Source organism: Escherichia sp. MOD1-EC6475 (assembly GCF_003046645.1).
Classification (GTDB): Bacteria; Pseudomonadota; Gammaproteobacteria; order Enterobacterales; family Enterobacteriaceae; genus Escherichia; species Escherichia ruysiae.
In genome coordinates this window covers 114,507-170,603 of record NZ_PZKQ01000025.1, presented here as the reverse complement: position 1 = coordinate 170,603, position 56,097 = coordinate 114,507, and the positions used below count along the sequence as shown (strand labels likewise).

Annotated in this window: 62 protein-coding genes (2 of these 62 running past the window's edge); 41 read left to right on the top strand and 21 right to left on the bottom strand. The window is 51.3% G+C overall.

What is annotated here, in order from left to right; genetic code table 11:
- Nucleotides 1-22: the 3' portion of a YceK/YidQ family lipoprotein gene (locus A7589_RS08970; RefSeq protein WP_001237191.1), read on the top strand. 206 nt of this gene lie to the left of the window's left edge; 22 of the gene's 228 nt are visible here — the last part of the coding sequence; its start codon lies beyond the left edge, outside the window; its stop codon occupies nucleotides 20-22.
- On the opposite strand, the gene A7589_RS08965 is transcribed toward A7589_RS08970, so the two are convergent.
- The 3 genes from A7589_RS08965 to lpxL all read right to left on the bottom strand — a co-directional run bounded on the left by A7589_RS08965 (nucleotide 23) and on the right by lpxL (nucleotide 2,799).
- Nucleotides 23-397, bottom strand: a complete 375-nt coding sequence (locus tag A7589_RS08965; protein ID WP_000180062.1) for a MysB family protein — start codon at nucleotides 395-397, stop codon at nucleotides 23-25.
- Between the two features lie 82 nt (nucleotides 398-479).
- Nucleotides 480-1,706 (bottom strand): multidrug efflux MFS transporter MdtG, encoded by a 1,227-nt coding sequence (mdtG, locus tag A7589_RS08960; protein WP_000050575.1) that lies wholly within the window; start codon nucleotides 1,704-1,706, stop codon nucleotides 480-482.
- A gap of 172 nt (nucleotides 1,707-1,878) precedes the next feature.
- Nucleotides 1,879-2,799, bottom strand: coding sequence for a kdo(2)-lipid IV(A) lauroyltransferase (lpxL, locus tag A7589_RS08955; protein WP_010351771.1), 921 nt, complete (start codon nucleotides 2,797-2,799; stop codon nucleotides 1,879-1,881).
- A gap of 224 nt (nucleotides 2,800-3,023) precedes the next feature.
- Here lpxL and trhO point away from each other — a divergent pair, with 224 nt between their 5' ends.
- The gene (trhO, locus tag A7589_RS08950) at nucleotides 3,024-4,076 is read left to right on the top strand and encodes an oxygen-dependent tRNA uridine(34) hydroxylase TrhO (RefSeq protein WP_010357667.1); all 1,053 of its coding nucleotides are present in this window, start codon (nucleotides 3,024-3,026) and stop codon (nucleotides 4,074-4,076) included.
- A gap of 41 nt (nucleotides 4,077-4,117) precedes the next feature.
- On the opposite strand, the gene A7589_RS08945 is transcribed toward trhO, so the two are convergent.
- From A7589_RS08945 to mdtH, 9 genes are all read right to left on the bottom strand, one after another.
- Nucleotides 4,118-4,693 carry a YceI family protein gene (locus tag A7589_RS08945; protein WP_000749186.1) on the bottom strand — a complete coding sequence of 192 codons (576 nt, stop codon included), beginning with the start codon at nucleotides 4,691-4,693 and terminating at the stop codon, nucleotides 4,118-4,120.
- A 1-nt stretch (nucleotide 4,694) separates the two neighbouring features.
- Nucleotides 4,695-5,261, bottom strand: a complete 567-nt coding sequence (locus A7589_RS08940; protein WP_001131605.1) for a cytochrome b — start codon at nucleotides 5,259-5,261, stop codon at nucleotides 4,695-4,697.
- A gap of 261 nt (nucleotides 5,262-5,522) precedes the next feature.
- Nucleotides 5,523-5,636: a YceO family protein gene (locus tag A7589_RS08935; protein ID WP_001253739.1), complete on the bottom strand. Its 114-nt coding sequence runs from the start codon at nucleotides 5,634-5,636 to the stop codon at nucleotides 5,523-5,525.
- 47 nt (nucleotides 5,637-5,683) lie between these two features.
- Nucleotides 5,684-6,802 carry an N-methyl-L-tryptophan oxidase gene (gene solA, locus A7589_RS08930; protein WP_000872757.1) on the bottom strand — a complete coding sequence of 373 codons (1,119 nt, stop codon included), beginning with the start codon at nucleotides 6,800-6,802 and terminating at the stop codon, nucleotides 5,684-5,686.
- Between the two features lie 114 nt (nucleotides 6,803-6,916).
- Nucleotides 6,917-7,171, bottom strand: coding sequence for a biofilm formation regulator BssS (bssS, locus tag A7589_RS08925; protein WP_000414435.1), 255 nt, complete (start codon nucleotides 7,169-7,171; stop codon nucleotides 6,917-6,919).
- Between the two features lie 276 nt (nucleotides 7,172-7,447).
- Nucleotides 7,448-7,693 carry a DNA damage-inducible protein I gene (gene dinI, locus A7589_RS08920; RefSeq protein WP_001217754.1) on the bottom strand — a complete coding sequence of 82 codons (246 nt, stop codon included), beginning with the start codon at nucleotides 7,691-7,693 and terminating at the stop codon, nucleotides 7,448-7,450.
- Between the two features lie 73 nt (nucleotides 7,694-7,766).
- Nucleotides 7,767-8,813 (bottom strand): dihydroorotase, encoded by a 1,047-nt coding sequence (gene pyrC, locus A7589_RS08915; RefSeq protein WP_000126575.1) that lies wholly within the window; start codon nucleotides 8,811-8,813, stop codon nucleotides 7,767-7,769.
- A gap of 105 nt (nucleotides 8,814-8,918) precedes the next feature.
- Complete coding sequence (locus A7589_RS08910; protein WP_010351783.1) at nucleotides 8,919-9,479, bottom strand: lipoprotein; 561 nt, start codon at nucleotides 9,477-9,479, stop codon at nucleotides 8,919-8,921.
- 171 nt (nucleotides 9,480-9,650) lie between these two features.
- A complete protein-coding gene (gene mdtH / locus A7589_RS08905; RefSeq protein ID WP_000092223.1) occupies nucleotides 9,651-10,859 on the bottom strand; it encodes a multidrug efflux MFS transporter MdtH in 1,209 nt (402 codons plus the stop codon).
- Nucleotides 10,860-11,094: 235 nt separating this feature from the next.
- On the opposite strand from mdtH, the gene rimJ reads away from it, so the two are divergent.
- The 4 genes from rimJ (at nucleotide 11,095) to murJ (ending at nucleotide 14,907) form a co-directional block, all read left to right on the top strand.
- Nucleotides 11,095-11,679, top strand: coding sequence for a ribosomal protein S5-alanine N-acetyltransferase (gene rimJ, locus A7589_RS08900; RefSeq protein WP_000468197.1), 585 nt, complete (start codon nucleotides 11,095-11,097; stop codon nucleotides 11,677-11,679).
- Between the two features lie 10 nt (nucleotides 11,680-11,689).
- Nucleotides 11,690-12,337, top strand: a complete 648-nt coding sequence (locus tag A7589_RS08895; protein ID WP_000877127.1) for a YceH family protein — start codon at nucleotides 11,690-11,692, stop codon at nucleotides 12,335-12,337.
- Nucleotide 12,338: 1 nt separating this feature from the next.
- Nucleotides 12,339-13,262 (top strand): Gfo/Idh/MocA family protein, encoded by a 924-nt coding sequence (locus tag A7589_RS08890; RefSeq protein ID WP_000736173.1) that lies wholly within the window; start codon nucleotides 12,339-12,341, stop codon nucleotides 13,260-13,262.
- Nucleotides 13,263-13,371: 109 nt separating this feature from the next.
- Entirely contained in the window at nucleotides 13,372-14,907 is a 1,536-nt protein-coding gene (gene murJ / locus A7589_RS08885) for a murein biosynthesis integral membrane protein MurJ (RefSeq protein WP_001050689.1), read from the top strand.
- 39 nt (nucleotides 14,908-14,946) lie between these two features.
- On the opposite strand, the gene flgN is transcribed toward murJ, so the two are convergent.
- From flgN to flgA, 3 genes are all read right to left on the bottom strand, one after another.
- Entirely contained in the window at nucleotides 14,947-15,363 is a 417-nt protein-coding gene (gene flgN, locus A7589_RS08880; protein WP_000197370.1) for a flagella biosynthesis chaperone FlgN, read from the bottom strand.
- 4 nt (nucleotides 15,364-15,367) lie between these two features.
- Nucleotides 15,368-15,661, bottom strand: a complete 294-nt coding sequence (gene flgM, locus A7589_RS08875) for a flagellar biosynthesis anti-sigma factor FlgM (RefSeq protein WP_000020871.1) — start codon at nucleotides 15,659-15,661, stop codon at nucleotides 15,368-15,370.
- Nucleotides 15,662-15,736: 75 nt separating this feature from the next.
- Nucleotides 15,737-16,396: a flagellar basal body P-ring formation chaperone FlgA gene (gene flgA / locus A7589_RS08870; RefSeq protein ID WP_000880636.1), complete on the bottom strand. Its 660-nt coding sequence runs from the start codon at nucleotides 16,394-16,396 to the stop codon at nucleotides 15,737-15,739.
- 153 nt (nucleotides 16,397-16,549) lie between these two features.
- Between flgA and flgB the strand changes: the two genes are divergently transcribed.
- The 11 genes from flgB (at nucleotide 16,550) to flgL (ending at nucleotide 26,470) form a co-directional block, all read left to right on the top strand.
- Nucleotides 16,550-16,966, top strand: coding sequence for a flagellar basal body rod protein FlgB (flgB, locus tag A7589_RS08865; RefSeq protein ID WP_000884707.1), 417 nt, complete (start codon nucleotides 16,550-16,552; stop codon nucleotides 16,964-16,966).
- 3 nt (nucleotides 16,967-16,969) lie between these two features.
- Entirely contained in the window at nucleotides 16,970-17,374 is a 405-nt protein-coding gene (flgC, locus tag A7589_RS08860) for a flagellar basal body rod protein FlgC (protein WP_001196460.1), read from the top strand.
- An 11-nt stretch (nucleotides 17,375-17,385) separates the two neighbouring features.
- A complete protein-coding gene (gene flgD, locus A7589_RS23070) occupies nucleotides 17,386-18,081 on the top strand; it encodes a flagellar hook assembly protein FlgD (protein ID WP_000020458.1) in 696 nt (231 codons plus the stop codon).
- 24 nt (nucleotides 18,082-18,105) lie between these two features.
- Nucleotides 18,106-19,311, top strand: coding sequence for a flagellar hook protein FlgE (gene flgE, locus A7589_RS23065; protein ID WP_000885863.1), 1,206 nt, complete (start codon nucleotides 18,106-18,108; stop codon nucleotides 19,309-19,311).
- 19 nt (nucleotides 19,312-19,330) lie between these two features.
- Nucleotides 19,331-20,086, top strand: coding sequence for a flagellar basal-body rod protein FlgF (gene flgF / locus A7589_RS08845; protein WP_000349337.1), 756 nt, complete (start codon nucleotides 19,331-19,333; stop codon nucleotides 20,084-20,086).
- A 125-nt stretch (nucleotides 20,087-20,211) separates the two neighbouring features.
- Nucleotides 20,212-20,994, top strand: coding sequence for a flagellar basal-body rod protein FlgG (flgG, locus tag A7589_RS08840; protein ID WP_000625837.1), 783 nt, complete (start codon nucleotides 20,212-20,214; stop codon nucleotides 20,992-20,994).
- A gap of 52 nt (nucleotides 20,995-21,046) precedes the next feature.
- On the top strand, nucleotides 21,047-21,745 hold the full coding sequence (locus A7589_RS08835; protein WP_108188807.1) for a flagellar basal body L-ring protein FlgH: 699 nt from the start codon (nucleotides 21,047-21,049) through the stop codon (nucleotides 21,743-21,745).
- Between the two features lie 11 nt (nucleotides 21,746-21,756).
- Nucleotides 21,757-22,854, top strand: coding sequence for a flagellar basal body P-ring protein FlgI (gene flgI / locus A7589_RS08830; protein ID WP_000589336.1), 1,098 nt, complete (start codon nucleotides 21,757-21,759; stop codon nucleotides 22,852-22,854).
- Nucleotides 22,854-23,795: a flagellar assembly peptidoglycan hydrolase FlgJ gene (flgJ, locus tag A7589_RS08825; protein ID WP_010354265.1), complete on the top strand. Its 942-nt coding sequence runs from the start codon at nucleotides 22,854-22,856 to the stop codon at nucleotides 23,793-23,795. Before flgI ends, flgJ begins: the two co-directional genes overlap by 1 nt.
- Before the next feature lie 65 nt (nucleotides 23,796-23,860).
- Nucleotides 23,861-25,504, top strand: coding sequence for a flagellar hook-associated protein FlgK (flgK, locus tag A7589_RS08820; protein WP_016158061.1), 1,644 nt, complete (start codon nucleotides 23,861-23,863; stop codon nucleotides 25,502-25,504).
- 12 nt (nucleotides 25,505-25,516) lie between these two features.
- The gene (flgL, locus tag A7589_RS08815; protein WP_001212794.1) at nucleotides 25,517-26,470 is read left to right on the top strand and encodes a flagellar hook-associated protein FlgL; all 954 of its coding nucleotides are present in this window, start codon (nucleotides 25,517-25,519) and stop codon (nucleotides 26,468-26,470) included.
- Between the two features lie 194 nt (nucleotides 26,471-26,664).
- On the opposite strand, the gene rne is transcribed toward flgL, so the two are convergent.
- Nucleotides 26,665-29,829 (bottom strand): ribonuclease E, encoded by a 3,165-nt coding sequence (gene rne / locus A7589_RS08810; protein ID WP_000827347.1) that lies wholly within the window; start codon nucleotides 29,827-29,829, stop codon nucleotides 26,665-26,667.
- Between the two features lie 572 nt (nucleotides 29,830-30,401).
- Here rne and rluC point away from each other — a divergent pair.
- Complete coding sequence (rluC, locus tag A7589_RS08800; RefSeq protein WP_024257331.1) at nucleotides 30,402-31,361, top strand: 23S rRNA pseudouridine(955/2504/2580) synthase RluC; 960 nt, start codon at nucleotides 30,402-30,404, stop codon at nucleotides 31,359-31,361.
- A gap of 116 nt (nucleotides 31,362-31,477) precedes the next feature.
- Here the strand turns inward: rluC and yceF are convergent, their stop codons facing one another.
- A complete protein-coding gene (yceF, locus tag A7589_RS08795) occupies nucleotides 31,478-32,062 on the bottom strand; it encodes a 7-methyl-GTP pyrophosphatase (RefSeq protein ID WP_010352275.1) in 585 nt (194 codons plus the stop codon).
- A gap of 198 nt (nucleotides 32,063-32,260) precedes the next feature.
- On the opposite strand from yceF, the gene yceD reads away from it, so the two are divergent.
- The 14 genes from yceD (at nucleotide 32,261) to ptsG (ending at nucleotide 44,767) form a co-directional block, all read left to right on the top strand.
- Nucleotides 32,261-32,782 (top strand): 23S rRNA accumulation protein YceD, encoded by a 522-nt coding sequence (yceD, locus tag A7589_RS08790; protein WP_001174481.1) that lies wholly within the window; start codon nucleotides 32,261-32,263, stop codon nucleotides 32,780-32,782.
- A gap of 51 nt (nucleotides 32,783-32,833) precedes the next feature.
- Nucleotides 32,834-33,007 (top strand): 50S ribosomal protein L32, encoded by a 174-nt coding sequence (gene rpmF, locus A7589_RS08785; RefSeq protein WP_000290727.1) that lies wholly within the window; start codon nucleotides 32,834-32,836, stop codon nucleotides 33,005-33,007.
- Between the two features lie 80 nt (nucleotides 33,008-33,087).
- Nucleotides 33,088-34,158 (top strand): phosphate acyltransferase PlsX, encoded by a 1,071-nt coding sequence (gene plsX / locus A7589_RS08780; RefSeq protein ID WP_000197577.1) that lies wholly within the window; start codon nucleotides 33,088-33,090, stop codon nucleotides 34,156-34,158.
- 67 nt (nucleotides 34,159-34,225) lie between these two features.
- Nucleotides 34,226-35,179, top strand: a complete 954-nt coding sequence (fabH, locus tag A7589_RS08775; protein WP_000288127.1) for a beta-ketoacyl-ACP synthase III — start codon at nucleotides 34,226-34,228, stop codon at nucleotides 35,177-35,179.
- A 15-nt stretch (nucleotides 35,180-35,194) separates the two neighbouring features.
- A complete protein-coding gene (gene fabD / locus A7589_RS08770; RefSeq protein ID WP_108188806.1) occupies nucleotides 35,195-36,124 on the top strand; it encodes an ACP S-malonyltransferase in 930 nt (309 codons plus the stop codon).
- A 12-nt stretch (nucleotides 36,125-36,136) separates the two neighbouring features.
- Entirely contained in the window at nucleotides 36,137-36,871 is a 735-nt protein-coding gene (gene fabG, locus A7589_RS08765; RefSeq protein ID WP_001008544.1) for a 3-oxoacyl-ACP reductase FabG, read from the top strand.
- 210 nt (nucleotides 36,872-37,081) lie between these two features.
- Nucleotides 37,082-37,318 carry an acyl carrier protein gene (gene acpP, locus A7589_RS08760; RefSeq protein ID WP_000103754.1) on the top strand — a complete coding sequence of 79 codons (237 nt, stop codon included), beginning with the start codon at nucleotides 37,082-37,084 and terminating at the stop codon, nucleotides 37,316-37,318.
- 87 nt (nucleotides 37,319-37,405) lie between these two features.
- The gene (fabF, locus tag A7589_RS08755; protein WP_000044679.1) at nucleotides 37,406-38,647 is read left to right on the top strand and encodes a beta-ketoacyl-ACP synthase II; all 1,242 of its coding nucleotides are present in this window, start codon (nucleotides 37,406-37,408) and stop codon (nucleotides 38,645-38,647) included.
- Nucleotides 38,648-38,766: 119 nt separating this feature from the next.
- Nucleotides 38,767-39,576, top strand: a complete 810-nt coding sequence (pabC, locus tag A7589_RS08750; protein ID WP_000478661.1) for an aminodeoxychorismate lyase — start codon at nucleotides 38,767-38,769, stop codon at nucleotides 39,574-39,576.
- 2 nt (nucleotides 39,577-39,578) lie between these two features.
- A complete protein-coding gene (yceG, locus tag A7589_RS08745) occupies nucleotides 39,579-40,601 on the top strand; it encodes a cell division protein YceG (protein ID WP_000756883.1) in 1,023 nt (340 codons plus the stop codon).
- The gene (gene tmk, locus A7589_RS08740) at nucleotides 40,591-41,232 is read left to right on the top strand and encodes a dTMP kinase (protein WP_001257015.1); all 642 of its coding nucleotides are present in this window, start codon (nucleotides 40,591-40,593) and stop codon (nucleotides 41,230-41,232) included. The genes yceG and tmk overlap by 11 nt, the downstream gene beginning before the upstream one ends.
- A complete protein-coding gene (gene holB, locus A7589_RS08735) occupies nucleotides 41,229-42,233 on the top strand; it encodes a DNA polymerase III subunit delta' (RefSeq protein ID WP_001267912.1) in 1,005 nt (334 codons plus the stop codon). The genes tmk and holB overlap by 4 nt, the downstream gene beginning before the upstream one ends.
- A 10-nt stretch (nucleotides 42,234-42,243) precedes the next feature.
- The gene (locus A7589_RS08730) at nucleotides 42,244-43,041 is read left to right on the top strand and encodes a metal-dependent hydrolase (protein WP_000480283.1); all 798 of its coding nucleotides are present in this window, start codon (nucleotides 42,244-42,246) and stop codon (nucleotides 43,039-43,041) included.
- 292 nt (nucleotides 43,042-43,333) lie between these two features.
- The gene (ptsG, locus tag A7589_RS08725) at nucleotides 43,334-44,767 is read left to right on the top strand and encodes a PTS glucose transporter subunit IIBC (protein WP_000475698.1); all 1,434 of its coding nucleotides are present in this window, start codon (nucleotides 43,334-43,336) and stop codon (nucleotides 44,765-44,767) included.
- Nucleotides 44,768-44,826: 59 nt separating this feature from the next.
- Here ptsG and fhuE read toward each other — a convergent pair whose 3' ends face one another.
- Nucleotides 44,827-47,016, bottom strand: a complete 2,190-nt coding sequence (fhuE, locus tag A7589_RS08720; protein ID WP_016158073.1) for a ferric-rhodotorulic acid/ferric-coprogen receptor FhuE — start codon at nucleotides 47,014-47,016, stop codon at nucleotides 44,827-44,829.
- Nucleotides 47,017-47,349: 333 nt separating this feature from the next.
- Here fhuE and hinT point away from each other — a divergent pair, with 333 nt between their 5' ends.
- The 8 genes from hinT to A7589_RS08680 all read left to right on the top strand — a co-directional run bounded on the left by hinT (nucleotide 47,350) and on the right by A7589_RS08680 (nucleotide 53,622).
- Nucleotides 47,350-47,709, top strand: coding sequence for a purine nucleoside phosphoramidase (gene hinT / locus A7589_RS08715; RefSeq protein ID WP_000807125.1), 360 nt, complete (start codon nucleotides 47,350-47,352; stop codon nucleotides 47,707-47,709).
- A 2-nt stretch (nucleotides 47,710-47,711) separates the two neighbouring features.
- Nucleotides 47,712-48,089 (top strand): YcfL family putative periplasmic lipoprotein, encoded by a 378-nt coding sequence (locus A7589_RS08710; RefSeq protein WP_108188805.1) that lies wholly within the window; start codon nucleotides 47,712-47,714, stop codon nucleotides 48,087-48,089.
- A 13-nt stretch (nucleotides 48,090-48,102) separates the two neighbouring features.
- The gene (gene lpoB, locus A7589_RS08705) at nucleotides 48,103-48,744 is read left to right on the top strand and encodes a penicillin-binding protein activator LpoB (protein WP_000164442.1); all 642 of its coding nucleotides are present in this window, start codon (nucleotides 48,103-48,105) and stop codon (nucleotides 48,742-48,744) included.
- The gene (thiK, locus tag A7589_RS08700) at nucleotides 48,725-49,549 is read left to right on the top strand and encodes a thiamine kinase (RefSeq protein WP_001116777.1); all 825 of its coding nucleotides are present in this window, start codon (nucleotides 48,725-48,727) and stop codon (nucleotides 49,547-49,549) included. The genes lpoB and thiK overlap by 20 nt, the downstream gene beginning before the upstream one ends.
- 10 nt (nucleotides 49,550-49,559) lie before the next feature.
- On the top strand, nucleotides 49,560-50,585 hold the full coding sequence (gene nagZ / locus A7589_RS08695; protein WP_000529325.1) for a beta-N-acetylhexosaminidase: 1,026 nt from the start codon (nucleotides 49,560-49,562) through the stop codon (nucleotides 50,583-50,585).
- A gap of 22 nt (nucleotides 50,586-50,607) precedes the next feature.
- Complete coding sequence (ycfP, locus tag A7589_RS08690; RefSeq protein ID WP_000587922.1) at nucleotides 50,608-51,150, top strand: alpha/beta hydrolase YcfP; 543 nt, start codon at nucleotides 50,608-50,610, stop codon at nucleotides 51,148-51,150.
- A 401-nt stretch (nucleotides 51,151-51,551) separates the two neighbouring features.
- On the top strand, nucleotides 51,552-52,856 hold the full coding sequence (gene ndh, locus A7589_RS08685) for an NADH-quinone dehydrogenase (protein WP_010352391.1): 1,305 nt from the start codon (nucleotides 51,552-51,554) through the stop codon (nucleotides 52,854-52,856).
- A gap of 226 nt (nucleotides 52,857-53,082) precedes the next feature.
- The gene (locus tag A7589_RS08680) at nucleotides 53,083-53,622 is read left to right on the top strand and encodes a glycine zipper 2TM domain-containing protein (protein ID WP_010350841.1); all 540 of its coding nucleotides are present in this window, start codon (nucleotides 53,083-53,085) and stop codon (nucleotides 53,620-53,622) included.
- Nucleotides 53,623-53,683: 61 nt separating this feature from the next.
- Here the strand turns inward: A7589_RS08680 and comR are convergent, their stop codons facing one another.
- Entirely contained in the window at nucleotides 53,684-54,316 is a 633-nt protein-coding gene (gene comR / locus A7589_RS08675; protein WP_000179804.1) for a TetR family copper-responsive transcriptional repressor ComR, read from the bottom strand.
- A gap of 240 nt (nucleotides 54,317-54,556) precedes the next feature.
- Between comR and bhsA the strand changes: the two genes are divergently transcribed.
- A complete protein-coding gene (gene bhsA / locus A7589_RS08670) occupies nucleotides 54,557-54,814 on the top strand; it encodes a multiple stress resistance protein BhsA (protein ID WP_000800144.1) in 258 nt (85 codons plus the stop codon).
- A gap of 80 nt (nucleotides 54,815-54,894) precedes the next feature.
- Here bhsA and ldtC read toward each other — a convergent pair whose 3' ends face one another.
- Nucleotides 54,895-55,857 carry a L,D-transpeptidase LdtC gene (gene ldtC, locus A7589_RS08665; RefSeq protein WP_010353631.1) on the bottom strand — a complete coding sequence of 321 codons (963 nt, stop codon included), beginning with the start codon at nucleotides 55,855-55,857 and terminating at the stop codon, nucleotides 54,895-54,897.
- A 143-nt stretch (nucleotides 55,858-56,000) separates the two neighbouring features.
- Nucleotides 56,001-56,097: the 3' end of a transcription-repair coupling factor gene (gene mfd / locus A7589_RS08660; RefSeq protein WP_010353633.1), read on the bottom strand. The gene runs 3,350 nt beyond the window's last position; only the last 97 of its 3,447 coding nucleotides appear in the window; the start codon falls outside the window, past its right edge; its stop codon occupies nucleotides 56,001-56,003.

Sequence of the window (56,097 nt, the reverse complement as noted above, 5' to 3'; positions counted from 1 at the left end):
TCATCACGGAGCATATGAGTAATTAACGTTCATCCCACTCATCGGCTGCTGCGCGTCCTTCTTCGGTATCCAGCGGTGGCTCAAGCTGGAATTCACCTTCGTCCCATTCATGCAGAGTATTTTCTTCCTGCCATTCCTGGCGGATTTCAATCTCATCATAGTCGCCATCAAAGATGCTTTGTGCGGCTTCTCCACTGAACATTGGCAGGCATTCACCTTCTTCGCCTTCATCGGCGAGAAACTCAACCTGCCACATAATGTCGCCATCTTGCAGAATATATTTCTGGACATTGAACTGTTGCACATTCGCTTCTTCGGCGTCGATGCCGGGGTTGTCAGCAAGAAATTCTTCGCGTGCGGCATCAATGGCTTCTTCAAGCGTTGCGTACATAGTCATCACGACTCTCCCTTTGATTTGCTGAGGTGTTCAGGGAAAGAATAGCTGATTCTCCGCTTTTGCAAGTATGAAAGGCGAAAAATCAGTTCGATACCTGGGGGAGTCGGCGACGGCGCAGGCTGTTCCACGAATAGACCGCGTTAAACAAAACGACTCCGGCGGTAACCAGAAATACAGCACGAAAGCCGTAGTGTGCTGAAATAGCTGCGCCCATCAACGGCCCCGTAACGTTGCCAATATCGCGAAACGACTGGTTGTAGCTGAAAATGCGTCCGGCGATTTGGTTGGTCGAATTATAAACCAGCAACGTTTGTACGGCGGGGAGCAGAGCGCCGTCTGCGGCGCCGAGCAAAAAGCGTAAAATCCCCAGTTGCAGTGGTGTCTGGACATAAGACATTGGGATCAACAGCAGCACAGAAAAGATCAGCGCAGTTATCAGGATCTTTTCTGGCCCGATACGATCGCCAAGTTTACCGAGTCGTGGAGCACTTAGCAGTGCAGCCACGCCGGGCACGGAGGCGATCATACCGCTAATAAAGGCGATGTTACTGACGTTTCCTGCCAGTTCGCGGACATACAGCGTCAGGATTGGCGCGATAGATCCAGTAGCAATCTGGATAATCAATGTTGTGACAAACAGGCTAAGTACCAGTTTCGGGTTTTTAAGCGATGTCACGACTTCCCGCATGTGTAGCATCTCTTTTTTGCTGACTGGCTGGAATTTTTCTCTGATACAAAACAGGGTGACGAAAAAGCAGAGCATGAGCACACTGGCGGTAATAAAGAATACCGGACGTAAGCCGTAGTTATCAGCGAGTAAGCCGCCAGCCATCGGGCCGAGCAACGCGCCACTAACGCCGCCGGTGGAGAGCGTACCCAGCGCCCAGCCGCTTTTATTACGCGGTACTTGTGTGGCGATAAGAGCATTGGCGTTGGGGACAAATCCGCCAAGCAAACCAAGCAGCGCCCGCAGGATCAAAAACTGCCAGATATTTTGCGCCAGCCCCATCAGCACCATCACGATGCCCATGCCGAGAGCAGAGCGCAATAGCATGATTTTTCGGCCTTTGCGGTCGGCAAGCCCACCCCAGAAAGGGGAGGCGATAGCGGAAAATAAAAAGGTAATACTGAAGACAATTCCCGACCACATATTCAGCGCACTGTGGCCAGTGACGCCAAGTTGCTCAACGTAGAGGGGTAAGAATGGCATCACCAGACTGAAGGCGGCACCGGTAAGAAAACAACCTAGCCAGGCAACGATCAGGTTTCGTTTCCAGTTTATGGGGGTGTCATTTTCACAGAGTGACATAGCAATCCGCTGTTGGTGCGCCAGGCGCGGTGAATAAAAGGAGAAAAAGTAAGCACACTAATTATGCGCCTGACTTATAGGTGACGCAATGTACAGAGCTTTTATCGCTAAATCAGGGGGGGGGGGGCAGCGGTAATGCCGGATGCAGTTCGAAACATCCGGCAAGGGAGATTTAATAGCGTGAAGGTACGCCTTCCGGGCGCGTTTTAAAGCGACGATGCAGCCACATGTACTGTTCCGGTGCCATCATGATGCATTTCTCGACCACTTTATTCATCCACGCTGCGGTGACTTCGGCGTTATCCAGAGGCGGTGAACACTCTGGCGGCAGCATGATCAACTGATAGCCTTTGCCGTCTGGCTTACGACGCGGAACAAACGGCACCAGGCACGCACCAGACATTCTCGCCAGCATCCAGGTGCCACTGGTGGTCGCCGCCTGCTCAACAGCAAACAGCGGCACGAAAACGCTCGAGCGCGGACCGTAATCGTGATCCGGCGCATACCAGACCACTTCGCCTTTCTTTAGTGCCCGGATCATGCCTTTTAAATCTTTGCGATCAAGCATCGATTTATTCGAACGCAGGCGCCCCCAGGTTTGCAGCCAGTCGAGCAACGGATTATCGTTTGGGCGATAGACGCCGATACCCGGTTCCTGCATACCAAATTGCCTTGCGCCCAGCTCCAGCGTCAGAAAATGGATGCCGACCAACAGAATGCCGCGCTTTTGCGCCTGCACGTCACGGATATGTTCCATGCCAATCACTTCCGTCCAGCGGGCAATTCGACGATCCGACCAGAACCACGCCATGCCGGTTTCCATCAACCCCATACCAACGGATTCGAAATTCTTCACCATCATTTCATGGCGTTCTTGTTCGCTCATCTCCGGGAAGCACAGTTCCAGGTTGCGATATACAATTTTGGCGCGACGTTTCATAACATGTAACGCCAGTCGTCCTGCCGCAATGCCAAGGCGGTAGATAATCGGGTAGGGTAACTGAACGACTAACCAAAGTACGCCAATACCCAACCAGGTTAACCAATAACGCGGATGAAGCAGTGCGGTGGAGAACTTGGGTAGATTCGTCATATCAATCCTGTCTTTCAACCTATACGGGCAATTGTATGTATTGTCGCATTTTTTCGTCCGCAACCAAAATTTGTGACCGAAGACTGGGCGAAATTACCGCGTATGTAAATCATTAATAATTTTTAATGCGCAAATGTAGCGTAAAATGTATGGATGTTAATTGTCGATAATTGCTATATCATGCTGCGGATTTTTACTTTCCCACCCCGCAGGAACCGTACACCATGCCAGTGTTACACAACCGCATTTCTAATGACGCGCTGAAAGCCAAAATGCTGGCCGAGAGCGAACCACGCACCACCATTTCGTTCTATAAATATTTCCACATTACCGATCCCAAAACGACCCGCGATGCTTTATATCAGCTATTTACCGCGTTGAATGTCTTTGGACGGGTCTATCTGGCGCATGAAGGGATCAACGCACAAATCAGCGTACCGGCTAGCAACGTAGAGACATTTCGCGCACAGCTTTATGCTTTTGATCCTGCTTTAAACGGTTTACGTCTGAATATTGCGCTGGATGATGACGGGAAATCCTTCTGGGTGCTGCGCATGAAGGTTCGCGACCGAATTGTTGCCGATGGTATTGACGATCCTCAATTTGATGCCAGTAACGTGGGGGAATACCTGCAAGCAGCGGAAGTGAACGCCATGCTTGATGATCCCGATGCGCTGTTTATCGACATGCGCAACCACTATGAATATGAAGTGGGGCATTTTGAAAACGCGCTGGAAATTCCGGCAGATACCTTTCGCGAACAACTGCCAAAAGCGGTTGAGATGATGCAGGCGCATAAAGATAAAAAGATCGTGATGTACTGCACCGGTGGTATTCGTTGCGAAAAGGCCAGTGCCTGGATGAAACATAACGGATTCAATAAAGTCTGGCATATTGAAGGCGGGATTATTGAATACGCTCGTAAGGCGCGTGAACAAGGTTTGCCTGTCCGCTTTATTGGTAAAAATTTTGTTTTTGACGAGCGGATGGGCGAGCGGATCTCTGACGAAATTATTGCGCATTGTCATCAGTGCGGCACATCTTGTGACAGCCATACCAATTGTAGAAATGATGGCTGTCATCTGTTGTTTATCCAGTGTCCTGCGTGTGCCGAGAAATTCAAGGGCTGTTGTAGTGAGATTTGCTGTGAAGAAAGTGCATTACCGCCAGAAGAACAGCGCCGCCGTCGTGCCGGGCGAGAAAATGGCAATAAGATCTTTAATAAATCGCGTGGACGCCTGAACACGACGCTGATCATTCCTGATCCAACAGAATAAACATTCGTGCCGGATGTGCGTCATCCGGCAACATCTATGCATTACTTCTGCTGTACACCTTCCACCGAAATAATCAGATCAACCTCCTGCGAAGCTGGACCTAAATCAGTCTTAATGTTGAAGTCTTTCAGTTTAATTTTGCCTTCTGCCTCGAAGCCCGCACGTTTACCGCCCCACGGATCGTCACCCTGACCAATCAATTTTGCTTCCAGCGTTACTGGTTTGGTTACGCCATTTAGTGTCAGATCACCCGTAATATCCAGTTCATCACCGTCTTTCTTCACGCTGGTAGAAGTGAACGTCGCCTGCGGATATTTTGCGGTATTGAGGAAATCTGCGCTGCGAAGATGCTTATCGCGCTCGGCGTGATTGGTATCGACGCTGGTGGTGTTAATTGTCACATTCACTTTATCAGCAGCTGGGTTCTTTTCATCAAAGGTAAAAGTACCGTCGAAATCTTTAAAGGTGCCATATAACCAGCTATAGCCAAGGTGCTGGATGCGGAAATTGACAAAGGCGTGCTGACCTTCTTTGTCAATTTTGTAATCGGCGGCGACAGCTGAACCGGCAGAGAACATCAGGGAAGCAAAGGTTAAAGCAAGCAGGCTTTTTTTCATTTTATACTCCATAGTCAGATGACGATTTTCCCAGCATACGCTTCAGGGTGTCGTCTTTATCGATGAAATGATGCTTCAGGGCCATAAATCCGTGCATAACGGACAGTACGACGACGCTCCACGCGAGCCAAAAATGCAGGGCACCGGCAAGGTCAGCCTGTGCGCCAGCATCGGCAAGGGTCGCGGGGATGTCAAACCAGCCAAAAACGCTGATCGGTTTGCCATCGGCGGTCGAGATGAGATAGCCGCTGATGCCAATGGCGAAGAGCAAAAAGTACAGCGTGAGATGTCCAATTTGTGCGCCGAGACGCGTCATGGGCGAATAACTTTGCAATGGACCAGGCGGTGGGGATATAACGCGCCACAGAATGCGTATAACCAGCCCCATCATTAACAGAATACCGACGCTTTTATGCAGCTCTGGTGCTTTGTGATACCAGCCATCGTAATAACTGAGCGTTACCATCCATAGTCCTAAAGCAAACATGCCGTAGATAATGATTGCACTCAGCCAATGAAAGGCCATCGATATAACACCATAGCGTTTGGGGGTATTTGTAAGGGGCATAAATGCATCCGAAACTTATTTGCGAAAGAATGAAAATGGCGCGTTGGAGAATGAATTGCAACTGAAAAATAACAATTCGAATGATATTTATTTTTATTTCAATAATTTTGATTTAATAATGAAAGAATCTTCATAAGTTTAGTGGTTTCAGGATGAGGTATGTCAGGGGAATGCTACCAGGACAGAAATAAAGTTATTCAATTTTTCACGCCAAATGAAAGAGAGATTAAGGTTTTGTCAATTTATGTCAGTGGGGTGCGGTTAAAAATAAAACACGTAGATCAGATCCATAATTGCCAATAATCCCCAGAGAAAAAGATATAGCATGAGATGCTCGCGGATATTATTAATGAGATAGTTCACCAGCCGACGCATTAAAAACTCCTGTAAAAACGGCCTCATTTTTGAGGCCGTGATGATGATTATTTGAAGCGGGCAAGTCTGAATGGCGTCAAATCAAAATCGCTATTTATGCCTTGCGCAAAATCGGCGGCTATTTCCCCTAATACCGATGCAAATTTAAATCCGTGTCCACTCAGACCGGTAATCAGCAGCGTATTATCGTGACCGGGCAGGGTGTCGATAATAAAATCTTCATCAGGTGAATTATCGTAGGTGCAGGAAGCGCCGTACAGGCAGCAACCAATGCCCGGCAGTATGCTACGTAAGAAGGGAAAGGCTTCAGAACCGTCACTGGCGATTTCAGCAAACGGAACGCGTTCATCTGCTGAATGAATCACCTGTCCACCATTGTGTTTGCCAATTTTCAGGGCGTCATTTTCGGCGGGAAAGCCGTAATATTGATCGCCATTGGGCAGTTCTCCGGTAAAGGCCGGAAATTTATTTTTCATACTATAACGACCATCGGCCTGATACCAGGCGAACACTTTGCGTACTGGCTGGACAGGGAGTTCTGGCAGCAGGTCTTTTACCCAGGTTCCCGCGCAGACGATCGCTTTTTTCGCCTGATACTCGCCGTCAGCTGTTGTAATGGTTACGCCGTTGTCATCATGGTGAATAGCGGTAACCGGGCAATTAAACAGTTGAGCACAGCCAGCTTCATTCGCCAGTTTGATCCAGGTTTTAATCGCCAGTTCGCTGCGCAGAAAGCCAGAATCAGCCTCAAACAAGCCGATGTAATTGTCAGGAACGCGTATTTCAGGCCAGCGAGCCATAATGGCCTGCGCATCCAGTTTTTCGACGTTGAGTTGCCATTGTTCCGCGCTGTGGGCGACATTGGCGAGGAATTCGGAGTCGGCAGGGCCGAGATTGATGACGCCAGAGCGCACAAAAACGGGGTCTTCTTCGTTGTAACGGGTGAGTTCATCCCACAGGGTTTGCGCGCGAAGCACCAACGGAACATACTTTTCGCCTTCACCATAAGCATGGCGAATTAATCGTGTATCACCGTGGTGGCTGCCGTGTTGGTGCGGCGGCATATGGGCGTCGGTCATCAGCACTTTCAAACCGGCCCGAGTGGCATAATACCCGGCTGCAGCGCCTACGGAACCGCTGCCAATAATGATGAGATCGTATTTCATTTTTTTCTCTCTGCTCTCATGGTTTAAGCAGAGTAATTAAGTGAATGCAGATATACAACCCAGAAATAGTAAAGGCACCAATCTGGTGCCTTTTGGGTGGATGGTCATGTCAAGTTAATGACGACGATACTCATTTACATGGAAATCACCAGATTCAATTTTGGCTATTCCTGCTTCTAATATCGAAATAAATTGTCTGGCAACATCAGTAGTTAACCAGAGTGTCTGACCAACTTCAGTCCCTTCCTGCTCGGACTTATTTGGGGTTTGGTAGTGCAAACGCAACATCAGAGCATCATAGCTATCAACGGTGCTGATGTCCCACCCTACGAGCGGATGAGTCTGAATGACTTCATTGTTTTTTTCCATCATGGCCCCCTAATTCGTGTTACTAGACAACGTTATTCGAGGTTCAATGCATTTTTATCTGAAGCAACTTCAGTATACCAATAAGTAAGGGTATCCACAGAATTTTTAAAGGGGGAAAGAGATATTTTTTTGTTTTTAAGATTTATATGAACAATAAAACAGCATGTCATTCATATTTTTTTAGCATATCGTGCAATTATTTTGAGGAAGTGTAGAAATTTTGTGCTGAAAATAAAAAAGCCGGGGCGACCCGGCAAAAACAAACATTACTGCATATTATTCGCTAACGAACCAGTCATCTGCGCTTTCCCATGTTTCTTGCAGAATTTCGCTAATGCGCTGTTTATCTTCTTTTGTTGCGCCAATAACCGATAAATTATTGGCTGCGGCATAACGAACAGAAACATGACCTTCGTTATCAGGAAACGCATATTGAATACGGCGGGAAAGTTCACCTGCCAGGGCGTCAATGGCTCCGGCAGGTAATGGAGAAGTTTTTGCTATGGTGACTTCAATTCTCATAATAGCCCCCTGTTTTACATACTGGTTATTTATACAGGTAAAATAACCTAATGACAACAGGGAACTACGTTTTTTATTGTTTAACTGTCCAGCGTACCGTTTCTCCGGCCAGGAATGGCACCAACGTGTCGTCAGTCAGAGCGATGCTTTCAGCCACTTTCTGCTCTTCGCGTACCAGTTCAATAAACGATTCGTTGACCGGTAAACCATAGAACTGCGGGCCGTTTAAAGAACAGAACGCTTCAAAGTGCTGTAACGCATTCATTTCTTCAAAGACAGTGGCGTAACTGCCCAGCGCCGTTGGTGCATTAAAACAGCCGGCACAACCGCAACTACTCTCTTTGCGATGACGCGCATGTGGCGCGGAGTCAGTCCCAAGGAAAACGCGACTAAAGCCACTGGCGACCAGTTCACGCAGCGCCTGTTGATGCACATTACGTTTGAGAATGGGCAGGCAGTACAGGTGCGGACGTACACCACCAACCAGCATGTGGTTACGGTTAAACATCAAATGTTGAGGGGTAATGGTAGCAGCCAGTAGTTCATTACCATCACGAACATATTCAGCGGCATCTTTAGTCGTGATGTGCTCAAAAACCACTTTCAGCCCAGCCAGGCGTTGGCGTAGCGGTTCCATAACAGTTTCAATAAAGCGAGCTTCACGGTCAAAAATGTCGATGTCGGCGTGTGTCACTTCTCCGTGTACCAGCAGTGGCATACCCATTTTTTCCATTCGCTCCAGTACGGGCATGATAGCGTCAACCGACGTCACGCCGTGGCTGGAGTTGGTGGTCGCGTTTGCCGGGTAAAGTTTTGCAGCGGTAAACACGCCTTCGTTAAACCCTCGCTCCAGTTCGTCTGCATCCAGTGAATCAGTTAAGTAGCAGGTCATCAGCGGGGTGAAGTCGTGCCCGGCAGGGACGGCGTCAAGAATACGTTGACGATAAGCCACGGCAGCCTCAACGGTCGTCACGGGCGGTGCCAGATTGGGCATAACGATGGCCCGACCATAGGTTTGGCTGGTATACGGCACGACAGTTTTTAACATGTCGCCATCGCGGAGGTGAAGGTGCCAGTCGTCTGGGCGGCGGATCTTTAATACCTGGGATGGTGCAGTCATTAATCTCTATGCTCCGGCTGAAGGGATGTTTTTGCCGGACACAAAGGATAAGCGGAAACGTTTTCCTTTGCACGAAAAATAAAGGGCGCGAATGCGCCCTCGTGTTTAATCAGTAAACGGAATGACAATTTCGCCAGGTTTCACCTCAATACCTTTCGCCAGTTTTTTCGCCATTGCTTCACCTTTGCTGCCATCTTCGCGCAGAATGTAAGCCGGTTGCTGGTTAAAGTAGTTGCGTAATGCCTGATTCAAATAGGGGAGCAACGTTTGCATCACTGTCTGCATTTTTTCCGGTTGTACCGTCGCATCGACCACTTCCATTTCCTTCAGGAAGATAGCGCCTTTTTCTTTATCGAAAACCGGCAGTGCTTTCAGTTTTAGTTTCATGGTCGCTTTCTGGCTGCCGAACAGGGAGTTCATATCCAGATTTGCATCCCCGGTTAAGGTTATCTTATTCGGCTCTTCGCGACCAATTTGGCTGGTCAGGTTTGTCAGAACAATATGGGCGTCAGCTACGCCGGGCAAACCGATATCTTTCGAGAAATTATTATGTTTCTCAAGCGACTGGTTTATTTCTTGTTCGCTAATCGTGTACTGGGTGAGTTGATTACAGCCAACGAGCAGGCCGCTGACGAGCAATGCAGCGGCAAATAAAAACTTGTTCATGGTAGTCCTCGACATGAAATCTGCGTCAATATCCTGACACAACGCAGCATGTGCCACCAGCGTTAAACTCGCCAGCAGAAAAAACTGAATTCTGCGGCGGCAGGTAATAACAAGCTGTTAAGGCGCGTCAGGTTGACAGGGCGAGCAATGGTAACAGAACGCATCGCGTTTTCAGGCATCGCGTTCCAGCAACCGACGCGCAGCGCGCTTCTGGCTAAATTGCCAACCCAGAGCAAGAAAGGTGATTATGCCAATAATGCCCAACATCATCCACGGTAGCTCTGGTTGTTGTGCCGACTTACCCAGATCAAACAGCCAACCGCCGCCGATATAACCGATAGCGCCGCCAATCGCCAGACCCAGACGACTAAACCCCATATAGCTGCCGCGCGCTCGCGCATCCGCCAGCGAGGCGCTTAAGGTTTCACGCGCAGGTTCGGCAATGATCGACCCGATATAAAACAGACAAATCAGGGTGAAGAGTTGTTGCAGACTGCTGACCATTCCAACTGGCATCATGCTTAACGACATGACTAACAGCCCAGCCATCAACCGATGTTCCAGACGAAAACGCTTTTCGCTCCAGCGAGCGATAGGGTAGAGCAAGGTTAAGGAGAGACATGCTTCAATGGCATACATCCATTTAACGGCAGAGGGTGCGCCAGCAACATCGTTGACCATAATCGGCAGCATCAGCATCACCTGAACGGCCAGCATGTAGTAGCCCGCCAGCGTCAGGACGTAAGTGACAAAACGTTTATCACGCATCACGCGAGCCATGCCTTCGCGGACTGGCGTGCGCACGGTAGAGAGTTTCCACGCCGGTAACAACCAGGCATTAAACGCTGCACACAGCACAAACAGAATCGCCCCCGTGGCGCAGACCAGGCGGAAATCATATTGCAATAGCCAGCTCCCCAACAATGCGCCAATGACCGCACCGGCACTGTCCTGCATCATTAACAACGAGAAAAAGCGGCCACGCTGCTGCGGGCGAATCAATTTGACCACCAGCGCCGAACGCGGCGGATCGAAAAGAGTGCCGCCAAGACCTGAGAGAAGGCAGGAAAACCACAGTAGCCAGGGCTCCTGAGCGATGCCCATGGTGGCGAATCCGGCGGCGCGCATCAGCATACCGGTGACAATCATCGGTTTAGCGCCAAAGCGGTCGGCAATTGCGCCGCCAAAAATACCCAACCCCTGCTGAATGAACTGACGCAGACCGAGGGCAATACCGACCATCACGGCGGCCCAGCCCATTTGATCAACGAAGCGGATGGAGATCAGCGGAAAGACAACAAAGAACCCCAGCACGACCAGCATATTATCGATGAGCAGGAAATATTTACCCAGGTTCCTCGCCTGCGACACGCGCGACATTTCCCCTCCCGGGAAATAAAAGATGAGCACTTTCTATTCTGCATGGTCGCTAATACTTTTCCCACAATTCCCGGGACAATATTTTTTTATCGAAAGCCCTCTTTGATAGAGAGTTTTTATCAAATATGTGAATAATGCAGGAAATGGTATTTGGGACTTTTCACAGGCTCTGGTTGCGCAGGTATAGTAATACTTACAGCGTATTAAAGACGTTACGGGAAGGAGTAGGTATAGAATGTTTGGCTATCGCAGTAACGTGCCAAAAGTGCGCTTAACCACGGACCGACTGGTCGTGCGTCTGGTGCATGATCGTGATGCCTGGCGGCTGGCGGACTATTACGCAGAGAATCGCCATTTCCTCAAGCCCTGGGAGCCAGTGCGCGACGAAAGCCACTGTTATCCTTCAGGCTGGCAGGCCAGGTTAAGCATGATTAATGAATTTCATAAACAAGGTTCTGCATTCTATTTTGGGTTGTTCGACCCGGATGAGAAAGAGATTATTGGCGTTGCCAATTTTTCTAATGTGGTGCGAGGATCTTTTCATGCCTGCTATCTCGGTTATTCGATCGGGCAAAAATGGCAGGGCAAAGGGCTAATGTTTGAAGCCCTGACCGCCGCCATTCGTTATATGCAGCGCACCCAACATATTCATCGCATTATGGCCAACTATATGCCGCACAATAAACGCAGCGGTGATTTACTGGCGCGACTGGGTTTTGAAAAAGAAGGCTATGCGAAAGACTATTTGTTGATTGATGGACAATGGCGCGATCACGTACTGACGGCATTAACCACCCCAGACTGGACGCCCGGCCGCTAAGGAGAATCTCATGAAATATCAACTTACTGCACTGGAAGCCCGCGTGATTGGCTGCTTGCTGGAAAAACAGGTGACAACGCCGGAGCAATATCCGCTTTCTGTAAATGGTGTAGTAACGGCCTGTAATCAGAAAACGAACCGTGAACCGGTAATGAATCTGAGTGAGTCCGAGGTGCAGGAGCAGCTGGATAATCTGGTCAAACGTCATTATTTACGCACGGTGAGCGGTTTTGGTAATCGGGTCACCAAATATGAGCAACGCTTTTGTAATTCAGAATTTGGCGATCTGAAACTAAGCGCCGCAGAAGTGGCGTTGATAACCACTTTGTTGTTACGCGGTGCCCAGACGCCAGGCGAATTGCGCAGCCGCGCGGCGCGGATGTATGAATTTAGCGATATGGCGGAAGTGGAGTCCACGCTGGAACAACTGACTAATCGTGAAGACGGTCCTTTTGTGGTTCGCCTGGCTCGCGAACCGGGTAAACGTGAAAGCCGCTATATGCATCTTTTCAGCGGTGAGGTTGAGGATCAGCCGGTGTTAACGGAGCCGTCGAACGCGGTTGACGGCGATTTACAGGCTCGTGTCGAAGCACTGGAAATCGAAGTGTCAGAACTGAAACAGCGTCTTGATTCATTGCTGGCCCATCTGGGAGATTAAAGTGAAAAAATTACGTATCGGCGTAGTGGGATTAGGCGGCATCGCGCAAAAAGCGTGGTTACCGGTGCTGGCGGCAGCATCAGACTGGACGTTACAAGGCGCGTGGTCGCCAACGCGTGAGAAAGCTCTGCCAGTTTGTGAAAGCTGGCGCATTCCCTACGCTGATTCGTTATCCAGCCTCGCCGTCAGTTGCGATGCAGTTTTCGTGCATTCAAGCACTGCCAGCCACTTTGAGGTTGTCAGTGCGCTGTTAAATGCGGGGGTGCATGTTTGTGTCGATAAACCGCTGGCGGAAAATCTGCGTGATGCCGAGCGGCTGGTGGAACTGGCAGCACGGAAAAAACTCACCCTGATGGTCGGTTTTAACCGCCGTTTCGCACCGCTCTACTGTGAGTTAAAAACGCAACTCGCTACGGCGGCCTCGCTAAGAATGGATAAGCATCGTAGCAATAGTGTCGGGCCGCACGATCTTTATTTCACGTTGCTGGATGATTATCTGCATGTGGTGGATACCGCGCTGTGGTTGTCTGGCGGCAAAGCCTCCCTGGATGGCGGCACGTTACTGACTAACGATGCTGGCGAAATGCTGTTTGCCGAGCACCATTTTTCTGCGGGTTCTTTGCAGATTACTACCAGTATGCATCGCCGTGCCGGAAGTCAGCGTGAAGCCGTGCAGGCCGTGACTGACGGTGCGCTCATCGACATTACGGATATGCGTGAATGGCGTGAGGAGCGCGGGCAGGGGGTAGTGCATAAACCGATTCCAGGCTGGCAGAGTACTCTCGAGCAGCGTGGATTTGTTGGTTGCGCACGTCACTTCATTGAATGCGTGCAAAATCAGACAGTTCCGCAAACCGCCGGTGAACAGGCTGTGCTGGCGCAGCGCATTGTTGACAAGATCTGGCGCGACGCGATGAGTGAATAAACCCTGTAACATCTGGCGGTAGCAATTCACCATAATCCAGGTAGACTATTCGCCTCTTTCAGCGCCTGCCTTGCAGGCGTTTTGCCCGTGGGTCTGGATTAGAACACCGATGAATTTATTAAAATCGCTGGCCGCCGTCAGCTCGATGACCATGTTTTCGCGTGTGCTTGGCTTCGCACGTGACGCAATTGTCGCCAGAATCTTTGGTGCAGGGATGGCAACCGACGCCTTTTTTGTCGCTTTTAAACTGCCTAACTTGTTGCGCCGTATCTTTGCCGAAGGGGCATTTTCCCAGGCATTTGTACCAATTCTGGCGGAATATAAAAGCAAGCAGGGTGAAGACGCCACGCGGGTCTTTGTCTCTTATGTTTCTGGTCTGCTGACTCTCGCGCTGGCGGTTGTGACGGTTGCCGGGATGCTCGCCGCGCCGTGGGTAATCATGGTGACCGCGCCGGGCTTTGCTGATACTGCCGACAAATTTGCCCTGACTACCCAGCTATTACAGATTACTTTTCCCTATATTTTGCTGATCTCCCTGGCGTCGCTGGTGGGGGCGATTCTCAATACCTGGAACCGTTTTTCGATTCCGGCATTTGCCCCGACGTTACTTAACATCAGCATGATTGGTTTTGCGCTGTTTGCCGCGCCGTACTTTAATCCGCCGGTGCTGGCGCTGGCGTGGGCTGTAACGGTGGGCGGGATCCTGCAACTGGTTTATCAGCTACCGCACCTCAAGAAGATAGGCATGTTGGTTTTGCCACGCATTAACTTCCACGATGCGGGTGCGATGCGCGTGGTGAAACAGATGGGACCGGCGATTCTTGGCGTCTCTGTCAGTCAGATCTCCTTGATCATCAACACCATTTTTGCTTCGTTTTTGGCATCCGGTTCAGTCTCCTGGATGTATTATGCTGACCGTTTAATGGAGTTTCCGTCTGGCGTACTGGGCGTGGCGCTTGGCACCATTTTGCTACCATCGTTGTCGAAAAGTTTTGCCAGTGGCAATCACGATGAATACAACCGCTTGATGGACTGGGGGCTGCGTCTTTGTTTCTTGCTGGCGCTGCCAAGCGCGGTGGCGCTGGGTATCCTTTCCGGGCCGTTGACCGTTTCACTGTTTCAATACGGTAAATTTACCGCCTTTGATGCGCTGATGACCCAGCGGGCGTTAATTGCTTACTCGGTGGGTTTGATTGGCCTGATTGTGGTGAAAGTGCTGGCTCCGGGCTTTTATTCCCGACAGGACATTAAAACACCGGTAAAAATAGCCATCGTCACGCTGATCCTGACGCAATTGATGAACCTGGCGTTTATCGGCCCGTTGAAACATGCCGGATTGTCGCTTTCCATTGGTCTGGCGGCTTGTCTGAATGCTTCGTTGCTGTACTGGCAGTTGCGTAAGCAGAAAATTTTCACCCCGCAGCCCGGCTGGACTGCGTTTCTGCTGCGTTTGTTGGTAGCCGTATTGGTGATGTCTGGCGTGCTGTTAGGTATGTTACACATCATGCCAGAGTGGTCATTGGGCACTATGCCCTGGCGCTTACTACGCTTGATGGCGGTTGTTGTGGCGGGGATCGCGGCATACTTTGCCGCGCTGGCGGTGCTGGGCTTCAAAGTTAAAGAGTTTGCCCGTCGGACGGTGTAATAATGCGTTCCGGCCTGCATTGCAGGCCGGAGAAAATCTTCAGATAGATATCTTTTTACTGCCGCGATGGGACGTTGAGGTTTGACCGTTAGCCCCGTACAGCGTCGGTTCCTGATGCGGTTTCAGCATCTCCAGCGCCTGTTGATTGCGCTCAATCTGTCCTTCCAGTAACCAGCCGTTATGTTGATTTAACTGGCGCAGTTTCTGCGTTTTCACGGTAATTTCCCGCCAACGCTGCGCGATATCGTCGCTGTTTGCAGTATCCAGTGTTTGCCGACGTAACTGCTCAAGGTAATCCAGCGTTGCCAGCAGTGAGCTTTTTTGTTCTGTAATCCATTGCAACTGGCTGCCGTTGATCTGCCCCATAGAGAGATGTTGCTGCTCTTGATCCATCACCATTTTTAGCTCGTTAAGCACTGCGGACATCTGGTCGAGGATCTCTGCAAGACGCGTCATAAGCCTATTTACTCAGTAAGTCTTGTTGTACTTCGCTGATCAGTGCGTCGGCAATTTTGCCGATATCCATTTTTAGCTCGCCGTTACGAATCGCCTGTCTCAACGCTTCTACGCGTTCAAGATTGATATCACTGCTGCCTGGCTGCATCAATTTTGCCTGCGCATCGCTTAACGTGACGCTGGTGCTGGTGGCTGCGGTCGTTTTAGTCGAGCGGGTATTGGCTACCGGCGCGTCAGTGTTTTCGCGTGGCTGAACGGTGCTTACGGGCTTCAGAGGTGAAGTGCGGTCAATACTCATGGTTTATTCCTCATTGAGGGCGCTTTTATCATTTGTTGCTTATTTATCGGCAATAGTCGGTCAATCTTTAATAGCTTACAGGTTTATAAGAATATTCCCATCAGCATCCACCACGCCACTGACCACCTGACCCGACACCATGCGGACACGAGCATTTTGCGCGACGGCGGCATTGTTCAGTGCCTGACCTTCAGCATTGGCGCTGAATCCCTCGCCGCTGGCAATCACATTGACGCGTTGACCGGCTTTGACTCGCCAGGCCTGGCGCAGCATGGTTAGCTGTACAGGCTGTTCGGGCGCCAGATCGCGCAGGCTGACGGCATCAACAAGTTGATTGACATCCAGCACAGTACGCGGCGGTAAGGTATCCAGCCGTCCGCGCTTTAGTTTGACACTGCCAGATTCCAGCTTTCCTCCCCGCACAACGGGCATCGCAGCAACCACATAATTTCCCGTGGCCTGCACATTAACCTGCAAATATCGTTTGTCGTTGCCGCAGCGCGCCAGCACATTCACATTGCCCCACAGGCGAGAATTGCTGGTCATCGACAGCAACGGCTGTTCACACGGAGGCAGTAAATGGGGCGCAGTACGAATAGAGACCCGGACTTCATCACTCAACCCTGCCAGTTGTGCGGCAAAAAAGGTTTGCAATTGTGATGTGAGATCGCCAGCCGCACTCAGCGGACTGAACAGTATCGCGATGATCGCCATACAACGCTTCATTGCCAGCATTTTCGCCTCCAGCCATTTCTACGGGCCAAATTGTACCCGCGCGCTGTGACCATCAACGGCATAAATAGCGACCCATTTTGCGTTTATTCCGCCGATAACGCGCGCGTAAAGCCTTTAAGCTGACGGCAGAATTTTGATACCTGCGGAGGAGATATGCTCGACAAGCTCGATGCCGCCTTACGTTTTCAACAAGAGGCGCTCAATCTGCGCGCCCAGCGTCAGGAAGTGCTGGCGGCAAACATCGCCAATGCCGATACCCCTGGTTATCAGGCGCGCGATATAGATTTTGCCAGCGAACTTAAAAAAGTGATGCAGCGTGGACGGGATGAAACCAGCGTGGTCGCCCTGACTATGACCTCAACGCAACACATTCCGGCGCAGGCGCTGACGCCTCCTACCGCAGAACTGCAATACCGTATTCCGGACCAGCCTTCGCTGGACGGTAATACCGTCGATATGGATCGCGAACGTACCCAGTTTGCCGATAACAGCCTGCAATACCAGATGAGCCTTAGTGCGTTGAGCGGGCAAATCAAAGGCATGATGAACGTTTTACAGAGCGGAAATTAACGGATGGCACTGCTGAATATTTTTGATATCGCCGGATCGGCGTTAACTGCTCAGTCCCAGCGTCTGAACGTGGCGGCCAGTAATCTGGCGAATGCTGATAGCGTGACCGGTCCCGATGGACAGCCGTATCGGGCAAAACAGGTGGTGTTCCAGGTGAATGCCGCGCCAGGCGCTGCAACGGGCGGCGTAAAGGTTGCCGATGTTATTGAAAGTCAGGCTCCGGACAAACTGGTTTATGAGCCGGGTAATCCTCTGGCGGACGCGAAGGGCTACGTGAAAATGCCAAACGTTGATGTTGTCGGGGAGATGGTTAACACCATGTCGGCGTCGCGCAGCTATCAGGCCAACGTGGAAGTGCTCAACACGGTGAAAAGCATGATGCTGAAAACCCTCACGCTCGGTCAATAAAGGAGAAAGCCATGTCCATTGCGGTAACCACCACCGATCCGACAAATACCGGCGTCAGCACTACCAGCAGTAGTTCGATCACGGGCAGCAACGCCGCAGATTTACAAAGCAGTTTTCTGACTTTGCTGGTGGCACAGCTGAAAAACCAGGACCCGACCAATCCAATGGAAAACAACGAGCTGACGTCGCAACTGGCGCAAATCAGCACGGTCAGCGGGATTGAAAAACTCAATACAACGCTCGGTTCGATTTCCGGGCAGATAGACAACAGTCAGTCGCTACAGGCCAGTAACCTGATTGGTCATGGTGTGATGATCCCCGGCACCACCATTCTTGCCGGAACCGGCAGTGAAGAAGGCGCGGTAACCACGACCACACCGTTCGGTGTTGAACTGCAACAGGCGGCAGATAAAGTCACTGCCACTATCACTGATAAAAACGGCGCGGTTGTGCGCACTATTGATATCGGTGAACTGACCGCCGGCGTCCATAGTTTCACCTGGGACGGTACGTTAACTGACGGTACAACCGCTCCAAATGGTTCTTATAACGTGGCGATTAGCGCCAGTAACGGTGGTACGCAGTTAGTGGCTCAACCGTTGCAGTTTGCTCTGGTTCAGGGCGTGATTCGCGGCAACAACGGGAACACACTGGATCTTGGTACTTACGGCACCACCACGCTCGACGAAGTACGGCAGATAATCTAAGCCTTCACATTTCAGGAGTCAGTCATGGCCTTTTCTCAAGCGGTAAGCGGATTAAACGCTGCCGCCACCAACCTCGATGTCATTGGCAACAATATCGCCAACTCCGCCACCTATGGCTTTAAATCCGGCACGGCTTCATTTGCTGATATGTTCGCGGGTTCTAAAGTGGGACTGGGGGTAAAAGTTGCCGGCATCACCCAGGATTTTACCGATGGCACGACCACCAATACCGGACGTGGTCTTGACGTTGCTATCAGCCAGAACGGTTTTTTTCGCCTGGTAGACAGCAACGGCTCGGTGTTTTACAGCCGTAACGGGCAATTCAAACTCGATGAAAACCGCAACCTGGTGAATATGCAAGGTTTGCAATTGACGGGCTATCCGGCAACCGGCACGCCACCGACCATTCAGCAAGGGGCGAATCCGACCAATATTTCGATTCCAAATACCCTGATGGCGGCAAAAACCACCACCACGGCGTCGATGCAGATCAACCTGAACTCCAGTGATCCGCTTCCGTCTGTGACTACCTTCGATGCCAGTAATGCGGATAGCTATAACAAAAAAGGCTCGGTGACTGTTTTCGATAGTCAGGGCAATGCTCACGACATGAACGTCTTTTTTGTGAAGACCGGGGATAATAACTGGGATGTTTACACCCAGGACAGCAGTGATCCAACAGGCACAGCGAACCACGCAACGACGCTAGCGTTTAATGCCAATGGCATATTGACTTCGGGGGGGACAGCGAACATTACCACTGGCGCAATTAATGGCGCAGATCCTGCCTCATTCTCGTTAAGTTTCCTCAATTCTATGCAGCAAAACACCGGCGCGAACAACATTGTGGCAACCACCCAGGACGGCTACAAACCTGGCGATTTGGTGAGCTATCAAATCAACGATGACGGCACGGTAGTCGGTAACTATTCCAACGAACAAACCCAGTTGCTGGGGCAGATTGTACTGGCGAACTTCGCTAACAACGAAGGACTGGCGTCCGAAGGCGATAACGTCTGGTCTGCGACGCAATCTTCTGGCGTGGCGCTGCTGGGCACTGCCGGAACGGGTAATTTTGGCAGTCTGACCAACGGCGCGCTGGAAGCGTCCAACGTCGATCTCAGCAAAGAACTGGTCAATATGATTGTCGCCCAGCGTAACTATCAGTCTAACGCCCAGACCATCAAAACCCAGGATCAGATCCTTAACACGCTGGTTAACTTACGCTAATCGCTGACGGGATAGCTCAATGGATCACGCAATCTATACCGCAATGGGCGCCGCCAGCCAGACGCTGAATCAACAGGCGGTAACCGCCAGTAATCTGGCCAATGCCTCTACGCCCGGTTTTCGCGCGCAGTTAAACGCCTTGCGCGCAGTGCCGGTGGAAGGGCTTTCTCTGCCCACGCGCACGTTGGTAACGGCGTCAACGCCGGGTGCAGACATGACACCCGGCAAGATGGATTACACCTCGCGCCCGCTGGACGTTGCATTACAGCAGGACGGCTGGCTGGCCGTGCAGACTACTGACGGCAGCGAAGGGTATACGCGTAATGGCAGCATTCAGGTTGATCCCACCGGGCAACTGACGATTCAGGGGCATCCGGTGATTGGCGAAGCGGGGCCAATTGCTGTGCCGGAAGGGGCAGAAATCACTATTGCCGCCGATGGCACTATTTCGGCGCTGAATCCCGGCGATCCGGCAAATACAGTCGCGCCAGTGGGTCGTCTGAAACTGGTGAAAGCCACGGGCAGTGAAGTACTGCGTGGTGATGACGGTATTTTTCGTTTAAGTGCGGAAAGCCAGGCAACGCGTGGCACGGTGCTGCAGACGGACCCGACGTTGCGCGTGATGTCGGGCGTACTGGAAGGCAGTAACGTCAATGCCGTTGCGGCAATGAGCGACATGATTGCCAGTGCGCGGCGTTTTGAAATGCAGATGAAGGTGATCAGCAGCGTCGATGATAACGCAGGCCGTGCCAACCAACTGCTGTCGATGAGTTAATTGAACGATTGATGACATTGCAATAAAAGCGCGCGGACTGTTCCCTCGTCCCTTTGGGGAGAGGGGAAATTCGCACCGCCGCGTGCTTTTGCTCTGCTTGTCAGCAATCCACCACAGGACATTTTATGATCAGTTCATTATGGATCGCTAAAACGGGTCTCGACGCCCAGCAAACCAATATGGACGTTATTGCCAACAACCTGGCAAACGTCAGCACCAACGGTTTTAAGCGCCAGCGGGCGGTGTTTGAAGATCTGCTTTATCAAACTATTCGCCAGCCTGGCGCACAGTCTTCCGAACAAACTACCTTACCATCCGGGTTGCAAATTGGCACTGGTGTGCGTCCGGTCGCCACTGAACGTTTACACAGTCAGGGCAATCTGTCGCAAACCAATAACAGCAAAGATGTTGCCATCAAAGGGCAGGGTTTTTTCCAGGTCATGCTGCCGGATGGTTCATCAGCCTATACCCGTGACGGCTCTTTCCAGGTGGATCAGAACGGGCAACTGGTGACGGCCGGTGGCTTTCAGGTGCAGCCAGCAATCACCATTCCGGCGAATGCGTTAAGTATCACCATTGGTCGTGATGGCGTGGTAAGCGTTACCCAGCAAGGTCAGGCCGCTCCGGTTCAGGTTGGGCAACTCAATCTCACTACCTTTATGAACGACACCGGGCTGGAGAGTATTGGTGAAAACCTCTACACCGAAACGCAATCCTCCGGTGCGCCGAATGAAAGCACGCCAGGCCTGAACGGTGCAGGGCTGTTGTATCAAGGGTATGTTGAAACGTCTAACGTCAACGTGGCGGAAGAACTGGTCAATATGATTCAGGTGCAACGCGCTTACGAAATCAACAGTAAAGCGGTATCCACCACCGATCAGATGCTGCAAAAACTGACGCAACTCTAAGGCATAACCGGTGGCAGGTTCACCGGTTTACTGATTTTTGAAGATGATAGCCATGCAAAAAAATGCTGTGCACACTTACGCCATTTCCAGCTTGTTGGTGCTTTCACTATCCGGCTGTGCCTGGATACCCTCCACGCCGCTGGTGCAGGGGTCGACCAGTGCACAGCCGGTTCCCGGACCGACGCCCGTTGCCAACGGTTCTATTTTTCAGTCTGCCCAGCCGATTAACTATGGCTATCAACCGCTGTTTGAAGATCGCCGGCCGCGCAATATTGGTGACACGCTGACCATTGTGTTGCAGGAGAACGTCAGCGCCAGCAAGAGTTCCTCCGCTAATGCCAGCCGCGATGGCAAAACCAGCTTCGGTTTTGATACCGTGCCACGCTATTTGCAGGGGCTGTTTGGTAACGCCCGCGCCGATGTCGATGCCTCTGGCGGCAATAGTTTCAACGGTAAAGGCGGTGCTAATGCCAGCAATACCTTTAGCGGCACATTAACAGTGACGGTCGATCAGGTGCTGGTCAACGGTAACCTGCATGTAGTGGGCGAAAAACAGATCGCCATTAATCAGGGCACCGAATTTATTTGCTTCTCCGGCGTGGTCAATCCACGCACCATCAGCGGCAGCAATACCGTACCGTCTACTCAGGTGGCGGATGCGCGCATTGAGTACGTGGGTAACGGCTACATTAACGAAGCGCAAAATATGGGCTGGTTACAGCGTTTCTTCCTTAACCTGTCGCCAATGTAAGTGAGGCTGTGGTGATTAAATTTCTCTCTGTGTTCATTCTTCTGCTGGTTGCGACGGTGGCGCAGGCCGACCGTATTCGCGATCTCACCAGCGTTCAGGGCGTACGGCAAAACTCGCTGATCGGTTATGGCCTGGTCGTTGGCCTGGATGGTACGGGCGACCAGACGACCCAGACGCCATTTACCACTCAAACGCTTAATAACATGCTCTCGCAGTTGGGTATTACCGTTCCGACTGGCACTAATATGCAACTCAAAAACGTGGCTGCGGTAATGGTGACGGCGTCGCTTCCACCATTTGGTCGCCAGGGGCAAACCATCGACGTGGTGGTTTCTTCTATGGGGAACGCCAAAAGTTTGCGTGGCGGCACGTTGTTGATGACCCCGCTTAAGGGCGTTGATAGCCAGGTGTATGCGCTGGCGCAGGGCAACATTCTGGTTGGCGGCGCGGGCGCATCGGCGGGAGGCAGCAGTGTCCAGGTTAACCAACTGAACGGCGGACGGATCACTAATGGTGCGATTATTGAGCGCGAATTGCCCAGCCAGTTTGGCGCTGGCAATACCCTCAATTTGCAGCTCAATGAGGAAGATTTCACCATGGCGCAGGAAATTGCCGATACCATCAACCGCACACGTGGATACGGTAACGCTACGGCGTTAGATGCGCGAACCATTCAGGTGCGCGTGCCGAGTGGCAACAGTTCCCAGGTGCGTTTCCTTGCCGATATCCAGAATATGCAGGTTAATGTCATCCCGCAGGACGCCAAAGTGATTATTAACTCGCGTACTGGTTCAGTGGTGATGAACCGTGAAGTGACGCTGGACAGTTGCGCGGTAGCGCAGGGGAATCTCTCGGTTACGGTAAATCGTCAGGCTAATGTCAGTCAGCCTGACACACCGTTTGGTGGCGGGCAGACCGTGGTAACGCCACAAACCCAGATCGACTTACGCCAGAGCGGTGGTTCGCTGCAAAGCGTACGTTCCAGCGCCAGCCTCAATAACGTGGTGCGCGCGCTCAATGCGCTGGGCGCTACGCCGATGGATCTGATGTCCATACTGCAATCAATGCAAAGCGCGGGATGTCTGCGGGCAAAACTGGAAATCATCTGATGATTAGCGACAGCAAACTACTGGCGAGTGCCGCCTGGGATGCGCAATCGCTTAACGATCTGAAAGCGAAAGCGGGCGAAGATCCTGCGGCAAATATTCGCCCGGTTGCCCGCCAGGTGGAAGGGATGTTCGTGCAGATGATGCTGAAAAGTATGCGTGAAGCCCTACCGAAAGAGGGTCTGTTCAGCAGCGAGCACACTCGCCTCTACACCAGTATGTATGACCAACAGATTGCCCAACAGATGACGGCGGGAAAAGGTCTGGGACTGGCGGAGATGATGGTTAAGCAGATGACGCCAGAACAACCACTGCCAGATGAAGCGACGCCAGCGGCACCGATGAAATTCCCGCTCGAAACCGTGATGCGTTATCAAAATCAGACGATTACGCAGCTGGTGCAAAAAGCCGTGTCACGCAACTACGATGATTCACTGCCTGGTGACAGTAAAGCATTCCTCGCCCAACTCTCATTGCCCGCACAACTGGCAAGCCAGCAAAGCGGTGTGCCACATCATCTGATCCTCGCCCAGGCTGCGCTGGAATCAGGCTGGGGTCAACGGCAAATTCGTCGTGAAAATGGTGAACCAAGCTATAACCTGTTTGGCGTCAAAGCATCCGGCAACTGGAAAGGACCGGTGACTGAAATTACCACCACCGAATATGAAAACGGCGAAGCGAAAAAAGTGAAGGCGAAGTTTCGGGTTTACAGCTCTTATCTTGAAGCATTGTCGGATTATGTTGGACTGTTAACGCGTAATCCGCGTTACGCTGCCGTGACGACCGCCGCAAGCGCCGAGCAGGGGGCGCAGGCATTACAGGACGCGGGCTATGCTACCGATCCTCACTATGCCCGCAAACTCACCAATATGATTCAACAGATGAAATCGGTAAGCGACAAGGTGAGTAAAACCTACAACATGAGTATCGATAATCTGTTCTGAACAACTCAAGTCCGGCGGGTGTCTGCCGATAATGCTCTGTAATTGAAAGCTTATAAGGAACCTCCATGTCCAGCTTGATCAATAACGCCATGAGCGGACTTAATGCGGCTCAGGCGGCGTTAAATACGGCGAGTAATAATATTTCCAGCTATAACGTTGCCGGATATACCCGTCAAACGACCATTATGGCGCAGGCCAATAGCACTCTGGGTGCAGGCGGCTGGGTTGGCAATGGCGTCTACGTTTCTGGCGTGCAGCGTGAGTACGACGCCTTTATTACCAACCAGTTACGTGCGGCGCAGACCCAGAGTAGCGGCCTGACTTCCCGCTATGAACAGATGTCGAAAATCGACAATATGCTCTCTGGTAGCACCACGTCGCTGGCAACACAGATGCAGGACTTCTTCACCAGTCTGCAAACGCTGGTCAGCAACGCGGAAGATCCAGCAGCACGTCAGGCGCTGATTGGTAAATCAGAAGGGCTGGTGAATCAGTTTAAAACCACCGATCAGTATCTGCGCGACCAGGACAAACAGGTCAATATCGCGATAGGTGCAAGCGTTGACCAGATCAACAATTACGCTAAACAAATCGCCAGCCTGAACGATCAAATCTCACGCCTGACAGGTGTGGGGGCAGGGGCGTCACCCAACGATCTCCTGGATCAACGCGACCAACTGGTTAGTGAATTAAACCAGATTGTTGGTGTAGAAGTCAGCGTTCAGGATGGCGGCACTTATAACATCACGATGGCCAATGGTTACTCGCTGGTACAAGGTAGCACGGCGCGCCAGCTTGCGGCAGTACCGTCCAGCGCCGATCCTTCTCGTACCACTGTCGCTTATGTTGATGGGACAGCAGGCAATATTGAGATCCCGGAGAAGTTACTGAATACCGGGTCGCTGGGCGGCATTCTGACATTCCGTTCTCAGGATCTTGACCAGACGCGCAATACGCTCGGGCAACTGGCGCTGGCATTTGCCGAGGCTTTCAATACCCAACATAACAAGGGATTTGATGCCAATGGTAAGGAAGGGCAGGATTTCTTTGCCGTCGGGAAGCCAGCTGTACTGGAGAATACTAAAAACCAGGGTAACAGCGCGATTAGCGCCACCGTGACCGATGGCTCCGCCGTGCTGGCGACAGATTACAAAATCTCCTTTAGCAACGATCAGTGGCAGGTCACCCGCCTTGCCAGCAATACCACTTTTACGGTGACGCCTGATGCTGACGGTAAAGTCACGTTTGATGGTCTGGAGTTGACGTTTACTGGCACACCAGACGCTAACGACAGCTTTACGCTGAAACCGGTAAGCGATGCCATCGTCAACATGGATGTTTTAATCACCGATGAAGCAGAAATCGCCATGGCGAGTGATAAAACGGCTGGTGAGAGCGACAACCGCAATGGTCAGGCGCTGCTGGATTTGCAAAGCAACAGTAAAACGGTGGGCGGGGCGAAATCCTTTAACGACGCCTATGCCTCGTTGGTCAGCGACATCGGTAATAAAACCGCTACCTTGAAAACCAGCAGTACTACGCAGGGTAATGTGGTGACGCAGCTTTCTAATCAGCAGCAATCTATTTCCGGCGTCAACCTCGACGAAGAGTACGGCAACCTGCAACGTTTTCAACAGTATTACCTGGCGAATGCGCAGGTTTTGCAGACGGCGAACGCCATTTTTGATGCGCTGATTAACATTCGCTAAGGGAGAGAAAAAATGCGTTTCAGTACTCAAATGATGTACCAGCAGAATATGCGCGGTATCACCAGTTCTCAGGCTGAATGGATGAAGTATGGCGAACAGATGTCGACGGGTAAGCGAGTCGTTAACCCTTCAGATGATCCCATTGCTGCATCACAAGCCGTAGTGCTCTCACAAGCGCAGGCGCAAAACAGCCAGTACACGCTGGCGCGTACTTTTGCCACTCAAAAAGTGTCACTGGAAGAGAGTGTGCTTAGCCAGGTGACCACTGCTATCCAGAATGCTCAGGAGAAAATTGTCTATGCCAGCAACGGCACCTTGAGTGACGATGACCGTGCATCGCTGGCAACGGATATTCAGGGGCTACGTGACCAGTTGTTGAATCTGGCGAATACCACTGACGGTAACGGGCGCTACATTTTTGCGGGTTATAAAACAGAAACCGCGCCGTTTAGCGAAGAGAAAGGTAAATATGTCGGCGGAACAGAAAGTATTAAGCAGCAGGTCGATGCTTCGCGTTCGATGGTGATAGGGCATACCGGCGACAAAATTTTTAATAGCATTACCAGTAATGCAGTAGCGGAACCTGACGGTAGCGATTCTGAAACCAATCTTTTTGCCATGCTGGATAGCGCCATTGCGGCGCTTAAAACACCGATTGCGGATAGTGAAGCGGATAAAGAAACCTCCGCTGCGGCGTTAGATAAAACCAACCGTGGCCTGAAAAACTCGCTGAATAATGTGCTCACCGTACGCGCGGAATTAGGCACACAGCTGAACGAGCTGGAGTCGCTTGATTCTTTAGGCAGCGATCGCGCTTTAGGCCAAACGCAGCAGATGAGTGATTTGGTTGATGTGGACTGGAACGCGACTATTTCATCTTACATCATGCAGCAAACGGCGTTGCAGGCGTCGTACAAAGCGTTTACTGATATGCAGGGGTTATCGCTTTTCCAGCTCAACAAATAAGCACTTTTTCAAACATATCATGAAACTGGGTATGTTTTGTCTGCCTGCTCTGGGATCGCCGGGGCGGGCATTTTTTTGCCTGATTTGAGTAGTTGGCTAGCAAGAATGCCATTTGATGAATTTGAATCTGTTGATTCAAAGATGAAATAAAAAGCCCCAGCGATTGCCAGGGCTTGATTACTTTGAGCTAATGATTACTCAACAGGTTGCGGACGCGCAGGAGCGGCAGAGGCATGATGCGTTGCCGTATGACCACCTGCGGCACCTTTACCTTCGAAGGCAAAAGTAGGGCGCTGCCAGTCACTGTGACGCGGTGCTTCCGGAACATATTCCGGAGCCGGAGCGCGTGTCATCGGCGCGGTAGCGTGGTTATGCTCAGCTGCGACCTCAGGTTCAACAGCGGCTACCGTTTCAACTTCTGCTGCGACTTCAGCAACCACAGGTGCGGCAGGTTGAGCGACAACTTCAGGTTCGGCAACCACAACCTCGGCAGTTTCAGCCACTTCTTCAATATCTGCCGTCTCTTCCTGTGGTTCAACCACTGGCTCCGCATGTTCTGCAACGTCCTGTGCTACAGCAACATCAGCCTCGGCAATCACCTGTGGCTGTTCAGTTACCGCTGCGGCAACCACTTCCGGTTGCGCTTGCGCAACCTGAACTGGTGCTTCTACGGTTTCGGTCACTTCTTCAATAACCGGCGCAGTAACGACGGGTTCGACGGCGGCGGCGACAGGAACTTCAGTCACCATCGGCTGCATCTGTACTTCTTCCTGTTCGCGTTGCTCTTCAACCTGTACATCTTGCGGACGTACTACCGGATAGCGAATCCAGACTTTGCCAGAGGCCAGTTCAGGAGACGCACACGCTACGGTTAATGGCATTGGTGACTGAACCGGATAACGCTCATCACGATAGCGGCGACGACGCTGACCACTCACGCGCAGGTGGCGCGGCGAGCGGCGAGAACGACGCGGCATACCACCGTTGTCACGGTTATCGGCATTGTTCTCTTCTTGTTGTTGTTCCGGCGCAGTTTGTGCAACGACTGGCAATGGTACTTTCACCAGTTCAGTACGCTGGGCAGGCGCTTCCGGCATAACAGGTTCGGCGGCGACGGTTTCTTCAACCACCGGTGCGGCGACTACTTCTTCCGCAACGCTTTGCTCGTAACGCACTTTCTGATTTAGCTGGCGCTGTTTACGACGCGGCTGAACCGGACGTACACGCTCCTCCTGTTCGGTTTCCTGAACAGATTGCTCTTCAACATTCAGTGCCTTCGCTTCTTGTTGTACCTGACGTTTATCATCGTTGCGGCGACGACTACGCTCACGACGCGGTGCTTGCTGCTCGTCGGTGGCACGCGCTTTTTCTGTTACATCAGTCTGCTGACGGCTCTCACGCGTCTCGGCAGTCTGCTGCTGTGACTGGCGACGATTACGACGGTTTTCTTCGCGATTATCGCTACCCTCTGTACGTTCGCTACGCGTGTCGCGGCGTTCATTACGGTCACGGCGATTATTCTGACGAGGCTTACGGCGATCCTGTTGACGTTCCGGTTTCGCTTCTGCTTTCGGTGCAGGCTGCTCGGTTGGTTTGGTTTCTTCACCACCGCTGAACAGCGATTTCAGGGCGTTGAAGAGACGGCTTAACAGGCCTGGTTGGGCAGGAGCCGCAGGCGTAGTCGGCGCTGCTTTAGGCGCCGGAGCTGCTGCAGGTGCTACAGGTTCAGCCGGGGCTGGAGCAGGTGGCACATCCGGCATGGCAAAAGTTGCCAGTGCAGGTTGTTCCGGACGTTTACGCTCCGCAAACTCTTCTTCTGACGGCAGCGCCATTGCTTCTTCATGCAGCTTCGGCAGCATGTAGCTTAAGGTCGGCGTCTCTTCCCCTTTACGCACGCGCAGTACGTGGTAGTGCGGAGTTTCCATCTGATCGTTTGGTACAATCACACAGCGCACGCCGTCCTGACGGGTTTCAATTGCATTTACCGCAGAACGTTTTTCGTTCAGCAGGTAAGAGGCAATAGGGACAGGAACAATAGCGTGGACTTCCTGAGTGTTCTCTTTCAGGGCTTCTTCTTCAATCAGACGCAGAATAGAGAGCGACAGGGATTCATTATCACGCACGGTGCCAGTACCAGAGCAACGCGGGCAGACGTGATGGCTGGATTCACCCAGCGACGGGCTCAGGCGCTGACGGGACATCTCCAGCAGGCCAAAGCGAGAGATATGACTGATTTGAATACGCGCACGATCCTGACGTACTGCTTCACGCAGACGGTTTTCTACGGCACGCTGGTGGCGTACTGGCGTCATGTCGATGAAGTCGATAACAATCAGACCGCCGAGGTCACGCAGGCGTAGCTGACGAGCAATTTCATCGGCAGCTTCCAGGTTGGTGTTAAACGCGGTTTCTTCGATATCGCCGCCGCGAGTTGCACGAGCGGAGTTGATGTCGATGGCGGTTAACGCTTCGGTGCTGTCGATAACAATGGAGCCACCAGACGGCAGACGGACTTCACGCTGGAAAGCGGACTCGATCTGCGATTCGATCTGGTAGTGGCTGAACAGTGGAATTTCACCCGTGTACAGTTTGATTTTGCTGCTGAAATCCGGGCGACCTAATGCAGCGATATGCTGACGCGCCAGTTCGAGTACTTTCGGGTTATCGATAAGGATTTCGCCGATGTCCTGGCGTAAGTAATCGCGGAATGCGCGAACGATAACATTGCTCTCCTGATGGATCAGGAACGGAGCAGGGCGACTTTCAGCGGCTTTTTTGATTGCTTCCCAGTGTTTCAGACGGAAGCTTAAATCCCATTGCAGCGCCTCAGCAGATTTGCCGACGCCTGCGGTGCGCACGATAAGCCCCATGCCTTCAGGCAGTTCGAGGCTCGCCAGTGCTTCTTTTAATTCGGTACGGTCGTCGCCTTCAATACGGCGAGAAATGCCACCCGCGCGCGGGTTGTTCGGCATCAGAACCAGATAGCTACCCGCCAGACTGATAAAGGTGGTTAATGCCGCGCCTTTGTTGCCGCGCTCTTCTTTATCGATCTGAACAATGACTTCCTGACCTTCACGCAACACATCTTTAATGTTGGGACGACCATGAGCACTGTAGTTAGCAGGGAAATATTCGCGGGCAATTTCTTTTAGTGGGAGGAAACCATGACGTTCAGCGCCGTAATCAACAAAAGCAGCTTCCAGACTCGGTTCAATGCGGGTGATTTTACCTTTGTAGATGTTCGCCTTTTTCTGTTCATGCCCTGGACTTTCGATATCCAGATCATACAGACGCTGCCCATCTACAAGGGCAACGCGCAACTCTTCCTGCTGAGTTGCGTTGATTAACATTCTTTTCATCGTAACTTACTCATTATTCTTACATTGACGACTAAGCTGCGGGCAAAGTAACGCCTTTCCGGGTGTGAACCGATGGCCTCGTGTCTAGTCGCGTCGCCAACCTCACGGTTATCGTCAGCTCAAAGAGGCGCAGAGTGTCGGTTGCCCGTTTTTCATGCGGAAAAACAGCGCAATTATCAGAGAAACAGACTGGGTATTACTCTCCAGAAATATTTCCATCTACCGGTAAGGACTGCAACCCGCAGCCCGCTAACTGCCTGAAAGATCAATACGTCTTACGCCATTGCTGCGTTGATGATCGGTCGGGCAAAATGGGGTATTCCGTAAAATTTCTTGTTTTAACAAGGTTGGACACGGAAACGTTCTCATTATTCCACTGCAAGCCTTGTTATAGCAAGATGACTTTTACCATTTATCACCCACTTACTCACAGTTTTTTCACTTCTTGCTGGCGATTGGTTTAATAACCATCAATTAAGTGATTGCACTGGGAAGTAATAAGGTGCAGAACTAAATATAAGCATAGAAAAATGAGTGGCGCGAATCCTGTTGGCTATTTAGAATCGCCCACCATGAAAACAGAGACTCCATCCGTAAAAATCGTTGCTATCACCGCTGATGAAGCGGGGCAACGTATCGACAACTTTTTGCGTACCCAATTGAAAGGCGTACCAAAAAGTATGATTTACCGTATTTTGCGTAAAGGCGAAGTGCGGGTGAACAAAAAACGTATTAAGCCTGAATATAAACTCGAAGCTGGTGATGAAGTGCGTATTCCGCCGGTTCGCGTTGCCGAACGGGAAGAAGAGGCCGTTTCGCCGCATCTGCAAAAAGTGGCGGCGCTGGCGGACGTCATCTTATATGAAGATGATCATATCCTGGTGCTCAATAAACCCTCAGGTACGGCGGTGCATGGCGGCAGTGGTTTAAGTTTCGGCGTTATTGAAGGGCTGAGGGCGTTGCGCCCGGAAGCGCGATTTCTTGAACTGGTGCATCGACTCGACCGGGACACTTCAGGTGTATTGCTGGTAGCGAAAAAACGTTCGGCGTTACGTTCTCTGCATGAGCAATTACGTGAAAAAGGGATGCAAAAAGATTACCTGGCGCTGGTACGCGGTCAGTGGCAGTCGCACGTGAAGAGTGTCCAGGCTCCGCTGCTGAAGAATATTCTGCAAAGCGGCGAACGTATTGTGCGTGTGAGCCAGGAAGGTAAACCGTCAGAAACGCGCTTCAAAGTGGAAGAACGCTATGTGTTTGCCACGCTGGTTCGTTGCAGTCCGGTTACCGGACGTACACACCAGATCCGTGTGCATACTCAATACGCTGGTCATCCGATTGCGTTTGATGATCGTTACGGCGATCGTGAGTTTGATCAACAGCTCACTGAGACCGGAACGGGGCTGAAGCGTTTGTTCCTGCACGCGGCAGCGTTGAAGTTTACCCATCCGGGAACGGGTGAGGTGATGCGTATCGAAGCGCCGATGGATGATGGTCTGAGGCGTTGTTTGCAGAAACTGCGTAATGCGCGTTAATACAAACATATAAGCCAGATATAATGGGTGGTAGACCTGATAAGGTGTTTACGTCGCGTCAGGCTGCCAGAACCGATTGCCGGATGCGGCGTAAATGCTTTATCCGGCAGACAAAACTACCCCATCAGCGGGTTTTTCCCTTCCCGACGTAACATCTGACAGAGCGCGATAAGCGGCAAACCAACCAGCGTGTTAGGGTCACGTCCTTCTAAACGCTCGAATAGCGTAATGCCAAACCCTTCACTCTTAAAACTGCCAGCGCAGTGCAGGGGATGTTCTTTACGCACGTAATTATCAATCTCCGCCTCGCTTAAGTGGCGGAAATGAACGTCAAAAGGTTCCACTTCCGTTTGCAGATGCCCGCTCGCCGAATTAAACAGCGCCAGCCCAGTATAGAAGGTGACAATATTGCCGCTGGCTTTGCGTAATTGCAGACGCGCATTTTCTTCCGTTAACGGTTTACCGGTGATTTCGCCATCAAGAACACACACCTGGTCTGAACCGATAATTAAATGAGAGGGATAACGTGATGCTAAGGATTGCGCTTTTTCTTGTGCCAGCCGGAGCACCAGCTGGCGCGGCGATTCATCGCTATGCGGGGTTTCGTCGACCTCCGGAGCGGCACATTCGAAAGAGATTTGTAGTTTTTCAAGTAAGGCGCGGCGCCAGGGCGAAGTGGAGGCTAAAATAAGTTTAGACATATTTTTTTCCATCAGATATAGCGTATTGATGATAGCCATTTTAAACTATGCGCTTCGTTTTGCAGGTTGATGTTCGTTATCAGCACTGAACGAAAATAAAGCAGTAACCCGCAATGTGTGCGAATTATTGGCAAAAGGCAACCACAGGCTGCCTTTTTCTTTGACTCTATGACGTTACAAAGTTAATATGCGCGCCCTATGCAAAAGGTAAAATTACCCCTGACTCTCGATCCGGTTCGTACGGCTCAAAAACGCCTTGATTACCAGGGTATCTATACTCCTGATCAGGTTGAGCGCGTCGCCGAATCCGTAGTCAGTGTGGACAGTGATGTGGAATGCTCCATGTCGTTCGCTATCGATAACCAACGTCTCGCAGTGTTAAACGGCGATGCGAAGGTGACGGTAACGCTCGAGTGTCAGCGTTGCGGGAAGCCGTTTACTCATCAGGTCTACACAACGTATTGTTTTAGTCCTGTGCGTTCAGACGAACAGGCTGAAGCACTGCCGGAAGCGTATGAACCGATTGAGGTTAACGAATTCGGTGAAATCGATCTGCTTGCAATGGTTGAAGATGAAATCATCCTCGCCTTGCCGGTAGTTCCGGTGCATGATTCTGAACACTGTGAAGTGTCCGAAGCGGACATGGTCTTTGGTGAACTGCCTGAAGAAGCGCAAAAGCCAAACCCATTTGCCGTATTAGCCAGCTTAAAGCGTAAGTAATTGGTGCTCCCCGTTGGATCGGGGATAAACCGTAATTGAGGAGTAAGGTCCATGGCCGTACAACAGAATAAACCAACCCGTTCCAAACGTGGCATGCGTCGTTCCCATGACGCGCTGACCGCAGTCACCAGCCTGTCTGTAGACAAAACTTCTGGTGAAAAACACCTGCGTCACCACATCACTGCCGACGGTTACTACCGTGGCCGCAAGGTCATCGCTAAGTAATCACGCATCTGCGTGATGAAGCTTAGTGAGGATTTTCCCCAGGCAACTGGGGAAAGACCAAACCGGGCGGCGACGATACCTTGACACGTCTAACCCTGGCGTTAGATGTCATGGGGGGTGATTTTGGCCCTTCTGTGACAGTGCCTGCAGCTTTGCAGGCACTGAACTCTAATTCGCAACTCACTCTTCTTTTAGTCGGTAACCCCGACGCCATCACGCCATTACTTGCTAAAGCTGATTTTGAACAACGTTCGCGTTTGCAGATTATTCCTGCGCAGTCAGTTATCGCCAGTGATGCCCGGCCTTCGCAGGCTATCCGCGCCAGTCGCGGTAGCTCAATGCGCGTGGCGCTGGAGCTGGTGAAAGAAGGTCGAGCGCAAGCCTGTGTCAGTGCTGGCAATACCGGGGCGCTGATGGGGCTGGCTAAATTATTACTCAAGCCCCTGGAGGGGATTGAGCGCCCGGCGTTGGTGACGGTGTTACCGCATCAACAAAAGGGCAAAACGGTGGTTCTCGATTTAGGAGCCAACGTCGATTGTGACAGCACAATGTTGGTGCAATTTGCCATTATGGGCTCAGTTTTGGCTGAAGAGGTGGTGGAAATTCCAAATCCTCGCGTGGCGTTGCTCAATATTGGTGAAGAAGAAGTAAAGGGTCTCGACAGTATTCGGGATGCCTCAGCGGTGCTTAAAACAATCCCTTCTATCAATTATATCGGCTATCTTGAAGCCAATGAGTTATTAACTGGCAAGACAGATGTGTTGGTCTGTGACGGCTTTACAGGAAATGTCACATTAAAGACGATGGAAGGTGTTGTCAGGATGTTCCTTTCTCTGCTGAAATCTCAGGGAGAAGGGAAAAAACGGTCGTGGTGGCTACTGTTATTAAAGCGTTGGCTACAAAAGAGCCTGACGAGGCGATTCAGTCACCTCAACCCCGACCAGTATAACGGCGCCTGTCTGTTAGGATTGCGCGGCACGGTGATAAAAAGTCATGGTGCAGCCAATCAGCGAGCTTTTGCGGTCGCGATTGAACAGGCAGTGCAGGCGGTGCAGCGACAAGTTCCTCAGCGAATTGCCGCTCGCCTGGAATCTGTATACCCAGCTGGTTTTGAGCTGTTGGACGGTGGCAAAAGCGGATCTCTGCGGTAGCAGGACGCTGCCAGCGAACTCGCAGTTTGCAAGTGACGGTATATAACCGAAAAGTGACTGAGCGTACATGTATACGAAGATTATTGGTACTGGCAGCTATCTGCCCGAACAAGTGCGGACAAACGCCGATCTGGAAAAAATGGTGGATACCTCTGACGAGTGGATTGTCACTCGTACTGGCATCCGCGAACGCCACATTGCCGCGCCAAACGAAACCGTTTCTACCATGGGCTTCGAAGCGGCGACGCGTGCAATTGAAATGGCGGGCATTGATAAAGACCAGATTGGCCTGATCGTTGTGGCAACAACTTCTGCCACGCACGCCTTCCCGAGCGCAGCATGTCAGATTCAAAGCATGTTGGGCATCAAAGGTTGCCCGGCGTTTGACGTTGCTGCAGCCTGTGCAGGTTTCACCTACGCGCTGAGCGTAGCCGATCAATATGTGAAATCTGGTGCGGTGAAGTATGCTCTGGTCGTCGGTTCCGATGTGCTGGCGCGCACCTGCGATCCAACAGATCGCGGGACCATTATCATTTTTGGCGACGGCGCGGGCGCTGCGGTGCTTGCTGCCTCTGAAGAGCCTGGAATTATCTCCACGCATCTTCATGCCGATGGCAGCTATGGTGAATTGCTGACATTGCCTAACGCCGACCGTGTGAATCCAGAAAATTCAATTCATCTGACCATGGCGGGCAACGAAGTCTTCAAGGTTGCGGTAACCGAGTTGGCGCACATCGTTGATGAGACGCTGGCGGCAAATAACCTTGATCGTTCCCAACTGGACTGGCTGGTTCCGCATCAGGCGAACTTGCGTATTATCAGCGCGACGGCGAAAAAACTCGGCATGTCGATGGACAATGTCGTCGTGACGCTGGATCGACACGGTAATACCTCTGCCGCTTCTGTGCCTTGTGCACTTGATGAAGCTGTACGCGACGGGCGTATCAAGCCTGGACAGCTGGTTCTGCTTGAAGCCTTTGGCGGTGGGTTCACCTGGGGCTCCGCGCTGGTTCGTTTCTAGGATAAGGATTTAAAGATGACGCAATTTGCATTTGTGTTCCCTGGACAGGGCTCTCAAACCGTTGGGATGCTGGCTGATATGGCGGCGAGCTATCCTATTGTCGAAGAAACGTTTGCTGAAGCCTCTGCGGCGCTGGGCTACGACCTGTGGGCGCTGACCCAGCAGGGGCCTGCCGAAGAACTGAATAAAACCTGGCAAACCCAGCCTGCGCTGTTGACTGCATCTGTTGCGTTGTACCGTGTGTGGCAGCAGCAGGGCGGTAAAGCACCGGCGATGATGGCCGGTCACAGCCTGGGTGAATACTCCGCGCTGGTTTGCGCTGGTGTGATTGATTTTGCTGATGCAGTGCGTCTGGTTGAGATGCGCGGCAAGTTCATGCAGGAAGCTGTACCGGAAGGGACAGGCGCAATGGCGGCAATCATCGGTCTTGATGATGCGTCTATTGCTAAAGCTTGCGAAGAAGCTGCAGAAGGTCAGGTGGTTTCTCCGGTAAACTTTAACTCTCCGGGGCAGGTCGTTATTGCCGGTCATAAAGAAGCGGTTGAGCGTGCAGGTGCTGCCTGTAAAGCTGCGGGCGCAAAACGTGCGTTGCCGTTGCCAGTGAGCGTACCGTCTCACTGTGCGCTGATGAAACCGGCTGCCGATAAACTGGCTGTTGAATTGGCGAAAATCACCTTCAATACCCCAACCGTCCTGGTTGTGAATAACGTTGATGTGAAATGCGAAACTAATGGCGATGCTATCCGTGATGCGCTGGTACGTCAGCTGTATAATCCGGTTCAATGGACGAAATCTGTTGAATACATGGCAGCGCAAGGCGTTGAACATCTTTATGAAGTGGGACCAGGCAAAGTGCTTACTGGCCTGACAAAACGCATTGTCGACACCCTGACCGCCTCGGCGCTGAACGAACCTTCAGCGATGGCAGCGGCGCTCGAGCTTTAAAAGAGGAAAAACATGAATTTTGAAGGAAAAATCGCACTGGTAACCGGTGCAAGCCGTGGGATTGGTCGCGCAATTGCGGAAACGCTCGCAGCTCGTGGCGCGAAAGTTATCGGTACTGCGACCAGTGAAAGCGGTGCTCAGGCGATCAGCGATTATTTAGGTGATAACGGTAAAGGTCTGATGTTGAATGTGACCGACCCGGCATCTATCGAATCTGTTCTGGAAAAAATTCGCGCAGAATTTGGTGAAGTCGATATCCTGGTCAATAATGCCGGTATCACTCGTGATAACCTGTTAATGCGAATGAAAGATGATGAGTGGAACGATATTATCGAAACCAACCTTTCATCTGTTTTCCGTCTGTCAAAAGCGGTAATGCGCGCTATGATGAAAAAGCGTCATGGTCGTATTATCACTATCGGTTCTGTGGTTGGTACCATGGGAAATGGCGGTCAGGCCAACTACGCTGCGGCGAAAGCGGGCTTGATCGGCTTCAGTAAATCCCTGGCGCGCGAAGTTGCGTCACGTGGTATTACTGTAAACGTTGTTGCTCCGGGCTTTATTGAAACGGACATGACACGTGCGCTGAGCGATGACCAGCGTGCGGGTATCCTGGCGCAGGTTCCTGCGGGTCGCCTCGGCGGCGCACAGGAAATCGCCAACGCGGTTGCATTCCTGGCATCCGACGAAGCAGCTTACATCACGGGTGAAACTTTGCATGTGAACGGCGGGATGTACATGGTCTGACCGCGATTTGCACAAAATGCTCATGTTGCGCGCAGTCTGCGTGGTTATGAGTAATAATTAGTGCAAAATGATTTGCGTTGTTGGGGGGTATGGCCTCAAAATAACGTAAAATCGTGGTAAGACCTGCCGGGATTTAGTTGCAAATTTTTCAACATTTTATACACTACGAAAACCATCGCGAAAGCGAGTTTTGATAGGAAATTTAAGAGTATGAGCACTATCGAAGAACGCGTTAAGAAAATTATCGGCGAACAGCTGGGCGTTAAGCAGGAAGAAGTTACCAACAATGCTTCTTTCGTTGAAGACCTGGGCGCGGATTCTCTTGACACCGTTGAGCTGGTAATGGCTCTGGAAGAAGAGTTTGATACTGAGATTCCGGACGAAGAAGCTGAGAAAATCACCACCGTTCAGGCTGCCATTGATTACATCAACGGCCACCAGGCGTAAGTGAACATCTCCAGGCGGTCGTTCGACCGCCTGAGTTTTATCTTTTTGTCCCACTAGAATCATTTTTTCCCTCCCTGGAGGACAAACGTGTCTAAGCGTCGTGTAGTTGTGACCGGACTGGGCATGTTGTCTCCTGTCGGCAATACCGTAGAGTCTACCTGGAAAGCTCTGCTTGCCGGTCAGAGTGGCATCAGCCTAATCGACCATTTCGATACTAGCGCCTATGCAACGAAATTTGCTGGCTTAGTAAAGGATTTTAACTGTGAGGACATTATCTCGCGCAAAGAACAGCGCAAGATGGATGCCTTCATTCAATATGGAATTGTCGCTGGCGTTCAGGCCATGCAGGATTCTGGCCTTGAAATAACGGAAGAGAACGCAACCCGCATTGGTGCCGCAATTGGCTCCGGGATTGGCGGCCTCGGACTGATCGAAGAAAACCACACATCTTTGATGAACGGTGGTCCACGTAAGATCAGCCCATTCTTCGTTCCGTCAACGATTGTGAACATGGTGGCAGGTCACCTGACTATCATGTATGGCCTGCGTGGCCCAAGCATCTCTATCGCGACCGCCTGTACTTCCGGCGTGCACAACATTGGTCATGCTGCGCGTATTATCGCGTATGGCGATGCTGACGTGATGGTTGCAGGTGGCGCAGAGAAAGCCAGTACGCCGCTGGGCGTTGGCGGTTTCGGCGCGGCACGTGCATTATCTACCCGCAATGATAACCCGCAAGCGGCTAGCCGCCCGTGGGATAAAGAGCGTGATGGTTTCGTACTGGGCGATGGTGCCGGTATGCTGGTGCTCGAAGAGTACGAACACGCGAAAAAACGCGGTGCGAAAATTTACGCTGAACTCGTCGGCTTTGGTATGAGCAGCGATGCCTATCATATGACGTCGCCGCCGGAAAATGGCGCAGGCGCAGCTCTGGCAATGGCAAATGCTCTGCGTGATGCAGGTATTGAAGCGAGCCAGATTGGCTACGTTAACGCGCACGGTACTTCAACGCCTGCTGGCGATAAAGCCGAAGCGCAGGCAGTGAAAACCATCTTCGGTGAAGCTGCAAGCCGTGTACTGGTAAGCTCCACGAAATCCATGACCGGTCACCTGTTAGGTGCGGCGGGTGCGGTAGAGTCTATCTACTCCATCCTGGCGCTGCGCGATCAGGCTGTTCCGCCGACCATCAACCTGGATAACCCGGATGAAGGTTGCGATCTGGATTTCGTACCGCATGAAGCACGTCAGGTCAGCGGAATGGAGTATACCCTGTGTAACTCCTTCGGCTTCGGTGGCACTAATGGTTCTTTGATCTTTAAAAAGATCTAAGTTGCTATTTCCCACCTGTATAAAAGGTCCGCTTGCGGGCCTTTTTTCTTAGGTTTTATTCAGACTTGTTCCGCAGTGAACATGCTGCCACACTAACAATCCTCTGATAAGGAGCCGGTATGTTCTTAATTAACGGTCATAAACAGGATTCGCTGGCAGCAAGCGATCGGGCAACGCAATTTGGCGATGGTTGTTTCACTACAGCCAGAATTATCGACGGTGAAGTCAGTTTGTTATCCGCGCATATACAGCGACTACAGGAAGCCACTCAGCGGTTAATGATCGCCTGTGATTTCTGGCCGCAGCTTGAGCAAGAGATGAAAACGCTGGCAGCAGCACAGCAGAACGGTGTGCTGAAAGTGGTGATCAGTCGCGGCAGTGGTGGGCGAGGATACAGCACATTGAACAGCGGTCCGGCAACGCGCATTCTCTCCGTTGCGGCTTACCCTGCACATTATGACCGCTTACGCAAAGAGGGCATTACTCTGGCGCTAAGTCCAGTACGCCTTGGACGCAATCCTTATCTCGCAGGTATTAAACATCTTAATCGGCTTGAGCAAGTGCTAATTCGCTCTCATCTTGAGCAGACAAACGCCGATGAGGCGCTGGTTCTTGACAGCGAAGGGTGGGTTACGGAATGCTGTGCGGCTAATTTGTTATGGCGCAAGAGCAACGTAGTTTATACGCCGCGTCTGGATCAGGCTGGTGTCAACGGTATTATGCGACAATTCTGCATCCGTTTACTGGCACAATCCTCTTATCAGCTTGTCGAAGTACAAGCCTCGCTGGAGGAGGTGATGCAGGCAGATGAGATGGTAGTTTGTAATGCGTTGATGCCAGTGATTCCCGTGCGTGCCTGTGGCGAGGCCTCCTTTTCGTCAACAACGCTATATGAATATTTAGCCCCACTTTGTGAGCACCCGAATTAGTCATGAAAAAAGTGTTATTGATTGTTTTGTTATTGCTGGTGGTACTGGGTATCGCCGCTGGTGTGGGCGTCTGGAAGATTCGCCACCTCGCCGACAGCAAATTACTTATTAAAGAAGAGACGATATTTACTCTGAAACCAGGGACCGGACGTCTGGCGCTCGGTGAACAACTTTATGCCGATAAGATCATCAATCGCCCACGGGTATTTCAATGGCTGCTGCGTATCGAGCCGGATCTTTCTCATTTCAAAGCCGGGACTTACCGCTTTACACCGCAGATGACCGTGCGTGAGATGCTGAAATTGCTGGAAAGCGGTAAAGAAGCACAGTTTCCACTACGCCTGGTGGAGGGGATGCGTCTGAGCGATTACCTCAAACAATTGCGTGAGGCGCCGTATGTCAAGCACACGCTGAGCGACGATAAATACGCCACTGTGGCACAGGCGCTGGAGCTGGAAAACCCTGAGTGGATTGAAGGCTGGTTCTGGCCAGACACCTGGATGTATACCGCCAATACCTCCGATGTCGCGTTACTCAAGCGAGCGCACAAGAAAATGGTGAAAGCGGTCGATAGCGCCTGGGAAGGGCGTGCGGACGGTCTACCTTATAAAGATAAAAACCAGCTGGTGACGATGGCATCAATTATCGAAAAAGAAACCGCCGTTGCCAGTGAACGCGATCAGGTTGCCTCGGTATTTATCAACCGTTTACGCATTGGTATGCGCCTGCAGACCGACCCAACCGTGATTTACGGGATGGGAGAGCGTTATAATGGCAAACTTTCTCGTGCAGACCTGGAAACGCCGACAGCGTATAACACCTATACCATTACCGGTTTGCCGCCAGGTGCGATAGCTACGCCGGGGGCGGATTCGCTGAAGGCTGCTGCGCATCCGGCAAAAACGCCGTATCTCTATTTTGTGGCCGATGGTAAAGGTGGTCACACGTTTAATACCAATCTTGCCAGTCATAACAAGTCTGTGCAGGATTATCTGAAAGTGCTTAAGGAAAAAAATGCGCAGTAAGTATATCGTCATTGAAGGGCTGGAAGGCGCAGGCAAAACCACCGCACGCAACGTGGTGGTTGAGACGCTTGAGCAACTGGGTATCCGCGACATGGTTTTCACTCGGGAACCCGGCGGTACGCAACTTGCCGAAAAGTTAAGAAGCCTGGTGCTGGATATCAAATCGGTAGGCGATGAAGTCATTACCGATAAAGCCGAAGTGCTGATGTTTTATGCCGCGCGTGTACAACTGGTAGAAACCGTCATCAAACCGGCACTGACAAATGGCACATGGGTGATTGGTGATCGCCACGATCTCTCCACTCAGGCGTATCAGGGCGGTGGTCGTGGTATTGACCAGCATATGCTGGCAACGTTGCGTGATGCCGTTCTTGGGGATTTTCGCCCTGATTTAACGCTCTATCTCGATGTTACTCCAGAAGTAGGCCTTAAGCGCGCGCGTGCGCGCGGCGAGCTGGATCGCATTGAGCAAGAGTCTTTTGATTTCTTTAATCGCACCCGCGCTCGCTACCTGGAACTGGCTGCACAAGATAAAAGCATTCACACTATTGATGCAACACAATCGCTGGAAGATGTCATGGACGCGATTCGCACCACCGTGACTCACTGGGTTAAGGAGCAGGGCGAATGAGATGGTATCCATGGTTACGACCTGATTTCGAAAAACTGGTAGCCAGCTATCAGGCCGGAAGGGGTCACCATGCGCTACTGATTCAGGCATTACCTGGCATGGGCGATGATGCCTTAATCTACGCTCTGAGCCGTTATTTACTTTGCCAACAACCGCAGGGCCACAAAAGCTGTGGTCATTGTCGCGGATGCCAGTTGATGCAGGCGGGGACGCACCCCGATTATTACACTCTTGCTCCCGAAAAAGGGAAGAATGCTCTGGGCATTGATGCCGTGCGTGAAGTCACCGAAAAGCTTAATGAACACGCACGATTAGGCGGTGCGAAAGTTGTCTGGGTCACCGATGCCGCCTTGCTGACCGATGCCGCTGCCAATGCCTTGCTGAAAACACTGGAAGAGCCGCCAGCGGAAACCTGGTTTTTCCTCGCTACACGAGAACTTGAACGCTTACTGGCAACACTGCGCAGCCGTTGTCGCTTGCATTATCTTGCACCGCCGCCGGAACAGTACGCAGTGAGCTGGCTTGCGCGTGAAGTGACAATGTCACAAGAGGCTATGCTAACCGCATTGCGCCTGAGCGCCGGTTCGCCTGGCGCTGCATTGGGGCTGTTTCAAGGGGATATCTGGCAGGCACGTGAGACACTTTGTCAGGCGTTGGCAAACAGCGTGCAATCTGGCGACTGGTATTCGATGTTGTCGGCACTTAACCACGAACAAGCTCCGGCGCGTCTGCACTGGTTGGCAACTTTGTTGATGGATGCGCTCAAACGCCATTATGGCGCTTCACAAGTCACCAATGTTGATGTTCCTGGCGTTGTCGCCACGCTGGCAAACCAGCTTTCTCCCTCTCGCCTGCAGGCTATACTGGGGGATGTTTGCCAAAGTCGTGAGCAGTTAATTTCTGTCACAGGCGTAAACCGCGAGCTTGTCATTACCGATCTTTTACTGCGTATTGAGCATTACCTGCAACCGGACGTTGTGTTACCGGTTCCTCATCTTTAAGAGAGACATTATGTTTTTAGTCGACTCACACTGCCATCTCGATGGTTTGAATTATGAATCTTTACACAAGGACGTGGATGACGTTCTGGCGAAAGCCGCCGCGCGCGATGTGAAATTTTGTCTGGCGGTCGCCACGACATTGCCCGGTTACCTGCATATGCGGGATCTGGTTGGCGAACGTGACAACGTCGTTTTTTCTTGCGGTGTGCATCCGCTAAACCAGAATGATCCCTACGATGTGGAAGATTTACGCCGTCTGGCAGCAGAAGAGGGCGTTGTTGCGCTGGGTGAAACCGGGCTGGATTATTATTACACGCCGGAAACAAAAGTCCGTCAGCAAGAATCCTTCATTCATCATATCCAGATTGGTCGCGAACTGAACAAGCCGGTTATCGTCCATACGCGTGACGCCCGCGCCGATACGCTGGCTATTCTGCGTGAAGAAAAAGTGACGGATTGTGGTGGCGTACTACACTGTTTTACAGAGGACAAAGAAACGGCGGGCAAGTTACTGGATCTCGGATTTTACATCTCCTTTTCCGGCATTGTGACCTTCCGTAATGCGGAACAACTGCGCGATGCCGCGCGTTATGTCCCGCTGGATCGGCTACTGGTGGAAACTGACTCGCCTTACCTGGCGCCAGTGCCACATCGAGGAAAAGAGAATCAACCTGCGATGGTTCGTGACGTTGCAGAATACATGGCTGTGTTGAAAGGTGTTGCCGTTGAAGAACTGGCGCAGGTAACCACCGATAACTTCGCCCGTCTGTTTCACATCGACGCTTCCCGCCTGCAGTCCATCAGTTGAATGAATTTTTTTTAAGCTCGTAATTAATGGTTAAAACGAGTAAAGTTCACCGCCGCAAATTGGGCGGTGGCTAACCATGTTTGAAACATTTTGACATATGTTTTGTCAAAATGTGCAACTTCGCTAAAGACCTGAAGTTGAAACGTGATAGCCGTCAAACAAATCGACACTGAATTATTTTACTCTGTGTAATAAATAAAGGGCGCTTAGATGCCCTGTACACGGCAAGGTTCTCCCCCCTTGCCACGCGTGAGAACGTAAAAAGCACCCATACTCAGGAGCACTCTCAATTATGTTTAAGAATGCATTTGCTAACCTGCAAAAGGTCGGTAAATCGCTGATGCTGCCGGTATCCGTACTGCCTATCGCAGGTATTCTGCTGGGCGTCGGTTCCGCGAATTTCAGCTGGCTGCCAGCCGTTGTATCGCATGTTATGGCAGAAGCAGGCGGTTCCGTCTTTGCAAACATGCCACTTATTTTTGCGATCGGTGTCGCCCTTGGCTTTACCAATAACGATGGCGTATCCGCTCTTGCCGCAGTTGTTGCCTATGGCATCATGGTAAAAACCATGGCTGTGGTCGCGCCGCTGGTACTGCATTTACCTGCTGAAGAAATTGCCGCTAAACATCTGGCGGATACTGGCGTACTTGGGGGGATCATCTCCGGTGCGATTGCAGCGTACATGTTTAACCGTTTCTACCGTATTAAGCTGCCTGAGTATCTTGGCTTCTTTGCCGGTAAACGCTTTGTACCGATCATTTCTGGTCTGGCTGCCATCTTTACTGGCGTTGTGCTGTCCTTCATTTGGCCGCCGATTGGTTCCGCAATCCAGACCTTCTCCCAGTGGGCTGCTTACCAGAACCCGGTAGTTGCATTTGGTATTTACGGCTTCATCGAACGTTGTCTGGTGCCGTTTGGTCTGCACCACATCTGGAACGTACCTTTCCAGATGCAGATTGGTGAATACACCAACGCAGCAGGTCAGGTCTTCCACGGCGATATTCCGCGTTATATGGCGGGTGACCCGACTGCGGGTAAACTGTCTGGCGGCTTCCTGTTTAAAATGTACGGTCTGCCGGCTGCTGCGATTGCTATCTGGCACTCTGCTAAACCAGAAAACCGCGCTAAAGTTGGCGGTATCATGATCTCCGCTGCGTTGACCTCGTTCCTGACCGGTATCACCGAGCCGATCGAGTTCTCCTTCATGTTCGTTGCGCCGATCCTGTACATCATCCACGCTATTCTGGCTGGTCTGGCATTCCCAATCTGTATTCTGCTGGGAATGCGCGACGGTACTTCGTTCTCGCACGGCCTGATCGACTTCATCGTACTGTCTGGTAACAGCAGCAAACTGTGGCTGTTCCCGATTGTCGGTATTGGTTATGCGATTGTTTACTACACCATCTTCCGTGTGCTGATTAAAGCTCTGGATCTGAAAACGCCGGGCCGCGAAGACGCAACTGAAGATGCGAAAGCAACCGGTACTAGCGAAATGGCTCCGGCTCTGGTTGCCGCATTTGGTGGTAAAGAAAACATCACTAACCTCGACGCATGTATTACTCGTCTGCGCGTCAGCGTTGCTGATGTGTCCAAAGTGGATCAGGCTGGCCTGAAGAAACTGGGCGCAGCGGGCGTAGTGGTTGCTGGTTCTGGTGTTCAGGCGATTTTCGGTACTAAATCCGATAACCTGAAAACCGAGATGGATGAGTACATCCGCAACAACTAATCAGTAGAATGTTGGGGAGACTAAGGCAGCCGAATGGCTGCCTTTTTTACAGGTGTTAATCAGAATTGATACGTGCCGGTAATACTGAAATTACGTGGTGCGCCGTAGACGATAGAACCTTCCACATTGGTATCGTAGGTTTTGTCGAACAGGTTATTGACGTTCCCCTGCAACGAGAAGTTTTTCGTCACCTGGTAGCGGGTGAACAGATCCACCAGCGCGTAGCTACCTTGCTCGGCGCGGAAGGTGCCATACGGTGTCACGGTGTCGGTATACACCCGATTTTGCCAGTTAACGCCGCCGCCGACCGTCAACTCTGGCATGACAGGCGACCGATAGCTGGTAAACATTTTAACCGTGGTACGTGGCAGATTCGGATTAACGGCATTCCCCTCGTTATCTTCCGCCACATAGCGCGTTGCGCCAAACGTCAGCTGCCAGTTGTCGGTAATTGCGCCGTTAAGTTCAAATTCCACGCCTTTACTTACTGTCCCATCCACCGCTTTATAGGCGGTTTCGCCGTTACTGCCGGGGATAGGCATTCCGGTGGACTGGGCGACATTATCCTGCTCAATACGGAAGATGGCTAACGTGGTGGTCAGACGGCTATTCATCCAGTCTGATTTTAGACCCAGTTCGTAGTTGTTACCGGTGATTGGCGCCAGATATTTGCCCGAACTGTCGCGATCATTTTGCGGCTGGAAAATAGAGGTATAGCTGGCATAGGTCGACCAGTTGTCATTGATGTCAAACACCAGACCCGCATAAGGCGTAGTGTGGTTTTTCTCCATGCTGTAAGTCAGCGTATCAACCCGCCAGTTGGTATAACGTGCGCCGAGGATAAGATGCAGCGGATCGGCAAGGGTGACACGAGTGGCGGCATATAACGATTTCATATGTGTGGTATCGTCCTGCGCCAGGCTTTGCGGCGCCCAGTTAGTCTGCGGGAAGTTACCGTTGAAGTTGTAGAAACTGCCAATTTCATTGGGGAAAACGTTAGCCCAGGAGCTGAAATAGCGGTTGTTTTGTTTACTGTAGCTACCGCCGAGCATCAGATTGTGCTGGTGACCAAATAATTCATAACTGCCGTCGGCAAACAGATCCAGCGCGTCAACTTTACGTTTGCCACTGTTCCAGCCAGTGCCGCCAACATAATCAAATCCGGGGCCATAGCTGCCATATGGTCCCACCAGCGTTCCATCTGCTTTATTTACGTAGGCATCGACATACATCATTTTGCTGTCAAATTCGACTTCGGAATGGGTAGCATTCAGCGTCGCCTGCCAGGTATCGGCAAATCGCTGCTTCAGTGACAGAAAGACTTTGTTGATCTCTTTGTCGTTATACGCCCAGTCAGGCGCGGTACTGCGGGCGCGATCGTAACTGTTGCTGCTGCCATCGGTATTCCAGCGTGGCAGGCCGCCCCAGGTCGGGCTGTTAACATCAATACGTTGATATTCATAACCGGCAGAAAATGTGGTCAGCTCGCCCAAATCAGCATCCACAATGCCGGAGAAGAAAGTTTTTTCGCTATTGTAGCGATCCAGCCATAAATCGTTGTTCTGATAGCCGCCAACAATTCGTGCGCGGACTTTACCATCTTCCGTGAGCGGACTTTGTAAATCCGCCACATAACGTTCTTTGTTCCAGCTACCGTATTCCGCCGAGACATCGCCTTTAAATTCACGGCTGGTGGCGTGTTTGCGGACCATATTAATCGCCGCAGAAGGATTGCCGGTGCCGGTCATTAGCCCGGTCGCGCCACGCACCACTTCTACACGCTCGAACAGCGCCATATCCGTGAGTGCGTCGCCCAGATTCCAGCGCGATTCAAAATAGGTGGGGATGCCATCGACCATATAGTTATCGATCTGGAATCCACGCGAATAATAGAGGGTGCGGTCGGAGTCGGCCTGGCTTTTGCTTATCCCCAGAGTGTTTTCCATCACTTCGCCCAGCGTTTGCAGTTGCTGATCTTCCATTCGCTGCTGGCTGACAATAGTGACCGACTGTGGAATATCACGTTGAGTCATCTGCATTTTAGTACCTACAGAGGTAGACGTTACGCTGTAATCATTTTCGTCATTAACTGGAGCATTGGCAGCCCCTTCAACAATCACTGTTTCTTCGGCGGTTGGCACGGCCAGTGTAGCGGAAGGAAATAAAGCCAGAGCAATGCAGGCTGCGAGCAGCGACGGCGTGGCTGCGGCTTGATGCTGATTATCCCTGTTAAATTGTGTCGAAAGCATCTGAAATCTCTTGATTTATGTTGTAGTCAGGCTCATTCCAGAGGAGGGCGATGAGCAGTAATATTTAGCGCGCTAATAATTTTTCATGGTAATGCAAATGAGAAATATACGCATTCATATTTAACATGTAAACCAAAGAGAAAGTGTGTTTTCGGTTCATTCGCAGGCATAAAGGGGAATAATGGCGATGTATGCGGCAGTAAAACGGTTTTTTGCTTAATAAATCGTGGGTTAAGGTTGAAAGAGCGGGTTTAACTCGACCATACTCTATACTCGCAGTGTGGCGCGGCGTAGCATGGCGCAACGCATGACTATTTGAAAAAGGAAAATGTCGTGGCAGAAGAAACTATTTTCAGCAAAATTATTCGTCGTGAGATCCCCTCCGATATCGTCTACCAGGATGATCTGGTAACGGCGTTTCGCGATATTTCGCCGCAAGCGCCAACGCATATTTTAATCATTCCTAATATCCTGATTCCTACCGTAAACGACGTCTCTGCCGAGCATGAGCAGGCGCTGGGACGCATGATCACTGTAGCGGCAAAAATTGCTGAGCAAGAAGGCATTGCCGAAGATGGCTATCGTCTGATCATGAACACCAACCGCCATGGCGGGCAAGAGGTGTACCACATCCATATGCACTTGCTGGGTGGCCGTCCTCTGGGCCCAATGCTGGCGCATAAAGGTCTGTAACGATGAGAAAAGGATGCTTTGGGCTGGTGTCTCTGGCGCTGTTATTGCTGGTGGGGTGTCGTTCACATCCGGAGATTCCGGTGAATGAAGAACAATCTCTGGTGATTGAGTCATTTCTTCTGGCTGCGGGCATCAGTGCAGAAAAGCCCGTTCTTTCAATGTCTGATATTCAGCCTTCTGCATCCTCGACGCTTTATAACGAAAGGCAAGAACCCGTTACCGTTCATTATCGTTTTTACTGGTATGACGCCAGAGGACTGGAGATGCATCCTCTGGAAACGCCCCGCAGCGTTACCATTCCCGCACGTTCGGCGGTAACTCTGTACGGCAGCGCCAATTATCTGGGGGCGCACAAAGTCAGACTTTATCTATATTTGTAAGGGGTGAATCTTGATGACAAAAATGAGTCGCTACGCCTTAATCACCGCGCTGGCGATGTTTCTCGCCGGGTGTGTGGGGCAACGAGAACCAGCACCGGTAGAAGAGGTGAAACCTGCGCCGGAGCAACCTGCCGAGCCGCAACAGCCTGTACCAACCGTGCCATCGGTGCCGACGATCCCGCAGCAGCCAGGGCCAATTGAGCACGAAGATCAAACCGCACCGCCTGCGCCGCATATTCGTCATTATGACTGGAACGGTGCAATGCAGCCGATGGTCAGTAAAATGCTTGGGGCTGATGGTGTGACCGCAGGCAGCGTTCTGCTGGTTGATAGCGTTAACAACCGTACTAACGGCTCGCTGAATGCCGGAGAAGCGACCGAAACGCTACGTAATGCGCTGGCCAATAACGGTAAATTTACACTCGTTTCTGCCCAACAGCTTTCAATGGCCAAGCAGCAGTTAGGTTTGTCGCCGCAGGACAGTTTAGGCACTCGCAGTAAAGCGATTGGCATTGCCCGTAACGTCGGCGCTCATTATGTGCTGTACTCCAGTGCCTCTGGTAACGTCAACGCACCGACCCTGCAAATGCAACTCATGCTGGTGCAGACGGGTGAAATTATCTGGTCAGGTAAAGGTGCCGTTCAGCAACAATAATCCCATCACGCGCGACGAATTATTGTCGCGCTATTTCCCGCAGTATCATCCCGTCGCGACGTTTAATCATGGACTTAGCGGCGGGAGTTTTCTCATTGAACATCAGGATCTGCGTTTCGTTGTGCGTCAGACTCACGATCCTGATGCACCGCAGTCCGTGTTCCTGCGCCAGTATCGGGCGTTATCACGATTACCGGCATACCTTGCACCGAAGCCACATCTCTATATCCGTGGCTGGATGGTGGTTGACTATTTGCCCGGCGAGGTAAAAACGCAATTGCCGGATACCGACGAACTGGCAGGCTTGCTGTATTATCTGCATCAACAACCGCGCTTTGGCTGGCGAATAACCCTGCTGCCGTTACTGGAAAGGTACTGGCAGCGAAGCGATCCTGCGCGGCGGACAGCGGGTTGGCTGCGACTATTAAAACGTCTGCGCAAAATACGGGAACCACAGCCATTACGCTTAAGCCCATTGCATATGGATGTTCATGCCGGAAACTTAGTGCATAGTGCTTCTGGGTTAAAACTCATTGACTGGGAGTATGCTGGTGATGGCGATATCGCGCTGGAACTGGCGGCGGTGTGGGTGGAAAATACTGAGCAGCACCGGCAATTGGTCAATGACTATGCCGTGCGCGCAAAGATCAATCCGGCGCAATTATGGCGTCAGGTCAGGCGCTGGTTTCCCTGGTTGCTGATGCTCAAAGCAGGGTGGTTTGAGTACCGCTGGCAACAAAGCGGCGATCAACAATTTATCAGGCTTGCCGATGACACCTGGCGGCAGCTATCAATAAAACAATAAGGAGAGCAGTGTGGGTCCAGTAATGTTGGATGTTGAAGGTTACGAACTGGACGCGGAAGAGCGTGAAATACTGGCGCATCCGCTGGTGGGTGGGCTGATTCTCTTTACGCGTAACTATCATGATCCTGCCCAGTTACGCGAACTGGTGCGCCAAATCCGCACAGCTTCGCGCAATCATCTGGTGGTGGCGGTAGATCAGGAAGGTGGGCGCGTGCAGCGTTTTCGTGAAGGTTTTACCCGCTTGCCAGCGGCACAATCATTCGCTGCGCTGTTGGGAATGGAAGAAGGCGGCAAACTGGCACAAGAGGCAGGCTGGTTGATGGCCAGCGAAATGATCGCCATGGATATTGATATCAGCTTTGCACCCGTGCTGGATGTAGGGCACATTAGCGCGGCGATTGGCGAGCGTTCTTACCATGCCGATCCCGAAAAAGCCCTAGCAATCGCCAGCCGGTTTATTGATGGTATGCATGAAGCCGGAATGAAAACCACTGGTAAACACTTTCCAGGCCACGGTGCAGTAACGGCAGACTCGCACAAAGAGACGCCGTGCGACCCACGTCCGCAAGCGGAAATTCGCGCCAAAGATATGTCAGTCTTCAGTACGTTAATTCGCGAAAATAAACTCGACGCCATTATGCCTGCGCATGTGATCTACAGCGATGTTGATCCGCGTCCGGCGAGCGGTTCTCCCTACTGGCTGAAAACCGTTTTACGTCAGGAGCTGGGGTTTGACGGCGTGATTTTCTCAGACGATTTATCGATGGAAGGTGCCGCGATTATGGGCAGTTATGCCGAACGTGGGCAGGCATCACTGGATGCGGGTTGCGATATGATCCTGGTCTGCAATAATCGTAAGGGAGCCGTCAGCGTGTTAGATAATCTGTCACCGATCAAGGCAGAGCGTGTTACACGTTTGTATCATAAAGGTTCATTTTCGCGACAGGAGCTGATGGACTCGACTCGCTGGAAAGAGATCAGCGCCCGTCTGAATCAGTTACATGAACGCTGGCAGGAAGAGAAAGCAGGTCACTAACCCTGGCTTATGTGAGGAAGCGATGATTATCTATTTACACGGTTTTGACTCTAACAGTCCGGGTAACCACGAGAAAGTTTTACAATTGCAGTTTATTGACCCGGATGTACGCTTGATAAGCTACAGCACTCTGCATCCGAAACACGATATGCAGCATCTGCTCAAAGAAGTAGACAAAATGCTGCAACTGAATGTTGACGAGCGCCCGCTAATTTGCGGTGTCGGGCTGGGCGGTTACTGGGCAGAACGGATTGGTTTTCTCTGCGATATCCGCCAGGTGATCTTCAACCCCAATTTGTTCCCTTACGAGAACATGGAAGGGAAGATTGATCGCCCGGAAGAGTACACCGATATCGCGACTAAATGTGTGACCAATTTCCGTGAGAAGAATCGAGATCGTTGTCTGGTGATTTTGTCGCGTAACGATGAGGCGCTTAACAGTCAGCGGACATCTGAAGAGTTGCATCATTATTACGAGATTGTCTGGGACGAAGAGCAGACGCACAAATTCAAAAATATCTCCCCGCATTTGCAGCGCATTAAGGCGTTCAAAACCCTCGGTTAAAAGCTATCGTCGGTCGTATCAGGTAACCTTGCTGGTATCTGATGCGCCCCGGATTCTGTAGGTTGGATGAAGCGTCCACGCCATAGCCGACAGCCGTGCACCAATGCCTGATGCGATGCTGCGCATTGTATCTGGCCTACCAAATGCCCTCCATATACGCCTCACTCTCCCGATCCAGCTTAAATAATAAACAACAATCTCTGTTTTTTGATCTCACCCAGTAAATCCGCCTATCTTTTCAGCAACAAAACTTGATTCATATCAATTTTGGTATGACCAATGCACCATTCATGTTATTCTCAATAGCGAAGAGCATTTTCATCATTGTAACCTGCTGTTAATTAAGGGCTATGCACATAACCATTAATTAACAATTGGTTAATAAATTTAAGGGGGTCACGTTGACTACGCCATTGAAAAAGATTGTGATTGTCGGCGGCGGTGCTGGTGGGCTGGAAATGGCGACACAGCTTGGACATAAGCTGGGACGTAAGAAAAAAGCCAAAATTACGCTGGTAGATCGCAACCACAGCCACCTGTGGAAACCGCTGCTGCACGAAGTAGCGACTGGCTCGCTCGATGAAGGCGTCGATGCACTGAGTTACCTGGCTCATGCGCGTAATCATGGTTTTCAGTTCCAGTTGGGTTCTGTGGTTGATATCGATAGAGAAGCGAAAACAATCACCATTGCTGAACTGCGCGACGAGAAAGGCGAACTGCTGGTGCCGGAACGCAAAATCGCTTATGACACGCTGGTGATGGCGCTGGGCAGCACCTCTAACGATTTCAATACGCCGGGTGTAAAAGAGAACTGTATTTTCCTCGATAACCCGCATCAGGCGCGTCGTTTCCATCAGGAGATGCTGAATCTGTTTCTGAAATACTCTGCCAACCTTGGCGCGAATGGCAAAGTGAATATTGCGATTGTTGGCGGCGGCGCGACTGGCGTAGAACTCTCCGCTGAATTGCACAACGCCGTCAAGCAACTGCACAGCTACGGTTACAAAGGCCTGACCAACGAAGCGTTGAACGTAACGCTGGTTGAAGCGGGCGAACGTATTTTGCCTGCGCTGCCGCCACGTATCTCTGCTGCCGCCCACAATGAGTTAACGAAACTGGGCGTTCGCGTGCTGACGCAAACCATGGTCACCAGCGCCGATAAAGGTGGTCTGCACACTAAAGATGGCGAATATATTGAGGCTGATCTGATGGTGTGGGCTGCCGGGATCAAAGCGCCAGATTTCCTGAAAGATATTGGCGGTCTCGAAACCAACCGTATCAACCAGCTGGTGGTGGAACCGACGCTGCAAACCACGCGCGATCCAGACATTTACGCTATTGGCGACTGTGCGTCATGCCCGCGTCCGGAAGGGGGTTTTGTCCCGCCGCGCGCTCAGGCCGCACACCAGATGGCTACCTGCGCAATGAACAATATTCTGGCGCAGATGAATGGCAAACCGCTGAAAAATTATCAGTATAAAGATCACGGTTCGCTGGTATCGCTGTCGAACTTCTCCACCGTCGGTAGCCTGATGGGTAACCTGACGCGCGGCTCAATGATGATTGAAGGGCGTATTGCGCGCTTTGTGTATATCTCGCTGTATCGGATGCATCAGATTGCGCTGCATGGCTACTTCAAAACTGGACTAATGATGTTGGTAGGTAGTATCAACCGCGTTATCCGTCCGCGTTTGAAACTGCATTAATCAACTTGTACTGGCGGATGCGGCGTAAACGCCTTATCCGCCCAGGATAAATGGTACGAGCGGCAGGCCTGATAAGACGCGTTAAGCGTCGCATCAGGCATTCCCTCAGACTCCTCCGAATCCTTAAGTATTTCCTGCTATTCCTGCGCTTTTCATCTTCTGTCTGATGGTTGTTTCACCCCTTCGATTGCATGATTGACATAACTGCAAAGAAGGAGGTGTTCCCGTGAATAAATCAATGTTGGCGGGTATCGGGATTGGTGTCGCGGCTGCGCTGGGCGTAGCGGCAGTGGCCAGCCTGAACGTGTTTGAACGTGGCCCGCAATACGCTCAGGTTGTTTCTGCAATCCCAATCAAGGAAACAGTTAAAACACCGCGCCAGGAGTGCCGCAATGTCACAGTGACCCATCGCCGGCCGGTGCAGGATGAAAATCGCATCGCTGGTTCAGTTCTGGGCGCTGTGGCTGGTGGGGTGATAGGGCATCAGTTTGGCGGTGGTCGCGGTAAGGATGTTGCTACAGTCGTTGGGGCGCTTGGTGGTGGATATGCTGGTAACCAGATCCAGGGCTCTCTCCAGGAACGTGATACTTACACCACCACCCAACAGCGTTGTAAAACGGTGTATGACAAGTCAGAAAAAATGCTCGGTTATGATGTGACCTATAAGATTGGCGATCAGCAGGGCAAAATCCGCATGGACCGCGATCCGGGTACACAAATCCAATTAGATAACAACGGGCAACTGATTCTGAATAACAAAGTATAACAAGGCTGTACTCTGCAATTTAGCCCCTCATTCGCTCAGGCTGAGGGGCTTTTTTTGCGTTTTATTTCACCAGTTCGGGCCATAAACGCAAAGTGGTTTGGGCAATCTGCATCAGTTTTTCCAGCGATGCGCCTTCGCGGGCGCTGATCGACATCCCCTGAATAATACAATTAAGGAATTCCGCCAGATGCGTCACGTCACAGTGGGTCGGGATTTCCCCGCGCGCCTGTCGTTGACATAAAAACTGCTGCAAGGTGCGTTCTTGCATCGCGTGGCGTGATTTCAACGTATTGGCGATATCTCCTGAATCCGGGGAGAGCGTGGTGCAGTTGTTGATCATAAAGCAGCCAGCAGGGGTATCTTTGCTGGTAAAGCAGTTGGCGATGGCAGCGAAATAGTCAGTCAGCGCAGACACCACGCTTTTCTCTTCACAAAACAGTTGTGCTTCGTGCTTTGCGGCAAAACGGTCGATATAGCGATCCAGTACGGCGCGGAATAATCCCTCTTTATTGGTGAACTCCGCGTATAGCGTTGGCGCTTTGGCTCCGGTCGCTTCGACGAGATCGGCAAGAGAAGTCGCTTCATAACCGTGCTGCCAGAACAACTTCATGGCCTTATCAAGCGCGTCTTCCCTGTCGAACACTTTTGGGCGACCACGGCTTTTTTTTACACAATGTGTTGAGTCAGTTGCCATGATGCCGTTGTACCTTTTAGCTGTGAATGAATGGTTATTATAAAAATAATCACTTCCGTTCACCAGTCCAGAAGTCAGAAAAATAATTGTTCTCTATTTAACTGAAATTTAAAGAATTTTAATTTAATTAATGAATGTTATAAAAAACATCTTGTATGTGATCTAGATCACATCTATCATTTAGTTATCGATCGTTAAGTAATTGCTTGCGACGCCATTCATCTGCATAAGGTCACTATTATGAAAAACGTAAAAACCCTCATCGCTGCGGCGATTTTAAGCTCCATATCATTTGCCAGCTTTGCGGCTGTTGAAGTCCAGGCAACACCGGAAGGTCAACAAAAAGTGGGTACTATCAGTGCTAACGCGGGGACAAATCTGGGATCGCTGGAAGAACAACTGGCACAAAAAGCGGATGAGATGGGTGCTAAATCTTTCCGTATAACTTCAGTAACCGGTCCGAATACCCTCCACGGAACGGCAGTAATTTATAAATAAGCATTAACCCTCATTAATGCCTGTTATTGCTGCTTTTTCCCCGCAACACCCTGTGCTGCGGGGATTTTTTTGCTCGCGATTTACAGCGTCTGTTGATTCACTTGATGGCGGCGCACATCAACCGGCATTCCGGAACGCACGTCCATTACGCGCTGCATCACCTCGGCGTCAGTTTGCGCAGCATTTTTAAATGCCTGCATCGTACTGTTGAGCGTAATCGGCAACAATTGCGGATCGTCATCTATCTTCTCTGACAGCGGCTGATGCACTTCCACCAGACGTGCGCCGTTTGGTTCGGTGGAGACTTTAATCGGCGTGTTGATAATATTCACTTTGGTGCCGGGGTTGACCTGGCTGAAAAGTGTTTTGATATCGTCATCGCGCAAACGGATGCAGCCAGAGCTTACCCGCATACCAATACCGAAATCGGCGTTCGTACCGTGAAGCAAATAGACACCGCCATAGGCCGCCAGACGAATCGCATGATGGCCCATCGGGTTATCCGGTCCTGCCGGAACGACTGGTGGAAGCTCAATCCCCTGGGCTTTATAACGGGCGCGGATGTTTGCAGTCGGCGTCCAGGTTGGGTTTGCACGCTTGTCCGAAACGGTAGTCACCATTGTCGGCGTCAGTGTGTCACCCCCCAACTGACCAATGCCGATGGGGTACACGGTCACTGAATTTTTGCCCGGTGGGTAGTAATAGAGACGCAACTCCGCAATGTTGATCACAATGCCTTCACGCGGCGCGTCTGGCAGTAAAGTTTGCAATGGAATGGTTAACACACTGCCTGCGCGCGGTACATACGGATCAATACCGGGATTAGCCTGTAACAGAGCGAGGAAGCCGACGTTATATTTTTTCGCGATAGCTTCCAGCGAACCACCATCGTTTTCCACCACATGAAATTTGTTTTCGCCAACCAGACGACTACCCGCTGGCGGTAGCGGCCAGGTGTTGGCTTTTGCCGGTAGCGCCAGAGCCACGGCAGCGGCGAACGTAAAAAACGTTAGCCAGCGAGAAAAACGCGTTTTGATCATCACCAAAAATCCATAATAAATATAAGGTTATTGTAATAAAAAGATAAGTCTGAATTATGGATGGTGGCAGTGTCGGATAGTGCAGGGAAGTGCAAAGAATTTGTAAATGTTGGGGATGGGGGCGCAGAAACGCCCCCGATTTGCCATTATGCGATCGCGTTCTCTTCCAGTTCACGCATAAACTGGCGCACCCATTCGATACGTTTTTTCCGTTCGCCCAAATCCTGAATAAACTTCAGGCGC

Excerpts from the sequence above, each read along its gene's own strand:
- flgL (WP_001212794.1), top strand. The coding sequence starts at position 25,517 with ATGCGTTTCAGTACTCAAATGATGTACCAGCAGAATATGCGCGGTATC.
- fabD (WP_108188806.1), top strand. The coding sequence starts at position 35,195 with ATGACGCAATTTGCATTTGTGTTCCCTGGACAGGGCTCTCAAACCGTT.
- tmk (WP_001257015.1), top strand. The coding sequence starts at position 40,591 with ATGCGCAGTAAGTATATCGTCATTGAAGGGCTGGAAGGCGCAGGCAAA.
- A7589_RS08835 (WP_108188807.1), top strand. The coding sequence starts at position 21,047 with ATGCAAAAAAATGCTGTGCACACTTACGCCATTTCCAGCTTGTTGGTG.
- flgK (WP_016158061.1), top strand. The coding sequence starts at position 23,861 with ATGTCCAGCTTGATCAATAACGCCATGAGCGGACTTAATGCGGCTCAG.
- rluC (WP_024257331.1), top strand. The coding sequence starts at position 30,402 with ATGAAAACAGAGACTCCATCCGTAAAAATCGTTGCTATCACCGCTGAT.
- rimJ (WP_000468197.1), top strand. The coding sequence starts at position 11,095 with ATGTTTGGCTATCGCAGTAACGTGCCAAAAGTGCGCTTAACCACGGAC.
- yceF (WP_010352275.1), bottom strand. The coding sequence starts at position 32,062 with ATGTCTAAACTTATTTTAGCCTCCACTTCGCCCTGGCGCCGCGCCTTA.
- ycfP (WP_000587922.1), top strand. The coding sequence starts at position 50,608 with ATGATTATCTATTTACACGGTTTTGACTCTAACAGTCCGGGTAACCAC.
- flgC (WP_001196460.1), top strand. The coding sequence starts at position 16,970 with ATGGCACTGCTGAATATTTTTGATATCGCCGGATCGGCGTTAACTGCT.
- flgJ (WP_010354265.1), top strand. The coding sequence starts at position 22,854 with ATGATTAGCGACAGCAAACTACTGGCGAGTGCCGCCTGGGATGCGCAA.
- ptsG (WP_000475698.1), top strand. The coding sequence starts at position 43,334 with ATGTTTAAGAATGCATTTGCTAACCTGCAAAAGGTCGGTAAATCGCTG.
- comR (WP_000179804.1), bottom strand. The coding sequence starts at position 54,316 with ATGGCAACTGACTCAACACATTGTGTAAAAAAAAGCCGTGGTCGCCCA.
- flgB (WP_000884707.1), top strand. The coding sequence starts at position 16,550 with ATGCTCGACAAGCTCGATGCCGCCTTACGTTTTCAACAAGAGGCGCTC.
- bssS (WP_000414435.1), bottom strand. The coding sequence starts at position 7,171 with ATGGAAAAAAACAATGAAGTCATTCAGACTCATCCGCTCGTAGGGTGG.
- flgD (WP_000020458.1), top strand. The coding sequence starts at position 17,386 with ATGTCCATTGCGGTAACCACCACCGATCCGACAAATACCGGCGTCAGC.
- A7589_RS08895 (WP_000877127.1), top strand. The coding sequence starts at position 11,690 with ATGAAATATCAACTTACTGCACTGGAAGCCCGCGTGATTGGCTGCTTG.
- dinI (WP_001217754.1), bottom strand. The coding sequence starts at position 7,693 with ATGAGAATTGAAGTCACCATAGCAAAAACTTCTCCATTACCTGCCGGA.
- mdtG (WP_000050575.1), bottom strand. The coding sequence starts at position 1,706 with ATGTCACTCTGTGAAAATGACACCCCCATAAACTGGAAACGAAACCTG.
- solA (WP_000872757.1), bottom strand. The coding sequence starts at position 6,802 with ATGAAATACGATCTCATCATTATTGGCAGCGGTTCCGTAGGCGCTGCA.
- pyrC (WP_000126575.1), bottom strand. The coding sequence starts at position 8,813 with ATGACTGCACCATCCCAGGTATTAAAGATCCGCCGCCCAGACGACTGG.
- holB (WP_001267912.1), top strand. The coding sequence starts at position 41,229 with ATGAGATGGTATCCATGGTTACGACCTGATTTCGAAAAACTGGTAGCC.
- yceG (WP_000756883.1), top strand. The coding sequence starts at position 39,579 with ATGAAAAAAGTGTTATTGATTGTTTTGTTATTGCTGGTGGTACTGGGT.
- fhuE (WP_016158073.1), bottom strand. The coding sequence starts at position 47,016 with ATGCTTTCGACACAATTTAACAGGGATAATCAGCATCAAGCCGCAGCC.
- A7589_RS08940 (WP_001131605.1), bottom strand. The coding sequence starts at position 5,261 with ATGCCCCTTACAAATACCCCCAAACGCTATGGTGTTATATCGATGGCC.
- A7589_RS08910 (WP_010351783.1), bottom strand. The coding sequence starts at position 9,479 with ATGAACAAGTTTTTATTTGCCGCTGCATTGCTCGTCAGCGGCCTGCTC.
- mdtH (WP_000092223.1), bottom strand. The coding sequence starts at position 10,859 with ATGTCGCGCGTGTCGCAGGCGAGGAACCTGGGTAAATATTTCCTGCTC.
- bhsA (WP_000800144.1), top strand. The coding sequence starts at position 54,557 with ATGAAAAACGTAAAAACCCTCATCGCTGCGGCGATTTTAAGCTCCATA.
- flgA (WP_000880636.1), bottom strand. The coding sequence starts at position 16,396 with ATGCTGGCAATGAAGCGTTGTATGGCGATCATCGCGATACTGTTCAGT.
- pabC (WP_000478661.1), top strand. The coding sequence starts at position 38,767 with ATGTTCTTAATTAACGGTCATAAACAGGATTCGCTGGCAGCAAGCGAT.
- acpP (WP_000103754.1), top strand. The coding sequence starts at position 37,082 with ATGAGCACTATCGAAGAACGCGTTAAGAAAATTATCGGCGAACAGCTG.
- trhO (WP_010357667.1), top strand. The coding sequence starts at position 3,024 with ATGCCAGTGTTACACAACCGCATTTCTAATGACGCGCTGAAAGCCAAA.
- A7589_RS08945 (WP_000749186.1), bottom strand. The coding sequence starts at position 4,693 with ATGAAAAAAAGCCTGCTTGCTTTAACCTTTGCTTCCCTGATGTTCTCT.
- rne (WP_000827347.1), bottom strand. The coding sequence starts at position 29,829 with ATGAAAAGAATGTTAATCAACGCAACTCAGCAGGAAGAGTTGCGCGTT.
- lpxL (WP_010351771.1), bottom strand. The coding sequence starts at position 2,799 with ATGACGAATCTACCCAAGTTCTCCACCGCACTGCTTCATCCGCGTTAT.
- flgE (WP_000885863.1), top strand. The coding sequence starts at position 18,106 with ATGGCCTTTTCTCAAGCGGTAAGCGGATTAAACGCTGCCGCCACCAAC.
- flgN (WP_000197370.1), bottom strand. The coding sequence starts at position 15,363 with ATGACGCGTCTTGCAGAGATCCTCGACCAGATGTCCGCAGTGCTTAAC.
- A7589_RS08710 (WP_108188805.1), top strand. The coding sequence starts at position 47,712 with ATGAGAAAAGGATGCTTTGGGCTGGTGTCTCTGGCGCTGTTATTGCTG.
- yceD (WP_001174481.1), top strand. The coding sequence starts at position 32,261 with ATGCAAAAGGTAAAATTACCCCTGACTCTCGATCCGGTTCGTACGGCT.
- lpoB (WP_000164442.1), top strand. The coding sequence starts at position 48,103 with ATGACAAAAATGAGTCGCTACGCCTTAATCACCGCGCTGGCGATGTTT.
- A7589_RS08935 (WP_001253739.1), bottom strand. The coding sequence starts at position 5,636 with ATGCGTCGGCTGGTGAACTATCTCATTAATAATATCCGCGAGCATCTC.
- fabH (WP_000288127.1), top strand. The coding sequence starts at position 34,226 with ATGTATACGAAGATTATTGGTACTGGCAGCTATCTGCCCGAACAAGTG.
- flgG (WP_000625837.1), top strand. The coding sequence starts at position 20,212 with ATGATCAGTTCATTATGGATCGCTAAAACGGGTCTCGACGCCCAGCAA.
- fabG (WP_001008544.1), top strand. The coding sequence starts at position 36,137 with ATGAATTTTGAAGGAAAAATCGCACTGGTAACCGGTGCAAGCCGTGGG.
- murJ (WP_001050689.1), top strand. The coding sequence starts at position 13,372 with ATGAATTTATTAAAATCGCTGGCCGCCGTCAGCTCGATGACCATGTTT.
- flgF (WP_000349337.1), top strand. The coding sequence starts at position 19,331 with ATGGATCACGCAATCTATACCGCAATGGGCGCCGCCAGCCAGACGCTG.
- flgM (WP_000020871.1), bottom strand. The coding sequence starts at position 15,661 with ATGAGTATTGACCGCACTTCACCTCTGAAGCCCGTAAGCACCGTTCAG.
- A7589_RS08965 (WP_000180062.1), bottom strand. The coding sequence starts at position 397 with ATGACTATGTACGCAACGCTTGAAGAAGCCATTGATGCCGCACGCGAA.
- A7589_RS08730 (WP_000480283.1), top strand. The coding sequence starts at position 42,244 with ATGTTTTTAGTCGACTCACACTGCCATCTCGATGGTTTGAATTATGAA.
- rpmF (WP_000290727.1), top strand. The coding sequence starts at position 32,834 with ATGGCCGTACAACAGAATAAACCAACCCGTTCCAAACGTGGCATGCGT.